Source organism: Synechococcus sp. 1G10, assembly GCF_002252625.1.
Taxonomy (GTDB): Bacteria; Cyanobacteriota; Cyanobacteriia; order PCC-6307; family Cyanobiaceae; genus Regnicoccus_A.
Map to the genome: position 1 here is coordinate 162606 of NZ_NQKW01000002.1, position 54843 is coordinate 217448.

The 54843-nt window shown below is 67.1% G+C and carries 57 protein-coding genes and 1 tRNA gene (2 of these 58 running past the window's edge); 28 read left to right on the forward strand and 30 right to left on the reverse strand.

Annotated features, from left to right (window positions below; genetic code table 11):
• A protein-coding gene (locus CJZ82_RS02855; RefSeq protein WP_094554285.1) for a hypothetical protein crosses the window boundary here: on the reverse strand, positions 1-422 show its 5' portion. 10 nt of this gene lie to the left of the window's left edge; the window shows 422 of its 432 coding nt (coding positions 1-422); it begins with the start codon at positions 420-422; the stop codon falls past the left edge of the window.
• 124 nt (positions 423-546) lie between these two features.
• Here CJZ82_RS02855 and CJZ82_RS02860 point away from each other — a divergent pair, with 124 nt between their 5' ends.
• Positions 547-2934, forward strand: a complete 2388-nt coding sequence (locus CJZ82_RS02860) for a phosphoketolase (protein ID WP_094554286.1) — start codon at positions 547-549, stop codon at positions 2932-2934.
• Between the two features lie 2 nt (positions 2935-2936).
• Positions 2937-4043, forward strand: a complete 1107-nt coding sequence (locus CJZ82_RS02865; RefSeq protein WP_094554287.1) for an acetate/propionate family kinase — start codon at positions 2937-2939, stop codon at positions 4041-4043.
• On the opposite strand, the gene CJZ82_RS02870 is transcribed toward CJZ82_RS02865, so the two are convergent.
• The 9 genes from CJZ82_RS02870 to sppA form a co-directional block, all read right to left on the reverse strand.
• Positions 3988-5469: an AAA family ATPase gene (locus tag CJZ82_RS02870; RefSeq protein ID WP_094554288.1), complete on the reverse strand. Its 1482-nt coding sequence runs from the start codon at positions 5467-5469 to the stop codon at positions 3988-3990. The genes CJZ82_RS02865 and CJZ82_RS02870 overlap by 56 nt on opposite strands.
• The gene (locus CJZ82_RS02875; RefSeq protein ID WP_094554408.1) at positions 5466-5984 is read right to left on the reverse strand and encodes a DUF177 domain-containing protein; all 519 of its coding nucleotides are present in this window, start codon (positions 5982-5984) and stop codon (positions 5466-5468) included. The genes CJZ82_RS02870 and CJZ82_RS02875 overlap by 4 nt, the downstream gene beginning before the upstream one ends.
• A gap of 20 nt (positions 5985-6004) precedes the next feature.
• Positions 6005-7141, reverse strand: coding sequence for a membrane protein insertase YidC (gene yidC / locus CJZ82_RS02880; protein WP_094554289.1), 1137 nt, complete (start codon positions 7139-7141; stop codon positions 6005-6007).
• A 120-nt stretch (positions 7142-7261) separates the two neighbouring features.
• Positions 7262-7690: a PH domain-containing protein gene (locus CJZ82_RS02885; RefSeq protein ID WP_094554290.1), complete on the reverse strand. Its 429-nt coding sequence runs from the start codon at positions 7688-7690 to the stop codon at positions 7262-7264.
• On the reverse strand, positions 7687-8076 hold the full coding sequence (rnpA, locus tag CJZ82_RS02890; protein ID WP_094554291.1) for a ribonuclease P protein component: 390 nt from the start codon (positions 8074-8076) through the stop codon (positions 7687-7689). The genes CJZ82_RS02885 and rnpA overlap by 4 nt, the downstream gene beginning before the upstream one ends.
• Before the next feature lie 25 nt (positions 8077-8101).
• The gene (gene rpmH, locus CJZ82_RS02895) at positions 8102-8239 is read right to left on the reverse strand and encodes a 50S ribosomal protein L34 (RefSeq protein WP_006170261.1); all 138 of its coding nucleotides are present in this window, start codon (positions 8237-8239) and stop codon (positions 8102-8104) included.
• 53 nt (positions 8240-8292) lie between these two features.
• Positions 8293-8925: a DUF2808 domain-containing protein gene (locus tag CJZ82_RS02900; RefSeq protein WP_094554292.1), complete on the reverse strand. Its 633-nt coding sequence runs from the start codon at positions 8923-8925 to the stop codon at positions 8293-8295.
• A 104-nt stretch (positions 8926-9029) separates the two neighbouring features.
• Entirely contained in the window at positions 9030-9410 is a 381-nt protein-coding gene (aroH, locus tag CJZ82_RS02905; protein ID WP_094554410.1) for a chorismate mutase, read from the reverse strand.
• Positions 9407-10219, reverse strand: coding sequence for a signal peptide peptidase SppA (gene sppA, locus CJZ82_RS02910; RefSeq protein ID WP_094554409.1), 813 nt, complete (start codon positions 10217-10219; stop codon positions 9407-9409). Before sppA ends, aroH begins: the two co-directional genes overlap by 4 nt.
• Before the next feature lie 53 nt (positions 10220-10272).
• On the opposite strand from sppA, the gene CJZ82_RS02915 reads away from it, so the two are divergent.
• From CJZ82_RS02915 to CJZ82_RS02925, 3 genes are all read left to right on the forward strand, one after another.
• The gene (locus tag CJZ82_RS02915) at positions 10273-11244 is read left to right on the forward strand and encodes a DMT family transporter (RefSeq protein WP_094554293.1); all 972 of its coding nucleotides are present in this window, start codon (positions 10273-10275) and stop codon (positions 11242-11244) included.
• A complete protein-coding gene (locus CJZ82_RS02920) occupies positions 11241-12332 on the forward strand; it encodes a glycosyltransferase (RefSeq protein ID WP_094554294.1) in 1092 nt (363 codons plus the stop codon). The genes CJZ82_RS02915 and CJZ82_RS02920 overlap by 4 nt, the downstream gene beginning before the upstream one ends.
• Positions 12333-12417: 85 nt before the next feature.
• The gene (locus tag CJZ82_RS02925; protein ID WP_094554295.1) at positions 12418-14211 is read left to right on the forward strand and encodes a glycosyltransferase family 39 protein; all 1794 of its coding nucleotides are present in this window, start codon (positions 12418-12420) and stop codon (positions 14209-14211) included.
• Here CJZ82_RS02925 and CJZ82_RS02930 read toward each other — a convergent pair.
• On the reverse strand, positions 14205-14738 hold the full coding sequence (locus tag CJZ82_RS02930; RefSeq protein ID WP_094554296.1) for a DUF721 domain-containing protein: 534 nt from the start codon (positions 14736-14738) through the stop codon (positions 14205-14207). The two genes, CJZ82_RS02925 and CJZ82_RS02930, sit on opposite strands and share 7 nt — an antisense overlap.
• A gap of 90 nt (positions 14739-14828) precedes the next feature.
• On the opposite strand from CJZ82_RS02930, the gene CJZ82_RS02935 reads away from it, so the two are divergent.
• The 5 genes from CJZ82_RS02935 (at position 14829) to CJZ82_RS02955 (ending at position 19228) form a co-directional block, all read left to right on the forward strand.
• A complete protein-coding gene (locus CJZ82_RS02935) occupies positions 14829-15602 on the forward strand; it encodes a PspA/IM30 family protein (protein ID WP_094554297.1) in 774 nt (257 codons plus the stop codon).
• Between the two features lie 74 nt (positions 15603-15676).
• Positions 15677-15997 carry a co-chaperone YbbN gene (locus CJZ82_RS02940; RefSeq protein ID WP_094554298.1) on the forward strand — a complete coding sequence of 107 codons (321 nt, stop codon included), beginning with the start codon at positions 15677-15679 and terminating at the stop codon, positions 15995-15997.
• Entirely contained in the window at positions 15984-17213 is a 1230-nt protein-coding gene (locus CJZ82_RS02945; protein ID WP_094554299.1) for an aminotransferase class I/II-fold pyridoxal phosphate-dependent enzyme, read from the forward strand. The genes CJZ82_RS02940 and CJZ82_RS02945 overlap by 14 nt, the downstream gene beginning before the upstream one ends.
• A gap of 70 nt (positions 17214-17283) precedes the next feature.
• Positions 17284-17979, forward strand: a complete 696-nt coding sequence (locus CJZ82_RS02950; protein WP_233129997.1) for a biotin--[acetyl-CoA-carboxylase] ligase — start codon at positions 17284-17286, stop codon at positions 17977-17979.
• A gap of 67 nt (positions 17980-18046) precedes the next feature.
• Positions 18047-19228, forward strand: coding sequence for a M23 family metallopeptidase (locus CJZ82_RS02955; RefSeq protein WP_094554411.1), 1182 nt, complete (start codon positions 18047-18049; stop codon positions 19226-19228).
• A 36-nt stretch (positions 19229-19264) separates the two neighbouring features.
• On the opposite strand, the gene CJZ82_RS02960 is transcribed toward CJZ82_RS02955, so the two are convergent.
• Both CJZ82_RS02960 and CJZ82_RS02965 read right to left on the reverse strand, forming a co-directional pair.
• Entirely contained in the window at positions 19265-19996 is a 732-nt protein-coding gene (locus tag CJZ82_RS02960) for an ABC transporter ATP-binding protein (protein ID WP_094554301.1), read from the reverse strand.
• Positions 19993-21558, reverse strand: a complete 1566-nt coding sequence (locus CJZ82_RS02965) for an NAD(P)H-quinone oxidoreductase subunit N (protein WP_094554302.1) — start codon at positions 21556-21558, stop codon at positions 19993-19995. Before CJZ82_RS02965 ends, CJZ82_RS02960 begins: the two co-directional genes overlap by 4 nt.
• Before the next feature lie 110 nt (positions 21559-21668).
• On the opposite strand from CJZ82_RS02965, the gene topA reads away from it, so the two are divergent.
• From topA to CJZ82_RS02990, 5 genes are read left to right on the forward strand one after another with little or no spacing between them, the layout of a single operon-like run.
• On the forward strand, positions 21669-24404 hold the full coding sequence (gene topA / locus CJZ82_RS02970; protein ID WP_094554303.1) for a type I DNA topoisomerase: 2736 nt from the start codon (positions 21669-21671) through the stop codon (positions 24402-24404).
• The gene (locus CJZ82_RS02975; RefSeq protein WP_094554304.1) at positions 24404-24991 is read left to right on the forward strand and encodes a hypothetical protein; all 588 of its coding nucleotides are present in this window, start codon (positions 24404-24406) and stop codon (positions 24989-24991) included. The genes topA and CJZ82_RS02975 overlap by 1 nt, the downstream gene beginning before the upstream one ends.
• A 10-nt stretch (positions 24992-25001) precedes the next feature.
• Entirely contained in the window at positions 25002-25664 is a 663-nt protein-coding gene (locus tag CJZ82_RS02980) for a DUF2232 domain-containing protein (protein WP_094554412.1), read from the forward strand.
• A 6-nt stretch (positions 25665-25670) separates the two neighbouring features.
• Positions 25671-26846, forward strand: a complete 1176-nt coding sequence (locus CJZ82_RS02985) for a nicotinate-nucleotide--dimethylbenzimidazole phosphoribosyltransferase (protein WP_094554305.1) — start codon at positions 25671-25673, stop codon at positions 26844-26846.
• A 20-nt stretch (positions 26847-26866) separates the two neighbouring features.
• On the forward strand, positions 26867-27934 hold the full coding sequence (locus tag CJZ82_RS02990) for a hypothetical protein (RefSeq protein WP_094554306.1): 1068 nt from the start codon (positions 26867-26869) through the stop codon (positions 27932-27934).
• Here the strand turns inward: CJZ82_RS02990 and CJZ82_RS02995 are convergent.
• Both CJZ82_RS02995 and CJZ82_RS03000 read right to left on the reverse strand, forming a co-directional pair.
• Positions 27931-29067 (reverse strand): aldo/keto reductase, encoded by a 1137-nt coding sequence (locus tag CJZ82_RS02995; RefSeq protein ID WP_094554307.1) that lies wholly within the window; start codon positions 29065-29067, stop codon positions 27931-27933. The genes CJZ82_RS02990 and CJZ82_RS02995 overlap by 4 nt on opposite strands.
• Positions 29068-29074: 7 nt before the next feature.
• Entirely contained in the window at positions 29075-29713 is a 639-nt protein-coding gene (locus CJZ82_RS03000; protein WP_094554308.1) for a bifunctional nuclease family protein, read from the reverse strand.
• A 55-nt stretch (positions 29714-29768) separates the two neighbouring features.
• Between CJZ82_RS03000 and CJZ82_RS03005 the strand changes: the two genes are divergently transcribed.
• Both CJZ82_RS03005 and CJZ82_RS03010 read left to right on the forward strand, forming a co-directional pair.
• Complete coding sequence (locus CJZ82_RS03005) at positions 29769-30419, forward strand: riboflavin synthase (RefSeq protein ID WP_094554309.1); 651 nt, start codon at positions 29769-29771, stop codon at positions 30417-30419.
• A gap of 76 nt (positions 30420-30495) precedes the next feature.
• Positions 30496-31092, forward strand: a complete 597-nt coding sequence (locus CJZ82_RS03010) for an HdeD family acid-resistance protein (protein WP_094554310.1) — start codon at positions 30496-30498, stop codon at positions 31090-31092.
• 27 nt (positions 31093-31119) lie between these two features.
• Here CJZ82_RS03010 and CJZ82_RS03015 read toward each other — a convergent pair whose 3' ends face one another.
• The 4 genes from CJZ82_RS03015 to CJZ82_RS03030 all read right to left on the reverse strand — a co-directional run bounded on the left by CJZ82_RS03015 (position 31120) and on the right by CJZ82_RS03030 (position 34960).
• Positions 31120-31512 carry an AbrB family transcriptional regulator gene (locus tag CJZ82_RS03015; protein ID WP_094554311.1) on the reverse strand — a complete coding sequence of 131 codons (393 nt, stop codon included), beginning with the start codon at positions 31510-31512 and terminating at the stop codon, positions 31120-31122.
• A 93-nt stretch (positions 31513-31605) separates the two neighbouring features.
• On the reverse strand, positions 31606-32130 hold the full coding sequence (locus tag CJZ82_RS03020) for a cytochrome c oxidase subunit 3 (protein WP_233130009.1): 525 nt from the start codon (positions 32128-32130) through the stop codon (positions 31606-31608).
• Positions 32131-32339: 209 nt separating this feature from the next.
• A complete protein-coding gene (gene ctaD / locus CJZ82_RS03025) occupies positions 32340-34010 on the reverse strand; it encodes a cytochrome c oxidase subunit I (protein WP_094554312.1) in 1671 nt (556 codons plus the stop codon).
• A 50-nt stretch (positions 34011-34060) separates the two neighbouring features.
• Positions 34061-34960, reverse strand: a complete 900-nt coding sequence (locus CJZ82_RS03030) for a cytochrome c oxidase subunit II (protein WP_094554313.1) — start codon at positions 34958-34960, stop codon at positions 34061-34063.
• 200 nt (positions 34961-35160) lie between these two features.
• Here CJZ82_RS03030 and CJZ82_RS03035 point away from each other — a divergent pair, with 200 nt between their 5' ends.
• Genes CJZ82_RS03035 through CJZ82_RS03060 form a run of 6 tightly spaced genes read left to right on the forward strand, consistent with a single transcriptional unit; the run spans position 35161 to position 41193 of the window.
• Complete coding sequence (locus CJZ82_RS03035) at positions 35161-36156, forward strand: heme A synthase (RefSeq protein WP_094554314.1); 996 nt, start codon at positions 35161-35163, stop codon at positions 36154-36156.
• Positions 36149-37147: a heme o synthase gene (locus CJZ82_RS03040; protein WP_094554315.1), complete on the forward strand. Its 999-nt coding sequence runs from the start codon at positions 36149-36151 to the stop codon at positions 37145-37147. Before CJZ82_RS03035 ends, CJZ82_RS03040 begins: the two co-directional genes overlap by 8 nt.
• Before the next feature lie 52 nt (positions 37148-37199).
• Complete coding sequence (locus CJZ82_RS03045; RefSeq protein ID WP_094554316.1) at positions 37200-38207, forward strand: ATP-binding cassette domain-containing protein; 1008 nt, start codon at positions 37200-37202, stop codon at positions 38205-38207.
• Between the two features lie 60 nt (positions 38208-38267).
• Positions 38268-39140: an ABC transporter permease gene (locus CJZ82_RS03050; protein ID WP_198949629.1), complete on the forward strand. Its 873-nt coding sequence runs from the start codon at positions 38268-38270 to the stop codon at positions 39138-39140.
• A 44-nt stretch (positions 39141-39184) separates the two neighbouring features.
• Positions 39185-40480, forward strand: coding sequence for a hypothetical protein (locus CJZ82_RS03055; RefSeq protein WP_143593520.1), 1296 nt, complete (start codon positions 39185-39187; stop codon positions 40478-40480).
• A gap of 5 nt (positions 40481-40485) precedes the next feature.
• The gene (locus CJZ82_RS03060) at positions 40486-41193 is read left to right on the forward strand and encodes an N-acetylmannosamine-6-phosphate 2-epimerase (RefSeq protein WP_094554318.1); all 708 of its coding nucleotides are present in this window, start codon (positions 40486-40488) and stop codon (positions 41191-41193) included.
• Positions 41194-41214: 21 nt separating this feature from the next.
• Here CJZ82_RS03060 and groL read toward each other — a convergent pair whose 3' ends face one another.
• Entirely contained in the window at positions 41215-42885 is a 1671-nt protein-coding gene (gene groL / locus CJZ82_RS03065; protein WP_094554319.1) for a chaperonin GroEL, read from the reverse strand.
• Between the two features lie 199 nt (positions 42886-43084).
• On the opposite strand from groL, the gene CJZ82_RS03070 reads away from it, so the two are divergent.
• Positions 43085-43333, forward strand: a complete 249-nt coding sequence (locus CJZ82_RS03070) for a hypothetical protein (RefSeq protein ID WP_006170298.1) — start codon at positions 43085-43087, stop codon at positions 43331-43333.
• 7 nt (positions 43334-43340) lie between these two features.
• Here the strand turns inward: CJZ82_RS03070 and fabG are convergent, their stop codons facing one another.
• From fabG to CJZ82_RS03085, 3 genes are read right to left on the reverse strand one after another with little or no spacing between them, the layout of a single operon-like run.
• Positions 43341-44099 (reverse strand): 3-oxoacyl-[acyl-carrier-protein] reductase, encoded by a 759-nt coding sequence (fabG, locus tag CJZ82_RS03075; RefSeq protein WP_094554320.1) that lies wholly within the window; start codon positions 44097-44099, stop codon positions 43341-43343.
• A gap of 48 nt (positions 44100-44147) precedes the next feature.
• Positions 44148-45278: a TrkA family potassium uptake protein gene (locus tag CJZ82_RS03080; protein WP_094554321.1), complete on the reverse strand. Its 1131-nt coding sequence runs from the start codon at positions 45276-45278 to the stop codon at positions 44148-44150.
• A 29-nt stretch (positions 45279-45307) separates the two neighbouring features.
• Complete coding sequence (locus tag CJZ82_RS03085; RefSeq protein WP_198949630.1) at positions 45308-46156, reverse strand: glycosyltransferase family 9 protein; 849 nt, start codon at positions 46154-46156, stop codon at positions 45308-45310.
• A 78-nt stretch (positions 46157-46234) separates the two neighbouring features.
• Here CJZ82_RS03085 and ispD point away from each other — a divergent pair, with 78 nt between their 5' ends.
• On the forward strand, positions 46235-46924 hold the full coding sequence (ispD, locus tag CJZ82_RS03090) for a 2-C-methyl-D-erythritol 4-phosphate cytidylyltransferase (RefSeq protein WP_094554323.1): 690 nt from the start codon (positions 46235-46237) through the stop codon (positions 46922-46924).
• Here ispD and CJZ82_RS03095 read toward each other — a convergent pair.
• On the reverse strand, positions 46921-47832 hold the full coding sequence (locus tag CJZ82_RS03095; protein ID WP_094554324.1) for an LD-carboxypeptidase: 912 nt from the start codon (positions 47830-47832) through the stop codon (positions 46921-46923). The genes ispD and CJZ82_RS03095 overlap by 4 nt on opposite strands.
• Complete coding sequence (locus CJZ82_RS03100) at positions 47829-48710, reverse strand: 4-hydroxybenzoate polyprenyltransferase (protein WP_094554325.1); 882 nt, start codon at positions 48708-48710, stop codon at positions 47829-47831. Before CJZ82_RS03100 ends, CJZ82_RS03095 begins: the two co-directional genes overlap by 4 nt.
• A 126-nt stretch (positions 48711-48836) precedes the next feature.
• Here CJZ82_RS03100 and CJZ82_RS03105 point away from each other — a divergent pair, with 126 nt between their 5' ends.
• Positions 48837-50465, forward strand: a complete 1629-nt coding sequence (locus tag CJZ82_RS03105; RefSeq protein WP_094554326.1) for a Ppx/GppA phosphatase family protein — start codon at positions 48837-48839, stop codon at positions 50463-50465.
• A gap of 68 nt (positions 50466-50533) precedes the next feature.
• Complete coding sequence (locus tag CJZ82_RS03110) at positions 50534-50953, forward strand: tellurite resistance TerB family protein (protein ID WP_094554327.1); 420 nt, start codon at positions 50534-50536, stop codon at positions 50951-50953.
• 40 nt (positions 50954-50993) lie between these two features.
• On the opposite strand, the gene CJZ82_RS03115 is transcribed toward CJZ82_RS03110, so the two are convergent.
• From CJZ82_RS03115 to petC, 5 genes are all read right to left on the reverse strand, one after another.
• Positions 50994-51065 (reverse strand) — tRNA-Val (locus CJZ82_RS03115).
• Between the two features lie 28 nt (positions 51066-51093).
• The gene (gene cobM / locus CJZ82_RS03120) at positions 51094-51897 is read right to left on the reverse strand and encodes a precorrin-4 C(11)-methyltransferase (protein ID WP_094554328.1); all 804 of its coding nucleotides are present in this window, start codon (positions 51895-51897) and stop codon (positions 51094-51096) included.
• A 38-nt stretch (positions 51898-51935) separates the two neighbouring features.
• On the reverse strand, positions 51936-52829 hold the full coding sequence (gene lgt / locus CJZ82_RS03125) for a prolipoprotein diacylglyceryl transferase (protein ID WP_094554329.1): 894 nt from the start codon (positions 52827-52829) through the stop codon (positions 51936-51938).
• Positions 52830-52865: 36 nt separating this feature from the next.
• Positions 52866-53798, reverse strand: a complete 933-nt coding sequence (gene petA / locus CJZ82_RS03130; RefSeq protein ID WP_094554330.1) for a cytochrome f — start codon at positions 53796-53798, stop codon at positions 52866-52868.
• A 46-nt stretch (positions 53799-53844) separates the two neighbouring features.
• Positions 53845-54381 (reverse strand): cytochrome b6-f complex iron-sulfur subunit, encoded by a 537-nt coding sequence (petC, locus tag CJZ82_RS03135; RefSeq protein ID WP_094554331.1) that lies wholly within the window; start codon positions 54379-54381, stop codon positions 53845-53847.
• Positions 54382-54529: 148 nt separating this feature from the next.
• Here petC and CJZ82_RS03140 point away from each other — a divergent pair, with 148 nt between their 5' ends.
• On the forward strand, positions 54530-54843 hold the 5' portion of the coding sequence (locus tag CJZ82_RS03140; RefSeq protein ID WP_094554332.1) for a DUF3067 family protein. It continues 37 nt past the right edge of the window; 314 of the gene's 351 nt are visible here — the first part of the coding sequence; it begins with the start codon at positions 54530-54532; its stop codon lies beyond the right edge, outside the window.

The following is a 54843-nucleotide window of genomic DNA, read 5'->3' on the forward strand; positions in this document are numbered from 1 at the left end:
TGGCCCACCATCACCGCTGCCACGGCGGAGAAGAGGGTGATGCCGAGGGCGGTGAGGGGATTCTGTCCCTGGGCCACGGCGAAGCTGGTGACGACACCAGCCCCAAGGCAGGCGACGACGATCTGGGTGGCGGTTGAGGGACGATCCACAGGACAGGGTTCAACTGAGGAGCAACGTAGGGAACCTTCTTGAAGCCACCAGCGGGGATCGGGGGTTTCGTTACCGGCGGTTGGGCTTCGTAACAGGCCGAAATCGTCCGGGCGCCGCTGGCTCAACCAGGTTCGCTGACGAATGGTGGCGGTCTGGGGGGGTGTGGAGGGCATCCCAACGCCAGGCTGGATGTGATCGAGGCGGTAGTCAATGAAGCCCGTGCCCTGGTCGCGGGGCGGCGTCTGCTCAGCTTCGAGTGGTAATGAGACCAACCCTGGGCCAGGCCAAGGCCTGCCGTCGCTGTGCTGACTCACTGCTGTCAGGGTCGATACACCTCGCGTTGGCAAAGCCCAAGGCTCATGTGAGCCTGCACTGAACAGGCGATGGGCATCAGGCATGGCTATGGATCACGAGCAGGAACTCCAGCTTCTCGATGCCTGGTGGCGTGCCGCCAACTACCTGGCGGTGGGGATGATCTATCTACGGGAGAATCCCCTCCTGGCCGAGCCGCTCCGGCCTGAGCACATCAAGGCCCGTCTGCTGGGGCACTGGGGATCAAGCCCTGGCCAGGCGTTCATCTGGGCCCATGCCAACCGGGTGATCCGCCACCACGATCTGGAGATGATCTACCTGTCGGGGCCAGGGCATGGAGCCCCCGGCGTGATGGGCCCCACCTACCTCGACGGCAGCTACAGCGAGGTCTATCCCGACAAGTCGCAGGATGCGGGCGGGATGCAGCGCTTTTTCAAGCAGTTCTCGTTCCCAGGCCACATCGGCTCCCACTGCACCCCCGAAACCCCCGGTTCGATCCATGAGGGCGGTGAGCTCGGTTACGTGCTCTCCCATGCCTGCGGTGCCGTTTTCGACAACCCTGATCTGATCGCCCTGGCCTGCGTGGGGGATGGCGAGGCCGAGACCGGTCCCCTTGCCACCTCCTGGCACATCAACAAATTCCTCAACCCGATCACTGACGGGGCGGTGTTGCCAGTGCTGCACCTCAACGGCTACAAGATCGCCAACCCCACCCTGCTGGCCCGCATTCCCAGGGAGGAGCTGGTGAGCCTGATGCGGGGCTACGGCTGGGATCCGATCCTGGTGGAGGGGAGTGAGCCGGCGGAGATGCACCACGCCATGGCCGCCGCCATGGACCAGGCCATCGCCACCATCCAGCGGGTGCGCCAGGACTGTCGCCAGAGCGGAGAGGCCGTGCGGCCTGCCTGGCCGATGATCGTGCTGCGCTCCCCCAAGGGTTGGACCGGCCCCCGCGAGCTCAACGGCAAGAAGCTGGAAGATTTCTGGCGCTCCCACCAGGTGCCCCTGCCGGCACCGAACAAGGATCCCCAGCAACTGACCATGCTCCAGGACTGGCTGCGCAGCTACCGCCCCGAGGAGCTGTTTGATGCCAACGGCACCCTCAGGCCCGAGCTGCAGGCCCTCTCACCGACGGGCGCGCGGCGGATGGGCTCCAGCCCCCATGCCAATGGCGGCCGTTTGCGCCGCAGTCTTCGGCTCGCACCGATCGAGGACCATGCCGTGCACATCGAACGGCCAGGCCAGAGTGAGCACGAGAACACGGCACCACTGGGAGCCCTGCTGCGCGACACCATCGTGCGCAACCCCGACTCCCTGCGGGTGTTCGGCCCCGATGAAACCGCCTCCAACCGGCTGCAGGCCATTTATGAGGTCAGCAAGAAGGTCTGGATGGAGGAGTTCCTCCCCGAAGACCTCAATGGCAGTGAACTGGCCCGCGAGGGACGGGTGGTGGAGATGCTCTCAGAGCACACCCTGGTCGGAATGATGGAGGGCTATCTGCTCACCGGCCGCTACGGCTTTTTCCACACCTACGAGGCCTTCGCCCACGTGATCGCCTCGATGTTCAACCAGCACGCCAAATGGCTGGAATCCTGCAAGCTCCATGCCACCTGGCGTGCGCCGATCGCGCCCTGGAATTGCCTGATCTCCTCCACCGTCTGGCGCCAGGATCACAACGGCTTCACCCACCAGGACCCGGGCTTCATCGACCTTGCCGGCAACAAGAGTGGCGATGTGGTGCGCGTCTACCTGCCGGCCGATGCCAACTGCCTGCTGGCGGTGGCGGAGGAGGCTCTCGTGGAAACGAACGTCTGCAACATCATCGTTTCCGACAAGCAGAAGCATCTCCAGTACCTCACCCTTGAGGAGGCCCGCAGTCACGTGGCCAAGGGTATCGGTCTCTGGGGCTGGGCCAGCAACGATGACCAGGGGGATGAACCCGATGAACCCGATGTGGTGATGGCCTGCGCCGGCGACATCCCCACCAAGGAAGTGCTGGCGGCGGTGGAGATCCTCCACCGTGAGGTTCCCAAGCTGCGGATCCGGGTGATCAATGTGGTGAAGCTGTTCGCCCTGACCCAGCCGAGCGAGCACCCCCATGGCCTCTCGGATCGGGATTTCGACAGCCTGTTCACCACCGACAAACCGGTGATCTTCAACTTCCACGGCTACCCGTGGCTGATTCACCGGCTCACCTACCGCCGCACCAACCACCCCAACATTCATGTGCGGGGCTACAAGGAGAAGGGCAACATCAACACGCCGCTGGAGCTGGCGATGAACAACCAGATCGACCGCTTCAACCTGGTGATCGATGTGATCGACCGGGTGCCAGGCCTCGGCTCCCGCGCCGCCCACGTCAAGGAGCGGATGAAGGAAGAGATCCTCGGCCACCGCCGCTATGCCCACACCCACGGCATGGATTCTCCCGATGTGACCGGCTGGCGCTGGTCCTTGCCAAGCCCGCACTAGGGATGAACGCCCGGGAATCGGTGCTGGTGCTGAACGCGGGCAGCTCCAGTCTCAAGGCGGGGCTGTTCGCGGCGGATGGCCGCTGCCAATGGCGCGAGCAACGCAGCTGGCAGCCGGCCTCCGGCACCATGGAGGAGGTCCTCGACGGCTGGCTGCCAGCCGCCCTGGAGTCCTGGAATGGGGAACCGCTGTTGGCGGCCCACCGGGTGGTCCATGGCGGTGAGCGCTTCACCGCCCCCACCCTCTTGAGCTCCCCGGTGCTGGACGCTCTGGAGGCCATGATCGCCCTGGCACCGCTGCATAACAGACCTGCCCTGGCCGTGATGCGCTGGCTGAGCTGCTGGAATCCCCAGTTGCCCCAGTGGGCCTGCTTTGACACGGCCTTCCACAGCACCCTGCCGCCGGAGGCCCGCACCTATGCCCTGCCGGCGGCCTGGCGGGAGCTGGGCCTGCGCCGTTTCGGTTTTCACGGCCTCAACCATCAGCACGTGAGTGAAACCGTCAGTCGTCGCTGGTCTGACAAGCACCAGCCCCCTACTCGGCCGCTACGGCTGATCAGTTGCCACCTCGGTGCCGGCTGCTCGCTCTGCGCCATCCGGGATGGGCGCAGTGTGGCCACCACCATGGGTTACACGCCCCTGGATGGTCTGGTGATGGCAACCCGCAGCGGCTCGATCGACCCCGGTCTGCTGCTGCATTTGCTGCGGCAAGGGCTGACGCCCGAGCAACTGGAGCAGGGGCTGCAGGGGGCGAGTGGCCTGCTGGGGCTCTCCGGTGGCCTCAGCTCCGATATGCGCCAGCTGCGCCAGGCCGCCAGCGACGGTCACGACGGCGCCAGCCTCGCCCTTGCCGTGTTTCGCCACAGCCTGCTGGAGGGCATCGGGGCGATGGCGGCAAACCTGGGTGGTGTGGATGTGATCGCCCTCAGCGGCGGTATCGGTGAGCATGATCACGCCCTGCTGGCGGATCTTGAGTTGTCCCTGGGCTGGCTCGGGCCCATTGAGCTGGTGCGGGTCCCCGCCGATGAGGAGGGCCTGATCGCACGCGAGTGCCTCAGCGCAGCAGGCGGGATGCAGGTCGGGCCCGGCCGCTGCTGGCCCACTGCTTGAGCGCATCGAGCTGTTCGCGGGCCGTGCGCGAGAGGGGAACCAGGTCACTGGCGGCGGCGATCAGATCCGCCTCGCCGAATTCGCGGTGCACCGCAAAGGCCAGGTGCATCGCCTCCACCACCGTCTGCTCCAGTTCGGCACCGGAGAATCCCGCGGTGCGGTCCACCAGCACCTCAAGGGGAATGCGGTGCTCGGGGCGGCGGCGGCGCAGCTGCAGGTCGAGAATCGTGCGCCTTTCGGCGGCATCGGGCAGATCCAGCAGGAAGATCTCATCGAAGCGCCCCTTGCGCATCAGCTCCGGCGGCAGGCTCTCCACCCCGTTGGCGGTGGCCACGACGAACACCGCCGAGCGCTTCTCCGCCATCCAGGTGAGCAGGCTGGCCAGCACCCGCTGGCTGGTGCCGCCATCGCTGCGGCTGTCACCGCCGAATCCCTTGTCGATTTCGTCGATCCAGAGCACGCACGGTGCCATGGCTTCGGCGCGGCGAATCATGTCGCGGGTACGGGCTTCGCTGGCGCCCACCAGGCCGGCGAACAGCCGCCCCACATCCAGGCGCAGCAGCGGCATGGCCCAGCTGTGGGCGATCGCCTTGGCGGTGAGTGACTTACCGGTTCCCTGGGGACCCACCAGCAACACTCCCCGTGGCAGGGGCAGGCCATAGGCGGCGGCCTCATCGCTGAAGGCCAGTCGCCGCTGCTCCAGCCAGTGCTTCAGCGCCTCCAGCCCGCCGATGTCGGCGGGGCTGGCCTCTGTGGGGCAATACTCCAGCAGCTCGCTGCGGGCGATTGCCTGGCGCTTCTCCTCCAGCACCTCTGCCAGATCGGGCTCCCCCAGCTGGCCGCGCCGAGCCAGGGCCCGCGCCGCCACCTGACGGATGCGCTGTTCGCTCAGGCCGCTGCAGCAGTGGGTGAGCTGCTCGAGCACACCGGGGCTCAGGGGGTGGCCGCAGGCCTGAGCGATGCTCTCCAGCAGAGAGCTGATCTCACCGGCATCGGGCAGGGGCAGGTCGAGGATCGTGAGGCACTCTTCCAGTTCCCGCGGCACCTGCCATTCCGGGGCGGTGATCACCAGGGTGCGCGGTTTCTGGCGCAGGCTGGTGGCCAGGTTGCGCAGCCGGCGGCCGATGCCGGGGTCGTCGCAATAGCGGTGGAAATCGAGCAGCAGCAGGATCGCCGCCTGATCCGGGGGCAGGCTCTCGATCGCCTCCAGGGCTCCCATTGGATTGCGGGTGGCCTCACCCTCGCGGTTCGGCAGCCCCTGGAGCCCCTCGACGAAATCCCAGCGCAGCAAGGTGCGCTGGCCCAGGCGCTGGGCGGCGCGCTGGAGCAGAGCAGCGATGCGCTCCTCCTCGGGGCTGCGAATCCAGAGGATCGGCGCGCGGGCACGGATCAGCAGATCAAGCTGGTCGGCCCACTCCTCGCTCATCGCCAATGGCGCAGGGCCGACCAGCGGGGATCGATGGGGTCTCCCCCGCCGGTCGTGGAGGAGGCTTCCTGTCTGGCCTCAGGTTGCTCTGGCAGGTCCGGTCCGGGGCAGCCCGGGCCGCAGTCGTTCCGCAAGGGCAGCTGAAGGCTGAGTTGCTCAAACAGCCACCGGGCCGGATCGAAGCTGCCGCGGGGATCGAGAGCCTCGATCAGCTCGCTTGCGTCGAGGTCATCGCCGAGTTGATCGGCATCTCCGAGCCAGAGTCGCTCCTCCCCCCGGAAGTGCAGGGTGTGGTTGTAGGTGCTCAGGCAGCGGTCGCAGCAGAGGGTGACGATGGTTTCGGCTTCCCCCTCCACTTCCAGCACGGGCTCGCCGTGGCGGACGCTCAACCAGCCCCGCACCGGCGTGAGGCTCTCGAGATCCTCCAGCTGCTGGTCGACAGCCCACAAGCGTGGTTCCTGCAGCAGGCGTAGCTCCTGCAGGGGCATGGGCCGCAGCAGGGATGGTTCAGGCAACGGCGAGGGACGCCGCGTCATCACTTCTTGCCTTTGGGCTCAAAGGGCAGCCGCTCAGACCCACCAGCGGTGGCCGCCACCGCCACTGTCTGCTGGGCGAGCTGTTGATTGAGGATGTCCTGGAGGTTCTCAGGCAGGGCCTCCCGGCTGAGCAGGAAGGTCTGCAGGGCCTGGAAGATGTTGGCAACCACCATGTAAAGCAGCACCCCAGCAGGCAGCGGGAAGAAAAGGAACATGCCGGTGATCATCACCGGCGTGATCTTGTTGGCCGTCGATTGCTGAGGGTTAGGCGGCATCCCAGATCCAGAGAGGATCTGGGAAATGAACAGGCTGGCTCCGAAGGCCCCCACCAGGATGGCGATGTCCCAGTTGATCGCACCATCGGTGTAAAAGCCCACCTGACCGAGGGCCTTGATGAACAGGAATCCACTGCGGGCCGCCAGGCCGGGCACCGATGCTTCCACCGTTGCATCACCAGGGGCGATCGCCTCGATCAAACCTGACTCGCTCACTCGCACCACGCCCTCGCCTTTGCTCACACGCCAGGACGGCGTGTACTTCGAGCCGTTCTCCACGCCCTCGAGCACGCTGCTGAAGGGTTGCCCGTCCTTGGTGTGCAGGTTCACCTGGGCTGAGTCGCCGATGCCCAGCTTGGTGCCGCCCTCCAGGCTGGCAACGACTGGCACGTGACTGGTTTCGGTGATGAAGATCGAGTGACTGGCACTGTTGAACGGCTTGATCTCCACCGCAGCGATCTGATCGGCCGGTAACACCTTGAGATTGAGGGTGTAGGGCACATCGGCGAAGGGTGAGCCGCGCAGGGTGGCGAACAGAGCGAACAGGATCGGCATCTGGACCAGCAGGGGCAGACAGCCGGCCAGGGGGCTGCCGAACTCCTTCATCAGCTTGCCCAGTTCCTCCTGTTGTTTCTGGGGATTGCTGGCGTACCGGCTCTTGATCTCAGCCTGACGCTTCTGCATCACGGGCTGAGCGATGCGCATGCGCCGTGCACTACGGATCGAGCCTGCGCTCAGGGGGAAGAGGGCGAGCCGGATCACCACGGTGAGGGCGATGATCGCCAGCCCGTAACTCGGCACCAGCCCATAGAAAAAATCGAGGATGGGCAGAAGCAGGTTGTCGGAGATGTAGCCGATCACAGCGGGGAGGCGGCAGAAGGGTGAGGGTTTGAACCAGTGTGCCCGAGCAGCTGATCGGAGTGACGCCGATGCGGGCAAATCCCGTCCGGAGGCCTCGAACTGGCGGCCTGGGCCTGGGGGTCAGGCACTGGCCGGCTGGGAGTCAGCGAATCCTTTGTTTTCGGTTGGGGCCTTGGCGCCGCCACGGCGGGCCATCTGCTCGAGGATGTAGGCCTCGGTTTCACGGAAGCGGGGCATGGAGCGCATCTCGAGCTTGGCCCCGTCGCTGAGTACCAGCACCATGTCGCCCCAGGCGCCGAAGCCCCGGGGCACCGAGCGCACCTCCCGCACCTGGCTGTAGACCACCTGGGTCCGGTCACGGCCAAGCCAGCCACCGCTGACCGAAATCCGCCTGCTGGTGATGCGGAAGCGCAGCCAGAGGGCCCGCACGATCGCGCCGACCGCGAAGGGGATGCCGATCAGGGTGAGACCGAAGAGCAGGTTGAACAGCAGATCCCCCCGAGCCGGTCCCCCTTCGTAGAACGTGGTCTCGGTCACCTCGATGGTCATCGACTCAGGCCTGCCTTGCGGAACAGCTCCGAACATTCTCCCAGCAAGGCCTCAGGACTGGCCTCAACGGAGCCTGGCTTGAGGCTGAGCAGCAGCCACAGGCCGTTGGGGTCAGCGGGCAATTGGCCGCAGCGCTCGTTCAGCCAGCCGTGCAGCAGGCGTCTGAGCCGGTTGCGCCTTACTGACCGCTTGCTCACTTTGGTACTCACCACGACGGCGCAGCGGCAGCCCTGGAGCGGCACCTGGCCGAGGGGAGCACGCAACAGGGAGGGCTCACCGACCACGGAGCGAAGCACCAGGTAGGTGCCGTGAAAACGGCGGCCCTTGCGATAGAGGTGGTCAAAGGCTTTCTCGCCCCGCAGGCGCAGATCCCTGGGAAGGGCCATGGGGCGGGGAATCTCCCTTCAGGCCTCAGACGGCCAGGCGAGCACGGCCGCGGCGACGGCGGGTGCGGATCACGCGCCGGCCGGTGTGGGAACGCATCCGTACGCGGAATCCCGACACCCGCTTGCGCTTACGACTTGTTCCTTCCAGGGTTCGCTTGGTCATGGTGCGTCTCGGCGTCTGGCCTGGTCTCGATCGATCAACTTAACAGCCAGGGGTCAATCGATCCCCGGATCGATCTGGATCAGCCAGCTGCCCAGGTAGCCGCCGAAGGGCACATCGCCAGGTGCCTGGGCCAGAGCATTGAACTGGTACATGCCGATGTTGAACGGATTGAAGATCGACATGAACACGCCGATGGTGCCATCAACGGGCACGGGCCGCTCCGGAAAGATCTCGATTGACTTGCCGTTGGCATTCACTTCAATGACGGCAGGAATCGTTTCCTTGCAGCGGGTGCGGGAGAGCATCCCGCCTTCCTTCATCACGCAGAGCTTGATGTCTTTGGGATCGATTTTTGCGTCGAAGTTATCGGGAACTGAAATGGTGAGCTTGAGCATGGCCGTCTTGCGATCCTTTGGCCTCAGGATCAGGTAGTAATCCGATCGCTTCAGCCGTGAGGTGTCGGTCATGAAGAAATAGAGCCGCCGGTAGTCTTTGTTGTTGTCCCAGCGGAACTCCAGCAGCCCGGGCGTGCCCTGGGCCAGGCTGGCCACCGGAGCGATTCCGGCGCCAGCACCGGCCATCAAGGCCCCCAGGCCCATGCCCGCGGCAGCCATTAGCAGGCCGGTGCGTCTGGGCAGGGAGGCCGTCATTCGGCGCAGCCGTTGTTGCAGGGTCGGAAGGGTCATGGAGAGTGGATCAGGGGTGGCCGGCGCAAGCGGGCCCGGGTGTTGTCTGGATTGTCGGCCGGCGCCATCGGGGCCAGCCCCTCGTGGGGGCAGCGGCACAGCTGTCAGTTGTGACCGGATCTGTCCGGCCGCAGCCGGGCCGCCTCCCTCAGATAGGGGTGCAGGGGCTGCCTGCCTGGCTCCATCCAGGCGTGTGCCAGCAGGCGGATGCAGCGGGGCAGGTCGCCGGCCACGGCCATCTGCTGACAGTCGAGCAGCGCCACTCCGTCCCAGCCGGGCTGCCGCCGGGCGATGGCCGCTGGGAACCCGGCGTCGAGATCGGCGGTCACTGAAAAGGTCACCGACAACACCCACGCTCCACTGAGGCCGTTGCCGTCGATCAGGCTGGCGAGCAGTTCGCTCACCGCCTCCTCGATGGCGGCCGTGGTGTTGGCTGTGGCGGTGGTGGCGCCCCTCAGCGCCCGCAACTCCCTGTCCTCGTTCATGGCCGCCAGAGCCACAGCGGTTGGCCGCACCAGGCCAGCTCCAGGCTGAGGGCCTGCTGCAGACCTCCCAGCAGGTTGCGGCCGGGGATCAGGCCCGCCAGCCGCTTCTGGGGTTTGCCGAACATCACCGGCTGGGTCTTCTCCTCATCCAGACCGGCCAGGCGAGCGGCCAGCCGCCGGGCGTGTTCCTCGTCGCCGAGTTCGTCGATCAGCCCGAGTGCCAAGGCCTGGGCACCGCTGAACACCCGTCCGTCGGCGAAGCCGCGCACCTCGCTGTCGCTCAGTCCTCGGCCCTGGGCCACCGCCTCGACGAACTGGCCGTAGCTGGAGTCGATCAGACCCTGCAGCAGCTCCCGTTCGTCGGCGGTCAGGGCCCGGTCAGGCGAGAGGATGTCCTTGTAGAGGCCGCTCTTGACGGTCTCGAAGCTGATGCCGATGCGCTCAAGCAGCTTTGAAATGTTGTTGCCGCGCAGGATCACGCCGATCGAACCCGTGATCGTGCCCGGGTTGGCCACGATCTTTTCGGCGGCCACCCCCACATACACGCCTCCGGAGGCGGAGATATTCCCGAAGCTGGCCACCACGCGGCAGCCCTTGCTGCGCAGGCGACCGATGGCCGCATGGATCTCCTGGCTGTCGCCCACGGTGCCGCCGGGGCTGTCGATGCGGAGCAGCAGCGCCGGGAATTCCCTGTCCTCCACTTGCCGGAGGGCTTTGACCACCCGCTCCCGGGTCGGGCCGGCGATTGCCCCCTCGATCACGATCCTCGCCATGCTCTTGCGGGACTTGCGGCGCCAGGGCCAGGGCATGCGATGCAGATCGATGTCGCTGGATCTTAAAAAGGTCACCGACGACCGTTTCGATGACGCCCCAGCTCCGATGGCTGTTGATGCTGCTGCCCTTCGCCCTCTGGGGCACGGCGATGGCGGCGATGAAACCCCTGCTCGAGTCAGCCGGCCCGCTCACGATCGCCTGGATGCGCCTGCTGCCGGCAGCCCTGGCGGTGCTTGTGGTGGCGCGGCTGCAGGGGCGTTCCCTGGCGGTGGCGGCCTCCGACCGGTTCTGGTTGCTGGCCTTCGCCCTGGTGGACGGCACTCTGTTTCAAGGGCTGCTGGCCCGGGGTCTGGAGAGCACCGGTGCGGGCCTCGGCTCGGTGTTGATCGATTCCCAGCCCCTGCTGGTGGCCCTGCTGGCCCGCAGTCTCTTCGGTGAGGCCATCAATCCGGTGGGCTGGTCGGGTCTGCTGCTGGGACTGGCCGGCATCGCCTGCCTGGGCCTGCCGGCGCCGCTGCTGCGGCACTGGTGGCTGGATGGACCGGAGGCCCTGGGATTGCATCCCTGGAGCCATGGCGAGACCTGGATGCTGGGGGCGGCGGTGGCCATGGCGGTGGGCACCGTGCTCTGCCGATACGCCAGTCGCGGCAGCGACCCGGTGGCCGTCACCGGCTGGCACATGCTTATCGGCGGGGTGCCCCTGCTGATCGGATCGTTGGGCGTCACTCGGCTGGATCCGGCCGCGGCGCCCTTCTGGCCTGCCTGGAGCCCCCTGGAGTGGGGGCTGATGGCCTATGCCAGCCTGCTGGGCAGCGCCCTGGCTTACGGATTGTTCTTCTGGTTCGCCAGCCGCGGCGACCTCACCGGCTTCACCGCGCTGACCTTTCTCACGCCCGTGTTCGCCCTGCTCTGCGGCCTGCTGCTGCTGGAGGAACGGCTGCGGCCGCTGCAGTGGTTCGGCTCGGTCCTGGCGCTTGGCTCGGTGCTGCTGATCAACCAACGCCAGCGGCTCTGGAGCCCGGCGCTGCCCGAACCGGAACCGCCGGGCCTGCCCCCATGACGGCCCCCTTGAGCCTGCTCGTGGTGAGCACGCCGGTGGGAACGCTCGGCTCAGGTGCTGGCGGCGGCGTGGAGCTCACGCTCGAGAGCCTGGTGGCCGGTCTGCTCGGCCGCGGTCACCAGCTCACGGTGCTGGCCGCTGAGGGGTCGCGGCTCTCCAGCAGCTGCCTGGCCGCCCGGCTCTGGACGGCGGCCGGCGTCGATCAGCCCAGCTGGCAGCACCAGCTCCGTGACGCCCCCGTTCAGATTCCCGCTGCCGGTTTGCTGCCGGCCTTCTGGCAGCAGGTGCATGCTCGCCAGGGGGAGTTCGATGCGGTGTTGAACCTTGCCTACGACTGGCTGCCCTTCTGGCTCACCCCCCTGCTGCCCACGCCGCTGTTCCACCTGGTGAGCATGGGCTCGGTGGCGACGGTGATGGATGAGGTGATCGAGGCGGTGGCCCTGAGTGACCAGCGCCGGCTGGCCTTTCACAGCAGGGCCCAGGCCAGCGACTTCCGCCTGCCCGCCCCGCCGCTGGTGGTGGGCAATGGCTTCGACCTGTCGGCCTACAGCTTCCGCGAGCGGCCGGATCCCGAGCCCCTGCTCGGCTGGGCTGGCCGCATCGCGCCTGAGAAGGGGTTGGAGGACGCTGCGGCGGTGGCGGCCAGCCTGGGTGAGCGGCTGCTGGTCTGGGGGGTGCGTGAGGACCCGACCTATGCCGCCGCTGTGGAGGCTTCGGTGCCCTCAGGCACCATCGAATGGCGTGGTTTCCTGCCTACCAGTGCCCTGCAGGCGGAGCTGGGCCGCTGCCGGCTGCTGCTGAACACGCCCAAGTGGAACGAGGCCTACGGCAATGTGGTGGTCGAGGCGATGGCCTGTGGCGTGCCTGTTGTGGCCTACGCCCGTGGCGGCCCCGGCGAACTGATCGTGCCGGGTGTCACCGGGGTGCTGGTGCCCCCCGACGATGTGGCCGCTCTGACGCTGGCGGCGCGGGGCGCGGTGGGGCTGGAGCGCTCCGCCTGCCGCCGCTGGGTGGAGCGCCACGCCTCCAGGGAGGCATTCGCCGAGCGGATCGAGACCTGGATCCGGGAGGGTCTGCGCCCGGCCTAAGTTCGCAGCGACTCAGGCGCCACCCGTGTCCCCGTCCCCTTCCCGTTCCCCGGATGGGGCTCAACGTGCCACTGGTCGCTGGGCGGTGCTGGGTCTGATCCTGGTGCTGGGCATCGCCCTGTTTCTCTGGCAGCTCGGCGCCACAGGGCTGGTGGATGAGACACCTCCCCTGTTCGCCGCTTCCGCCCGGGCCATGGCCGAAACCGGCCAGTGGCTGATTCCCCACGTCAATGGACTGCCGCGCTACGACAAGCCGCCGCTGATCTACTGGCTGATGGGAGTGGGCTACATGATCCCCGGCCAGGAGCAGTGGAACCCCCTGGGCACCTGGGCCGCTCGTCTGCCCTCGGCCCTGTCTGTGATCGCCGTGATGCTCAGCCTGGGTTATACCCTGCTGCGCTGGCCACAGTCGAGCGGCGGGCTGCGCTCCGTCAGCACCGCCCTCGGTGCTGCTCTGGCCTTTGCCCTCTCGCCCTTGATCCTGCTCTGGGGGCGGATTGCCGTCAGCGATGCCCTGCTCACCGGCTGTCTGGCCGTGTCGCTGTTGCTGTTCTGGCAGAGCTGGGCTGAGCCTCGCCGAGCGGTCTGGCCCGCCTGGATCGTGCTCGGCCTGGCGGTGCTCACCAAGGGGCCGGTGGCCCTGGCCCTTGCGGCCCTGACCCTGCTGGGGTTCGGACTCAACCAGCGCCGCCTGGGGGCGCTCTGGCGACGGCTGCGGCCCCTGCCTGGTCTGGCACTCACCGCTCTGGTGGCTCTGCCCTGGTATCTGGCGGCTCTGGCGATGGAGGGCGAGCCTTTCTGGGCCAGCTTCTTCGGCTACCACAACCTGCAGAGATTCACATCGGTGGTGAACCAGCACCTTCAGCCCTGGTGGTACTTCGCGCCGGTGCTGCTGCTGGCCAGCCTTCCCTTCTCCCCCCTGCTTCTGCTCAGCTTGTTCAGGGCCCTGGGCCGCTGTTGGCACCGCTGGCGTGAGCAGGTGCCCCCCGCTGCCGCCTTGCTCGAGCCCGCCGGCTCCCTGGCCAGCTACGCCGCCTGCTGGCTGCTGGCCGTGTTGATCTTCTTCACCCTGGCCGCCACGAAACTTCCCAGTTACTGGCTGCCGGCCACACCGGCCGCCGGCCTGCTGATCGCCCTAACCGCCGCCGAAGGGGGTAGGGCCAGCCGCTGGGCCCTGGGGGCCTCCGTGGCGCTGATGGCGGCGCTCACCCTGGTCCTGGCGCTCTCGCCCAGCTGGATTCCCCTGATCAACGATCCGGAGATGCCCACCCTGCCGGCGGAGTTGCTGGCCAGTGGCCTGGTGCTGCGGGCGGCGGTCTGTTATGCCCTGGCCACCCTGGCCGGGCTCTGGCTCTGCTGGACGCCGAAGCCGCGGCCCTGGGGGCTGGTGCCAGCCCAGCTGGCTCTGGTGCTGTTTCACCTGCTGGCGGTCCTGCCAATGTGGAATCTCGGGGACCGGGTGAGGGGGCTGCCGGTACGGACGGTGGCCCAGCAGGTTCGGCTGCAGCGCCTGGGCGCCGAGCCCCTGGCGATGGTTGGAATCCTCAAACCGTCGCTGCACTACTACACCCGTCAGGTGGTCCTCTACGAGGGGATATCCCGCACCGCGCTGGTAAACCTGGCCGACCGCCTCGAGCGGGAACACCGCCTGGGTCTGAGCCCCAGCTCCGCTGAGGTTCAACCCACCGTGCTGGTGGTGATCGATCAGGGCACGGCCAGGAAGCCCCACTGGCAGGGCCTCGCTCCAGTCGAGCTGGGCCGCTCTGGGCTGTACCGGCTCTGGCGCCTCGATCGGGGCCGGCTCCAGCGACGGGCCGCTGAGCTGCGGGCCGCTGGAGTGGCGCCCACCTGGCAGCTGCCGGTGCCCGAGCGTTACTGACCTGGGGCCTCCTCCAGGTTGCGGTGGCAAAGGCCGCAGTGGCCCCAGCGGGCCAGTTCACCGGCTGGGGCGGGGCTGCAACAGGCGGGGCAGAGTCCCAGCCCATGCACGTCCACCCGGCTGGGATGGGCAGCCCAGACCTGGGCGATGTCCTCACTGCCCGGCAGCCCGGCGGCATGGGCCTGGTGTTGACGAAAGCGCAGGTCGCGGACGGGAAAACCGGACCCCCGCAGGGCGCCCAGCAACTGATGGCGGTTGTAGCGGAGGGCCTGCAGCCATTGGGGATGCTGGGCGCCCACGGTCAGCACGCCGCCGCGGAGGCTGAGAGGGCGGCAGTGGGGGGCGAGCTGGTCGCCGGCGATCCGAGGCCAGGCCTGCCACAGGGCGGCCAGGCTGCCGGCCCGCCGCCACTCCTGCTGGATCTGATCCAGGCAGGAGCCCACAGCAACGATCGGCGCCGGAGGTGCCGGCATCAGCACGCTCACGTTGCCGATCCGGCGCACCTGATCCTGCGGAGCCTTGGCCATGACCTGAGATTAGGGAGTGAGGGTGCGGGCAACCGTCCGTGTTCCGGTGAGCCACAGCGGCTACCCTCCGGATTGCCCCCACCTCGACCCATGGGCTTCTTCGACCGGCTCAGCCGCCTGCTGCGGGCCAACCTCAACGATCTGGTCAGCAAGGCCGAGGATCCTTCCAAGATCCTGGATCAGTCCGTGGCGGACATGCAGTCCGACCTGGTGAAACTGCGCCAGGCGGTGGCCACCGCTATCGCCAGTCAGAAACGGCTTCAGAACCAGGCGGAGCAGGCGGACTCCCAGAGCAAGTCCTGGCTGAACAAGGCCGAGCTGGCGCTCAAGGAGAACAGGGAGGATCTGGCCCGCGAGGCCCTCAGCCGCCGCAAGACGTACCAGGACACCGCCACGGCTCTCAATGCCCAGCTCAACAGCCAGGCCGGTCAGGTGGAAACGCTCAAGAAGAGCCTGACCGCCCTTGAGGGCAAGATCGCCGAGGCGAAGACCAAGAAGGACATGCTCAAGGCCCGCTCCCAGGCGGCCCAGGCTCAGGAGCAGCTTCAGAGCGCCGTGAGCGGTCTGGGCACCAACAACGCCATGGCCGCTTTCGAGCAGATGGAGGAGAAGGTTCTGCAGCAGGAGGCCCGCAGCCAGGCGGCTGCCGAGCTGGCCGGCGCCGATCTCGAAAGTCAGTTCGCGGCCCTTGAAGGCACCGACGTTGATGACGAGCTTGCCGCTTTGAAGACCCGCCTCGAGGGAGGCGCCAATCCGATCGCCCTGCCAGTTGAGAACGGCCCGGTTCCCCAGCTCGAACCGGTGAAGGTGGCTGAGGTGGACGCCGAGCTCGAGGAACTGAAACGCTCGATCGACAAGCTCTGAGCTCAACCAGGAGGATCTGATCCCCCTGGCGACCCCGGCCGGCTCCATACAATCCTTTCAGCTGAACCGGGTCCGTGGCCGTTGCTGTTTTCACCGATGCCAACTTCGAGGCTGACGTGCTTGCCGCCCCCGGCACGATTCTGGTCGATGTCTGGGCCAGCTGGTGTGGCCCCTGCCGGCTGATGGCTCCCCTGATGGACTGGGCCGCGGCCGAGTACGGCGGGCGGCTGCTGGTGGGCAAACTCGAAGCTGATCCGAATCCCTGCGTCCGCGACAGCCACAAGATCCAGGGTCTTCCCACCCTCATCCTGTTCCGCGACGGCAAGGAACTGGCTCGCCACGAGGGCGCCATGGCCAAACCCCAGCTCAAGGCCTTCCTGGATGCCCATCTCTGAACGGGTCACCCGCCTGGGTCAGGGGGTCTTCGCACGCAACGACCAGCGCAAGATCGCCTACAGCGAGGGTCTGCTGAATCCGGAGCGGCCCCCCGGCCGCCCCACTCTGCTGGATCTCTCCCTCGGCTCCACCGACCTGCCCCCTCCGGCGGTGGCGCTGGAGGCCATGGCCGCGGCCATGAAACTGCCCAGCAGCGCCTCTTACTGCCTCCACGGCGCCACCCTGCCGTTCAGGGAGGCAGTGGCGGCCTGGGCCGGGCGCCGCTTCGGCGTGACGGTTGACCCTGAGGCTGAGGTCCTGCTGCTGGTGGGCTCCCAGGAGGGCACGGCCCACCTGCCCCTGGCGGTGCTGAACCCCGGCGAGCCGGCCCTGCTGCTGGATCCTTACTACCCCTCTCACAACGGTGGGCTGCAGCTGGCCTCAGCCCGCACCGAGTTGCTGCCCCTGCGCGCCGACCAGGGCTGGCAGCCCCAGTTCGAGGCGATCTCCCCGGCCGTCTGGGATCAACTGAGGCTGATGGTCCTCGGCTTTCCCCACAACCCAACCGCCACGGTGGGAGAGCAGGAGTGGCTGGATCAGGCCGTCGCGCGGGCCCGGCGCCATGGCTTCGTGCTCGCTCATGACAACCCCTATGTGGACCTGGCCCTCGAGGGCGAGGCACCGGCGCTGCTGCGCAATCCCCACTGGCGCAGCTGTGGCATTGAGTTCTTTTCCTTTTCCAAGAGCTGGTGTCTGGGTGGCTTCCGCCTGGCCTTCGCCATCGGCGCCGAGCCCCTGATCACAGCCCTGCGTCAGCTCAAGGGCGTGGTGGATTTCAACCAGTCGCTGGCCCTCCAGACCGGGGCGATCGCTGCCCTGGAACAGGCGCCCCAGTGGCCGGCGCAGCTGCGTGAGGTGTACCGGCTGCGCCGCGACCGCATGGCGGCGGCCCTGGAGGCCCAGGGCTGGCCGTTGCAGCGGCCCTCGATGGCGCTCTACCTCTGGCTGGGCCTGCCGGAGGTGGCCCGGGCCCGGGGTCTCGATTCGGAGTCGTTCTGCGCGGCCCTGCTGGAGGCCACCGGCGTGGCGCTGACCCCCGGCAACGGCTTTGGCCCCAGCGGCGAGGGCTGGATGCGACTGGCGCTGGTGCACCCGGTGGAGGAGCTGGAGGCGGGTGCCGAGCGGATTGGCGACTGGCTGCGCCGCCTCGATGATGCACTGGGCCCAAGCCATTGAGAAAGCCGTGATCGGCAGGGTTCAGGCGGCGCGACGACAAGCGTGCGCCACGCCGGGTTTGGACCTACCGGTGCCGCGGCTGCCCTGGCGGCTTACGTGGTGGCCCTGCTGCGGCAGCACCGAGCAGCGGCTGGAGCAGGAACTGGCCTCCGGAGGCCAGCCACCGCTGGCGGTGCTGGCCGGCCACCAGCGTTTCGGTCATGGCCAACGGGGGCGGCCCTGGATCTCCCCACCGGGGGGGGTGTGGCTGAGCGCGGCCCTGCCCTGGCCGGCGGAGCCTGGTGCCAGCTCGGCGCTGGGGCTGGCCGTGGCTGTGGGCCTGGCCCAGCAGCTGGAAGCACTCGGTCTGACCGTTCAGCTCAAGTGGCCCAACGATCTGCTGGTGAACGGGCGCAAGCTGGCTGGCCTGCTGCCGCGCCTGAGCCTGCGGGGGCCAGCGATTCGCCTGGCCCGGGTGGGGGTTGGTCTCAATAGCCGCAACCGGGTGCCGGCCGGTGCCATCAGCCTGCGCGAGGCTCTCGGCCGTCAGACCACGGCCAGCGATGTGCCTGCCCTGACGGCTCGCGTGCTGGCCGCACTGGAGTGGGCGGTGTTCCGCAGCACCAGCCCCGAACTGGTGCGCCGCCTGGCTGAGCGCCGCCTGCTGGTGCCCGCCGAGGTGATGACCTACCGCCAGGAACGCTGGCAGGTGGAGGGTCTGAGCGTGGATGGCGGCCTGCTGCTGAGTCGCGCTGGCGAGCGGATTGTGCTCAGGCGCAGCTTCTGAGGGGCCCACTTGCCGAGGGGGTCAGTTGTGTGGCTGAACACAGGCAGAGTTTCTTATGCTCCTGCCAATCAACTCTGATTCCGGTTTGCGTCGCTACTTCTGGTACAACCGCCTGCTGCTGGGCTCCCTGGTGCTGGTGTCAGCTCCCCTCAGCCTGGCTCAGTTGCAGCCTCCGGCAGAGCTGACGGCCCCTGTTGAGCCTGCTGCACCGGCCGCACCCCAGACCCTTGCTGCTCCGGCTTTGCCCCCCCCGGCGCCAGCTCCCCGCGCCCTTTCACCTCGCCTGGCCAACGATCCCCCGGCGCCGCTGAAGCCGAGTTTCGATCAGGTTCCCCAGGGCCGGCCTCGCCGCTTTGATCAGTCGCTGGACGAACTGGTTCGCCAGGGGGTCGTGACCCCTGCTGAGCGCAGCCGGGTTCAATCCTCCGGTGCCCTGCGGCCCGGGGAATTGCCTGCCCACCAACAGGCTTGCAGCAGTGGAGCTCTCTCGGAGCAGGAGTGCCGCACCGGCGTGTCCGTGCGCTGGCGCGGGCGCAATCCCCTGGAGGAGGAGCGCCTCGACAACGGAGACAAGACCAGTGGAACGCTCATGGCCGGTATGGGCCGCTTCGGTAGTGACGGCCTGCCACTCCCTCCGATCACCGTGCCCGTCTCGGCTCTGCTCTCCGGTGCAGGCGGCAGTTTTCGCCTCAGTGATGTCTTCGGTGTGACGCCCCGCCCAGCTCCCCTGGCGGGTAATGGCAACCGGGGCCTGCTCTTTCCCCTGATCGGCTCCGCCGTCACCACCAGCGGCTTCGGCTGGCGATTGCACCCGGTGCTGGGCAGCTGGCTGATGCACGCCGGCAAGGATCTGGCAGCCCCGGAAGGCACCCCCGTGGTGGCAGCTCTCGCCGGGCGGGTGGTGAGCAGCGGTGTGGAGGGCGGCTACGGGCTGGCGGTGGAGATTGAGCACAGGAATCCCCTGCGCCGCACCCTCTATGGGCACCTCTCTGAGCTCTACGTCAAGGAAGGCGAACAGGTGAAGCAGGGCGCCGTGATCGGACGGGTGGGCAGCACTGGCCTTAGTACGGGTCCTCACCTCCATTTCGAACTGCGGCTGCCGGAGAACGGCGGCTGGGTGGCTGTGGATCCCGGCATGCTCGATCCCGGCGGTTCGGTGGTCGGTGGCCCCGATGCCATCGCTCTGCTGATGGGCCAGCTGTTGCAGAGCCTGGAGCGGCCTGTTGCCCCGGCCCCGGCGGCAGGCTGATTCGGCGTTTTGGTTGATCCTTGGTGAGTGGATCAATCAGTCGGCGATGCGGCCGTCGCGGAAATGCACCACCCGCTGGGCCCGCGCGGCCACGTCGTCTTCGTGGGTCACCAGCACCACCGTCATCCCCTGACGATGGAGGTCGTCGAAGATCTCCAGCACTTCCTGGGTGGTGTGGGAATCAAGTGCACCGGTGGGCTCATCGGCCAGCAGCAGGGCTGGCTGGTTGATGATCGCCCTGGCCACAGCCACCCGCTGTTGCTGGCCTCCTGAGAGTTCGTTGGGCTTGTTGCGCAGGCGCTGGGCCAGCCCAACCCTCTCCAGTGCAGCCACGGCCCGCTCACGACGCTCCTTGGCGGGGATGCCGGCATAGACCATCGGCAGGATCACATTGTCGAGCGCACTCATCTGGGGCAGCAAGTGGAACTGCTGGAACACGAAGCCGAGACTGCGGTTGCGCAAGTCCGCAAGGGCGTCGTCATCGAGTTGCTCAACTGGAGTTCCCCTCAGCAGGTAGCTGCCGGAGGTGGGGCGATCCAGGCAGCCAATGATGTTCATAGCTGTACTTTTCCCCGACCCTGAGGTGCCCATCACGGCGAGATAGTCGCCGGGCTGGACCGTGAGGCAGAGGTCGTCGAGAGCTCTTACCTCCGTATCACCGGACCCGTAGATCTTGGTGATGTGCTCGAGACGAGCAACCGGTTCCTGATCGGCCACCGGACCTGTGCCGGGCCGAGTTGAAGAGGCTGGGGCGCTCAGTCCGCTCATCCAAGGGCCGCGGCGGCTGATTCACTGGCCGCGATCGCGTGCTGGAGCATCGGCGTGCCCGCCACGGCGGCATTGGCCCAGGTGAACAACGGACTGGAGAGGACTCCTCCGATGGCCGTCACCAGCACGCAGCCCACCAGAGCGGTCCGCAAGGGTTGCATTCCAGCGAGATTCCAGCTGATCTCCGGATAAGCCTTCACCACATCGGAGGCTTCTTGCGGTTCTTTCACCACCATCATCTTGATCACAGAGATGTAGTAGTAAATCGATACCACCGACGTGATCAGGCCGACCACCACGAGAAGATATTGCTGATCGGCCCAGCCGGCGAAGAAGAGATAGATCTTGCCGAAGAATCCCAGCATCGGCGGGATTCCGCCCAGGGAGAGCAGGCAGAGGCTCAGGCCCAGGGTGATCAGGGGATCCTTCTGGTACAGACCGGCGTAATCGGAGATGCGGTCGCTGCCGGTGCGCAGGGAGAAGAGAATGATGCAGGCGAAAGCGCCCAGGTTCATGAACAGGTACGCCGCCATGTAAAGCACCATGGCGGCGTAGCCGTCCTCGGTGCCGCAGACCAGGCCGATCATCACGAATCCGGCCTGACCGATGGAGCTGTAGGCCAGCATCCGTTTCATCGAGGTCTGGGCCAGTGCCACCACGTTGCCCAGGGTCATGCTCAGGATCGCCAGCACCGTGAAGAGCACCTTCCACTGGGCATCGAAGCTCTCGAAGCAGCCCACCAGCAGTCGCAGGGCAAGGGCGAAGCCTGCTGTCTTCGAGCCCACCGAGAGGAAGGCCACCACAGGGGTCGGCGAACCCTCGTAGACATCCGGTGTCCACTGGTGGAAGGGCACCGCCGCGATCTTGAAGGCCACCGTGGCCAGAACGAACACCAAGGCCAGGGCCGTGACGGGGGTGGCGCTGGTCTGCAGGGCCAGGCCCACCGCCTCCAGGCTGGTTTCGCCACCGGTGAGGCCGTAGAGCAGGGAGGCGCCATAGAGGAAAACCGCAGCGGCTGCTGAACCCACCAGCAGGTACTTGAGGGCGGCTTCTCCCGAGCGGGCATCACGCTTCATGTACCCGGAGAGCAGATAGCTCGAGACCGACAGGGTTTCCAGTGAGATGAAAATGCTCACCAGGTCTGTGGCTCCGCAAAGGAACATGGCCCCGAGGGTGGCCGCCAGCAGGATCGCTGCGTACTCCCCAACCGGCGTGCCGCTGCGTTCCACATAGCGCCAGCTGATCAGCAGGGACAGCAGTGTTGACGCGGCAACGACGCCGCGGAAGGCGATCGCGAGGTTGTCGGCCAGGAACGATCCCAGGAAGGAGGGCTCCAGGGGTGCGTTCCACTGCAGGGCCAGCAGCAGCAGGGCAGTGCTCAGCCCCGCGTAGCAGATGGGAGGCACCCAGCGGCTGGCGGCTTCCTCTCCGGCCAGATCCACCAGGAGACAGACCAGCAGGGCAACCAGTACGGCGCTTTCTGGAGCAATGGCACCGGCGTTGAGCTGCAGAGCCGTGATGGCCGGAGATCCCCCAGCGGTCAAGGCGGAAAACACCGTCATCACTGGTCTTCAGCAGGTCGTGATGCTGCGGAGTGTAGCCGCGATGGCAGGACTTGTTTGGCAGTGCGGGCCCCCGATGCGATAAAGAGGGAACCGGTTCATGCCTGCCTGTGGCGCACACGCTGGTCATCGTCGAGAGCCCCACCAAGGCCCGCACCATCCGCGGCTACCTGCCGAAGGAGTTCCGGGTCGAGGCGTCCATGGGACACGTGCGTGACCTGCCCAACAACGCCAGTGAGATTCCGGCTGCCCACAAAGGGGAGAAGTGGGCCAACCTCGGCGTCAACACGGCCCACCAGTTCGAACCGCTCTACGTGGTTCCGAAGGACAAGAAAAAGATAGTCAAGGAGCTGAAGGAGGCCCTCAAGGGTGCCGATCAGCTGCTGCTGGCAACGGACGAGGACCGGGAGGGGGAGAGCATCAGCTGGCACCTTCAGGAGCTGCTCAACCCCAAGGTTCCCGTCAAGCGGATGGTGTTTCACGAGATCACCAAGGAGGCGATCGGCCGCGCCCTTGAGGAGACCCGTGATCTGGACATGGAGCTGGTCCATGCCCAGGAGACCCGCCGGATCCTGGATCGGCTGGTGGGTTACACCCTCTCACCCCTGCTCTGGAAGAAAGTGGCCTGGGGTCTCTCCGCCGGTCGGGTGCAGTCGGTGGCCGTGCGGCTGCTGGTGCAGCGGGAGCGTGCCCGCCGAGCTTTCCGCAGTGGTTCCTACTGGGACCTCAAGGCCAGGTTGAAGCACGACGGCAGTGAGTTCGAGGCCAGGCTCACCCATGTCGGTGGGGAAAAGATCGCCGGCGGCTCTGATTTCGACGAAACCACCGGCGCGCTCAAGGCCGGCAGCAAGGTGCGGCTGCTGGAGGAATCGGAAGCCCGCGGCCTGCGTGAAACGGTGCTCAGTCAGCCCTGGCGCGTGGCTGAGGTGGAGGCCAAGCCCACCACGCGCAAGCCGGTGCCACCGTTCACGACCAGCACCCTGCAGCAGGAGGCCAACCGCAAGCTGCGCCTCTCCGCCCGCGACACCATGCGCACCGCCCAGGGGCTCTACGAGCGCGGCTTCATCACCTACATGCGCACCGACTCGGTGCATCTCTCCGATCAGGCGATCAACGCCGCCCGTGCCTGTGTCAGGGAGAAGTACGGCCCCGACTACCTCAGTCCTGCACCGCGGCAATTCAGCACCAAATCCCGCAACGCCCAGGAGGCCCACGAGGCGATCCGCCCCTCTGGCGATGCCTTCCGCACCCCCAGGGAAAGCGGACTGGATGGCAAAGATCTGGCCCTCTACGAGCTGATCTGGAAGCGCACCGTGGCCTCTCAGATGGCTGAGGCACGGCTGACCATGCTGAGTGTGGAGCTGCAGGTGGCGGAGGCCAGCTTCCGAGCCAGCGGTAAGCGCATTGATTTTCCCGGCTTCTTCCGGGCCTACGTGGAGGGCAGCGACGATCCCGATGCCGCTCTCGAAGGCCAGGAAGTGCTCCTGCCTTCCCTCGCTGTCGATGATCGGCCCGCTTGCTCCGGGGTGGAGGCCCTCGGCCATCAGACCCAGCCGCCGGCCCGCTACAGCGAGGCCGCTCTGGTGAAGATGCTGGAGAAGGAGGGCATCGGCCGCCCGTCCACCTACGCCAGCATCATCGGCACGATCGTCGACCGCGGCTACGCCACCCTCGCGGGCAACGCTCTCACTCCCAGCTTTACGGCCTTCGCCGTGACCGCCCTGCTGGAGGGCCATTTCCCCGACCTGGTGGACACCAGCTTCACCGCCCGGATGGAGTCGAGTCTGGATGAGATCTCCACCGGCAAGCTGGAGTGGCTCCCTTATCTCACCGAGTTCTACAAGGGGGAGAAGGGCCTGGAAACCCAGGTGCAGCAGCGGGAGGACGACATCGACCCCACCGTCTCGCGCACAATCGAGCTGGAGGGACTCCCCTGCGTGGTGCGGATCGGCCGTTTCGGCGCCTACCTCGAGGCCAAGCGGGTGGATGACGACGGCAACGAGGAGCTGATCAAGGCCACCCTTCCCCAGGAGATCACCCCGGGAGAACTCGATAGCGAGCAGGCCGAGCTGATCCTGCGCCAGAAGAGCGAAGGACCGGAATCCATCGGTGTCGATCCGGAATCCGGCGAAGCCATCTACTTGATATTCGGCCAGTACGGCCCCTACCTGCAGAGGGGGCAGGTGAGCGATGAGGTCCCCAAGCCGAAGCGAGCCTCCCTGCCCAAGGGCGTCAAACCCGAGGAACTCAGCCTTGAAGATGCCCTCGGCCTGCTGCGGCTGCCGCGCCAGCTCGGGGAGCACCCGGACGGCGGCAAGGTTCAGGCGGGTCTAGGCCGCTTTGGCCCCTATGTGGTGCACGACAAGGGCAAAGGCGAAAAGGATTACCGTTCGCTCAAGGCCGAGGACGACGTGCTGGCAGTGGACCTGTCGCGGGCCCTGGAGCTGCTGGCCATGCCCAAGCGCGGCCGGGGCGGGCGCACCGCCCTGCGCGATCTCGGCACTCCCGAAGGCGCGAGCGAAGCCATCCAGGTCTTCGATGGCCCCTACGGCCTCTACGTAAAGCAGGGCAAGGTCAATGCCTCCCTGCCCGAGGGCACCGGCGCCGAGGCCGTCACTCTCGAGCAGGCCGTCGAGTTGCTGGCGGCCAAGGCCACCAGCGGCAAGAGCAAGACCGGTAAAACCGGTGCGACGAAAGCAGCCGCCAGCAAGGCAGGCTCGTCAAAGGCCAAGCCCAAAGCCCAGCCCAAGGCAGCCGCTGCCGGCAAGCCCAAGGTCCCCTCCACCACCAAGACGGGCCGCCCCAGGGCCAGCTCGGTGCGCATCATCCAGGCTGGCTCGGGCTGATGGCCCGCCCCCTGATCCATGGCCTCAGCCTGGCGGGGTTGGCGGGCGTTCTGCTCGCTGCCCTGTCCGCCTGCAGCGGCACTCCTCTCGGTGATCGTCTCTCCGGCAGTTTCGGAGCACCGGCCACCCCTGCCGCTGCTCCGGGGAGTTCCACCGACACCAGATCAGAGGCCGGCGCCGGCAATGCCACTGGAGCGGCAGGGACCAGTCCTGCCGCCGGAAAAGCCGCCGCGCCGCCCCCGTCCCCTTCGCCCACCTCGCCGGCAGGCACGGCCGGGGCGAGCGGATCTGCCAAGCCTGGTGAGGCGGCTCCCACCAAGCCCGCCAAGCCAGTCGCCAGCCTCCAGGGGGCAGGGTCCGCCCCACGCTCCCCCGCCAGTTCTGCTGCTTACCGAATCACCATCAAGCTGCCCGGGGCTGATCCCTCCGCCCCCGCCGAGCTGGTCACGGAGGCCCTGCGGGCAGCGGGGGTGAGTTTCGAAGTGGAGACGATCGAGCGGATGCCATCAGAGGGCGGCCGTGCCACCGCTCCTGCGGGTGCCAATGCGGCCGCTCCGGCCTCCAGCCCTGCCCCGGCCCCCCGCTGAGCCTGCTGCGATGCATCCCTCGTCTCCCCCCACCACCAGCCTCAGCCCCCGCCAGGCCCGCCAGTTGGTGGAAACTGCCTATCTGGCCTCAGCCACCGCCCTGCTCTGGGCGGGCCTCTACTACCTGCCCGTGGGGGGAGCCCTGTTTCGACTGGCCCTGCCCCTCCCCCTGGCCCTTCTGCAGGTGCGTCAGGGCTGGAGGTCCGGTTGGGAGGGGGCGGTGGTGGCGTCTCTGCTGCTGGTGGCGCTGATGGGCCCGATCCGTGGGCCCCTGGTGCTTTTCCCCTACGGACTGCTGGCCCTGTGGCTTGGTTGGGGCTGGGGTGCCCGGCGCAGCTGGTGGCTCACCTGGGGCGTGGGCCTGCTGATCGGCAGTGGTGGCTTTCTGGTGCGGGTGGCAGTTCTCTCGCTCCTGCTGGGGGAGAACCTCTGGGTATTGATCACCGCCGCTGCCGCCGGTTTGCTCGAGCGCCTCAGCTCGCTGCTCAACCTGGGGGTCGGCCCCGACCTGCTGCAGGTGCAGCTGATGGCCCTGGCTCTGGTGCTGGTGCAGAACCTGATCTACGTGCTGGCGCTCCATGCAGTGGCTTACTGGATCTTCCCCCGGTTGCAGGCCCCGATCACTGAGCCGCCACCCCAGTTGCGTTCCCTGGTGACGCTCGATCCCCTCTGATTCCCCTTGATCAGCCTCTGCGGTGACCCTGACCAGGCCCGTCGCTGGTGTGAGCACCTAGCCCGCGACTGGCCCGCCAGCAAGATCCTGTTACTTCTGGCTGGTACCGATACAGCGGCGGTGCCAGGCATCTCCGCTGCCGGAGCCACCCCTGAGGTGCGTCTCCACACCGCCGCCGCCGACGCGGAGCTGCTCCTGCTCGGCCCGTCGGGGCAGCGGCCCCACGCCTTGCCACCTCTGCCCGCCGGGGTCAGCCCGGCCCTGATTTCCCATGTGGTCTGCCGGGAGCTGTCTCTGGTGCCGCTGGTGGCCGACCTGGGCTGCGCCGTGGCACCAGCGGTCTCCCACCTGCGCCTGGGCGGCACGCCGGCCCGTTGCCTCAGCAGCGGAGCCGCGATGCCGAGGCAACGGGTGGAGCGGCTGCTGCGCCTGGGCCAGCGCTGGGGAGCCCGCTGGTGTGCGGCTCACCATGACACCGCGACGGGCGAGCCGCCTCCGGTGTTGATTGCCGAATGCGTGCCGGGGGGCACCAGCACGGCTCAGGCGGTGCTCACTGGGCTGGGGGTGGAAGCTGCGGGTCTGGTGAGCGGCAGCCTGCGCCAGCCGGCCCATGGGCTCAAGAGCGAGCTCACGGCTCGCGGGCTGGCGGCGGCGGGGCTGGGGTTGGGGCTTGCTGAGGCTCAGCCGGTTCCCGGAGCGCTGCCGGCGCTCGATCCCCTGGCGGTGCTCTCCGCCGTGGGCGATCCGATGCAGGCCCTTGCCGCGGGACTGTTGCTGGGGATCGCCGGCCGACGGGTACCGGTGCTGCTGGCCGGGGGCAGCCAGATGGCCGCCGTGCTGGCCCTGGCCCTGGCCCTGGCACCGGCCAGCCAGCGCACCTGCCTGGCAAACCATGGGGCCATCGCCACCACCGCCTGGGTGGCCCAGGAGCCCGGCAGCGACCTCAGCCTGTTGCTGGAGCGCCTCGGGGAGCGCTGGGGAGTCAGGCCGATGGCCTTTGCCAGTTCTCTGCGCTTTGGCGCCTGCCGCAGTGTTGCCCTGCGCGACTACGAGCGGGGGTACGTCAAGGAGGGGGTAGGGGCCGGCGGTCTCGCCCTGCTCTGGGAGCTGAGCGGCCGCTCCCCAGCTGCACTGGCTGCCGCCTGCGATCAGGCGATGCAGGAGCTGCAGGACAGCATCTGATCGCCTCCTAGGGTCCAGCCATGCAGGCCGATCCCCGTCCTCTCAGCTGCTCCATGAGCCGCCGCAGGCTGCTGCAGCTCTCTGCCGTTGCAGGCCTGGGCCTGGTGGGGGGCTGCGGTCGGGGCACCAGCGTGCAGCTGGTCTACGGGCGTGGCGAGCTGCCTGCTGTCTGGGCAAAACGACTGCCGGATCCCTGGCGGGCCCAGGCCGTGGAAGGCCCCGAAGCGGTGCTCTCCGCCCGCGCTGCCGCCCTGGTGCAGCTGGGGGACGGCTGGCTGGAGGCGACGGATGCCGATGCCTGGCAACCATTCGTGTCGGCGGGCTCCCCTGCCTCAGCTGAGCTCTGGGAGGGGCTGGCGCCCGAGGCCCAGCCACTCACCCGCCTGTTCCGCCCTGAACCGGCCCCGGCTCTGGCCTACCCCTGGTCCTTCGGGACCTGGTTGCTGGTGCTGCGCAACCGCCGCGACCTGGTGGACCGCGCAGCTGAGGGTTGGTCGCTGCTGCTGGACCCGAGCCTGCGAGGTCAGCTGCTGCTGCCCTCCTCGCCGCGGCTGGTGATCGATCTGGCCCTGCGTCAGCTGGGGTTGCCTCCAGACGCTCCGGCCAGTCTCAGCGACCCTCGCCTGGGTGATCAGCTCAGCCGGCTGCGCGGCCAGGCCGCTGCCTTCGATGATCGCGATGGCCTCAACCTGCTGCTCACAGGCGAAGTGGAGGCCGCCGTGCTGCCCAGCCAACGGGTGCTGCCGCTGCTGCGCAGCGATACCCGCCTGAGCGCCCTGCTGCCCGCCAGCGGTTCTGCCCTCTGGTGGAACCTGCTGCTGCGCCCGGCCCAGACCAGGGAGGTTCCGCCGCTGCGCTGGTTGCTGCAGGCCCGGGAAGCGCCCCTGCTCAGCCGTCTGCTGGCGGCAGGCTGGGTGCCGCCGCTGCGTCGGGACCTTCTGGCCGCTGCGCTCTCCAGCTGGCCGCCGGCGGTGGCGGCCCTCCTCTATCCGGCGCCGGCCGTGCTGGCGCGCTGCACCTCCCTGCCGCTGCTGGCGCAGGAGCAGCGCCGCGAGTTGCAATCGCTCTGGGACCGCAGCGGCTCCTAGCCCCAGAGCCGGCGCCTAGGGGCAGCCGCCAGGCGCCGGTGGGTGTCGGCCAGAAGGGCGGGGATCTCCAGCCCATGGGGGCAGCGGGGCAGGCAGGCGCCGCAGCTGTGGCAGGCACTGGCATCGAGCGCTTCCCACCAGTGGCCGGCCCGGCCGATCAGGTTGTAGCGCTCGCTCGCGAAGGTCTCCATGCCATGGCCCAGGGCCAGATTGCGCAGGCGCAGCAGTTCAGGTATCGGGACACCGCTCGGGCAGGGCAGGCAGGCCCGGCATTGGCCGCAGCGCTCGGCACCGAGGCGGCTTTGGCCGCTGGCCTCCAGATGGCGGAGGGCATGGAGCTCCTGGTTGTCCAGGGGGCCGGCGGCGGACTTCAGTTGCCCGGCCAGCTCAAGATCCTGCCTTCGCTCGGCACCGAGGGTCAGGCTGCTGATCCCCTTGGCCAGCAGGTATCTGTAGGCCAGTCGCAGGGGCTCCAGGGGCGCGCAGTCGGCTATCAGCTCTGGGGGAGGGTCGTAGAGGCGTCCGCCCTTGTCGGCCGGAGAAATGGCCAGAACCCCAATGCCCCCGGCCAGGGCCCGCTGGGCCAGGGGCACCCGCTCCTGATCGAAGAGGTGCAGGTGCAGGCTGCAGAAGCTGAACCGCCCGCTGGCGAGGGCCTGCTCAATCAGGGGGGTGGAGCCATGGCTGCTGAACCCCAGCTGACCCACCAGCCCCTGCGCCAGGGCCCACTCCAGCAGCCGCGCCCCCTCCCCTTCCAGGGCCCACGCCAGGTGCTCGGGCCTGTTGAGCCCATGCACCGCGAGGTTGTCGAGGCGGTGGACCCCCAGCCTTTGCAGGCTGCCGAACAGCTGGGCCTGGCCGCTCTCGAGTGAGGCGCCGGGGAGGATCTTGCTGGTGAGCACAAGCTCGGCGCGGTCTCCTGGGCGGCTGGTGGCGATCCTGTCCAGGGCCTGGCCCAGACAGGCCTCGGCCGGCCCGTAGGAAGGGGCTGTTTCGACGTGGTTGATGCCGGCGTCAAGGGCGGCCTCCAGCACCTCCAGCATCTGCTCGGGGCTGCCGGTGGCTCGCATCGTGCCGAGGGTGAACAGGGAAATCCCAGGACCGGAGCCCAACGGACGCCGCTCAGGTGGCACGCCGGCCTCAGGAGTTGCTGGAGGAGGGTGCTGGAGGTTCATCCATCGGACCATTGGTGGAACCGTTGTCCGCAGCACCTGGGCCCGGCTCGTCGTCACCACCGTCGTCGTCGCGACTTTCGGGGTTGTCACTGTCAGGGTTGTCCTGGCGCTGGGCCCGGCTGAGGTTGCGGATCAGCTCAGCGGGGCTCACCTGGTCGAGAAAGCGGCGGAAATCGGCCTTTTCCTCGGCATCGGCCTCGGAATCCACTGGGATCGAGGCGTCGGCCACCACCTCCTCCAGCATCCAGATCCCGCTGCCGGTGCGCAGGGCCAGGGCGATCGCGTCGCTGGGCCGGCAATCGAGTTCGCTGGCCTCGCCGTCGGAGTCGGTGAGCTTGAGCACGGCACGGAAGGTGGCGTCCTCGATCGAGTGGATGATCACCCGCTCCAGGCTGACCCCGCCCACGGCCATCAGGGAGGCCATCAGGTCGTGGCTGAGGGGACGGGGCGGAGTCGTTCCCCCCAGGCCCGCGAGGATGTTCTGGGCCTGGGCCTGGTCGATCCAGATCGGCACCTGCCGGCGGCCGGAGGGATCCCGCAACAGCACGATCGGGCTGCGGCTGGCCGCATCCAGGGCGATTCCGGCAACGCGCATCTCCACCATGGTCCTGCAGCGCTGGGCCTTTATCCGATTATGACCAGGAGCGCCGCAACCTCCCATGTTCACCGGTCTGGTTCAGGCGGTTGGCCGCCTGCGGCGCCACCCCCATGGCGTGACCATCGAGGGTCTGAGCGGTCTCGATCCCCTTGCCCTTGGTGACAGCGTGGCGGTGGACGGGGTCTGCCTCACGGTCAGTGCCCTGATGGCGGATGCCTTCCTTGCCGATGTCAGTGAGGAGACGCTGCGGCGCAGCACCCTGGCCAACAAGGCCGAGGCCGGCGCGGCCGTGAATCTGGAGCCGGCGCTGCGTCTTTCGGATCGCCTGGGGGGGCACCTGGTCAGCGGCCATGTCGATGGCGTGGGCGAAGTGCTGGCGGTGTCACAGGAAGCAGGCTCCTGGCGTCTGGAGCTTGCCTGGGAGGATCCCGCCTATGGCCGCTATGTCTGCGACAAAGCCAGCGTGGCGGTCGACGGCATCAGCCTGACGGTGGCGGGCAGCAGCCCGGCCGGGGAGCGCTTCTGGATCGCTGTGATCCCTCACACCTGGGGCAGCACCACGCTGATAGAGCGGCAGGTGGGCGACCGGGTCAACCTGGAGGCGGATCTGCTGGCGAAGTACACAGAACGCTTGCTGAAGCAGGAGTCGCACCCTCGGGCTTCGGCGCCGCCTCTGGACCGGTCCTGGCTGGCGGAGCATGGTTGGGGCTGATCAGGAATGCCAGCCCCGGCCTGGGTCCCCGGAGACTCGCCGTAGCCTGATGAAAGTCGACGCTGACAGGGCCGCCATGACCTCGCCGCTCCCGCCCCTGCGCCCGCTCGATCAGCGTCAGGTGGCCGCCCTGCGCACCTTCACCATCGCCGAAGGGGTGCTGATGCTGGTGCTGGGGGTGCTGGCGCTGGTGTTTCCGGTGGTGGCCTCCTTCTGGATCACGGCGATGGTGGCCCTGGCCTTCCTGGTGGGGGGTCTGGTGGGTTGGATCGACAACCTGGTGAGGGGCCGTCAGCTCAGTCGCCGCCACACCTTCTGGCGGCTGGTGGTTTCGACCCTGTTCCTGGTGACCGGCGGCTGGATGATCTCCCAGTTCCGCGGAGGGCCACTGCAGATGGCCGATCAGGTGGCGGCCCTGTCCCTGGCCGTGGGCGTGGTCTTTCTGGTGGAAGGCCTGGTGGCGGTGCTGGTGGCGATCAGCCACCGGGGTGCACCTGGATGGGTCTGGGGCCTGCTCAACGGCCTTGTCACCCTGGTGCTCGGTGCCTTGATCCTGTCGATGAAACTGGGTGGTCAGCTCTCGGTGCTGGGGATTCTGGTGGGGGTGAGCTTCCTGTTCAGCGGTATCGACCTGCTGGCCTTCGGCGCCGGATTCCATCCCGAAGAGGACTGAATCGCCGCCTGATAACTGATCCGTTCTTCAGGGATGGGCCGGGGTGTTGGGGCCGGTTTCGGATTCTCCCCCGTCGCCATCAACGGAGAGCAGCCAGATCGCGCCGGTTTCGTGGTGGATCTGGATATGGAACTCCTGCCCGGGCTCCAGCCCCATGCGACGGGTGTAGGCATGGCCGATCAGCAGGTTGCCGTTGCCATGCACGCGGGTGCGGAACTCGGCCTGGCGCCCCTTGCTAGCCCCTGAGCTGGCCGCACTTCCGCCCAGCCTGTAGCCCTTGGCTTCCACCAGAGCCCTGTAGAAACTCTTCTTGAGGACCCGTCCCCCCGGGCTCACATAGCCGCAGCCCCGGGCGATTTCATCTTCCGAGCAGTTGCTCAGGGAGCGGGCCTTGTCGAGCAACTCCTTGCCCTGGAGCATGGTTCTGCCGAGTGACGGCACGACATTCGACATGGTTTTAACAGTCCTGGCTCCGATTGTGGCCAGGGGGATGGAGATTCGGCAAGGGTCCCTTCAAAGTAGATAGAGAATGCCGTAAAGAACTAACCAGATTCCATCGACGAAGTGCCAGTAGAGCTCCGCGGCTTCCACTCCGAAGTGATGATCGGCGGTGAATCGTCCGGGGATGCGGGCTTGCCACCAGACGATCAGGATCATCAGAGCCCCCAGCGATACGTGCAGACCGTGGAATCCAGTCAGGGCGTAGAAGGTGCTGGCATAGAGATTGTCGGTGAGCCCGAAGGGCAGGGAAAAGTACTCCACCATCTGGCCTCCGAGGAAAGCCAGGCCCAGCCCCGCTGTGATCAGCAACCAGAGGCGGCACGCCCCGAGCTGATCGTGGCGCAGTTCCTTGGCGGCGCGGTGAAAGGTGAAGCTGCTTATCACCAGCAGAACGGTGTTGATCGTTGGGAGGATCAGTTCAAGTTCGTAGACCGCTCCGGCTGGCAGGGGATTCACCGCCCGGAAGGTCAGGTAGGCGGCGAAGAAGCCGGCGAAGGTCATGCCGTCGGCCACCAGGAATGTGGCCAGGCCGAACATGCGGTGGTCGGGGTGGCCGTTCTCTGTCGCAACCTGGGCCAGGGCCGCCGATCCCTCAGGCAGTGGCGGGGCGAGGGTGTTGGACGGAGATTGATCCGAGCTGGGGGAGAAGGCTGTCATGGGGGCTCCTGGCGATGAAGGAGGAAATCAGGGACGGCTGGACATGAGGCTGGGCCCGAAGTCTTCTTGGCGACCAGGCCGAGAACTGATCATTGGCCGCTGGACCAGATCTCGCGGCCGGTAGCGGCTCCGAGATCGATCTGGCCAGGTGCAACCCCATAGCCGTAGGGGTGCTGCACCAAAGGGGCTTCCCCTTTCCAGTTTTCAACCGGTGGCGGCGAGCTGGTGAGCCACTCAGGTGTGAGGGCGTTCCAGGGGTTGTCGCCGGCTACACGGCCGGAGAAGGCACTCCAGAACACGTTGATCAGAAAAGGCAGGGTGCTCACCGCCATCAGCAGGGCGCCGACACTGCTGATCTGATTCATCAGTGTGAAATTAGGGTCATATTCGGCGACGCGGCGAGGCATGCCGTTGAGGCCTAACCAGTGCTGGGGAGCGAAGCAAAGGTTGAAGCCGATGAAGGTGATCAGAAAGTGGAACCGGCCGAGGTCTTCGTTCAGCATCCGGCCGGTGAATTTCGGGAACCAGTGGTAGATCGATCCGAAGATCACAAATACCGTTCCGCCGTACACCACATAGTGGAAATGACCCACGACGAAGTAAGTGTCGTGAACGTGGATGTCAAATGGCACCTGTGCCAGGGCCACGCCTGTGATACCTCCGAAGACAAAGTGAACGATGAAGGCGCAAGAGAACAGCATCGCGCTGTTAAGGGCGATCTTGCCGCCCCAGAGGGTCGCCAGCCAGTTGAAGAATTTGATGCCGGTGGGCACGGCGATGAAGGCTGTGGCAATCGTGAAGAACAGGCGCATCCAGGGCGGTGTGGCGCTGGTGAACATGTGGTGGGCCCAGACGATCAGCCCAAGGAAAACGATGCCCAGAATTGAGTACACCATGGTGGTGTAACCGAACAGGGGTTTGCGGGAATGCACCGGCAGGATCTCACTCACCAGACCGAAGGCCGGCAGCACCATGATGTACACGGCTGGGTGGGAGTAAAACCAGAAGAGGTGCTGATAAACCACCGCGTTGCCGCCCAGGGCAGGATTGAAGAAACCTGTGTGGGCGATGATGTCGAAGCTGAGCAGCACCAGAGTGCCTGCCAGCACTGGAGTGGAGAGCACAACAAGGATGCTGGTGCCGAGCATGGCCCAGCAGTACATCGGCAGCTGCATCATCTTCAGACCAGGCCTGCGCATCTTCAGGATCGTGGCGATGAAGTTGATGCCACCGAAGATGGAGCTGCCCCCCAGCAACAGCACGCTCAGAATCCAGACCACCTGACCGGCCGCGGGCGTGGTCAGGCTGAGGGGTGGATAGGCCGTCCAGCCTGACTGGGCCGCACCGGCGATGAAGTAACTGGCGATCAGCAGGAAACCTGCCGGCGGGATCAGCCAGAAGGCCACGGCATTGAGCCGCGGGAAAGCCATGTCGCGGGCACCGACATAAAAGGGAATCAGATAGTTCCCGAAAGCACCGTTCACAACCGGCACAATCCAGAGAAAAATCATCACCGTGCCGTGGAGGGTCAGAACCTCGTTGTAGGTTTCCCTGCTCATGAAATCCGAGATCGGGCTCACCAGCTCAACCCGGATCATCCCGGCCAGTGCTCCGCCGACCAGATAGAAGAAGAAGCCTGCCACCATGTATTGCAGGCCGATCACCTTGTGATCAAGGCTGAAGCTGAGATAACGCAGCCAACCCTCGGGCTGAAGCCCAGGCGGCGAAGAACTGGTCTGCGGCGGAAGAGCGATGGTCATGGGGGCGAGCGGCGAAGCGGTGGGGAAAAACTGAGCTGCTGGATGGCCGATCAGCCCGTGGAGCTGGTGCTGGGAGCGATGGCCACGGTGGCGGTGTTGTTCTTCTCGAACCAGGTTGCGAACTCGTCTGGTTCATGCACCACCACGGTGGAGCGCATGCCGCCGTGGTACGGGCCGCAGAGCTCAGCACAGATGATCGGATAACTGCCGGCCTTGATCGGGGTGAAGGTCAGCAGGGTCGGCTGTCCGGGGATGATGTCCTGCTTGAGACGAAACTCGGGCACCCAGAAGGCATGGATGACATCGCGGGCCTCCATGCGTAACTCCACAGGCTGACCCTTCTGAACATGCAGCTCGCCGCTGGTGATGTCGCCCTGCGGGTAATGGAACAGGAAGGCGAACTGGAGTGCGGTCACTTCGACTGGGAGAGCTGGCCCAGCCGAGATCTGGCCGGATCCGATACCACCCCAGATCCGTTTGGAAGGCTCAAGGGGAGTGCCGAGAACGGAGGCCTGGATCACGGCTCCGGCGCTGCCATCGCTCGCCTGCGGCGCCATTGCCGCGCCATGCATGGAGTGGGGATCACTGAGGGGAACCATGCCACCCATGCGGTCGTAGATGTCGTAGCTGTAGATGCCAACGAACAGCACCACGATCGCTGGAATTGCGGTCCAGAAAATCTCCAGCTGGAGATTTCCCTCGACGGCTGCTCCATCTCCAGTCTCACCGTCGCGGCGGCGGAAACGGATCAAGCTGAACACCAGAAGCCCAAAAATTCCGATGAACAGGATGCTGCCAATGCTGAAAAGCACCTTGAACAGCTGGTCGTAAATCGGCGCATTCAAGCTGGCTGCTACTGGCAGCAGTTCAACGTTCTGGCCAATCCAGAGGCCAGTGAGCACAAGGGCCATTCCCAGAACAAGGCTGAGAATGGCTGAGGGGATCGGCACGACTGGCACAAAGCTCGCTCCACCATATGGGGATCGTCGGCGCGGCGCTCGTGGCTGTCAGCAAGCCCTTCGTGTGCGTTGAAAGCCTGTGAGGAACTCAGCACATGATGGCGAGTCATTGCGGCTGGGACCTGCCCGAGCACGTGCGTGCTTCCCCACAACCGCACGGCTACACCAGCCGCGATCGCTAGCTTTCGCCCATGCAATCCGCCCGTCTCACCACTCTCCTGACGTCCCATCTGGTGGTGGCGCTGATCGCCTTGGTGGGCATCGGTGGAGCCACCAGGGTTATGGAAGCCGGACTGGCCTGTCCGGACTGGCCACTTTGCTACGGCACCTTCCTCCCCGGCCGCCAGATGAACCTTCAGGTCTTCCTGGAGTGGTTTCACCGGCTGGATGCCTTTCTTGTCGGGCTGGCTCTGGTGGCCCTCCAAGTGGTTGTGCTCAGGCGGCCCGCCGGCAGGCGTCCGGCCTGGCTGATCGCTGCCAGCGCAGCCGCTCTTGGCCTTGTGGCGGTTCAGGGGTTGCTCGGCGCGCTCACTGTCACCCAGCTTCTCCGTTTCGATGTGGTGACTGCCCACCTTTCCACAGCGCTCGTGCTTGTGGCCCTGGTGAGTGCCATCCACCAGGGACTGGCAGATCCTGACCTGCTGGCACTTTCGATGAATTCCCGCCCAGCCGCTGCCCGGGCCCTGGTTGCAGAGCCGATCGTTGCTTCGCCCCTGGCCTGGCTTGGGCGCAACGGTTGGTGGCTGGCCTCCGCCATCACCGCTCTGGCGGTTTTCATCCAGTCTGTCAGCGGTGCGCTGATGGCCACCCAATGGGCCTCTGGCAGCTGCCTCAAGTCAGGGGTCGCCTGCGGCTGGCTGGCCCTGCACCGTCAATTGGCTACCCCCGTGGCCGTCTCTGTCCTGGTGCTGGCGGCTGCCCATCTGCTGGTCAGCCGGAAACGGAGTCGACAAGGCCCCTATGCCCTCGCCGCGCTGCTGCTGGTTTGCCTGCAGATCGCCCTTGGAGTTCTCACGCTTCGCTTCTCCCTGGCGGTGCCGTTGGTAACGGTGGCCCACCAGCTCACCGCCGCCCTGCTGGTCGCGGTGCTCAGCGCTCTGGCGATGTCCCACCGGCCGATCACCTCCTCCGAGGCAATCACCTCCGTCCAGCCCCAGAACCCCCGTCTCGAGTCCTGCCATGGTTAGCGCCACCAGCCTCATCCCCCAGCTCAGCAGCCGCGACCAGGTGGTCCCTTCCCGCTCCAAGCTGCGCTTGCCACCCTGGCTCGAAATCGCCAAACCCAGACTGATTCCCCTGCTGCTGGCCACCACCCTGGGGGGAATGGCCCTTTCCGAGGGCTGGCCGATGACGGCACCGCGGCTGGCCTGCACCCTCGGCGGTGGCGCCCTGGCCTCTGCGGCCGCCGGAGTGCTCAATTGCCTCTGGGAGCAGGAGCTTGATGGGCGCATGCTGCGCACCAGCGGCCGTGCCCTGCCCTCCGGCCGGCTTTCGGCCGGCACCGCATTCGCCGTGGCCGTCTCGCTCACCTGCGCGGCTGCCCTGCTGCTGGTAAGCGGCGTGAATTGTCTGGCTGCGGGGCTTTCCCTGCTGGGCCTGTGCAGCTACGTGCTGCTCTACACCGCCCTGCTCAAGCCTCGCACCACCCAGAACATCGTCATCGGTGGGGTGGCCGGAGCGATCCCTCCCCTGGTGGGCGCTGCCGCGGCCACCGGCCATGTGGGCCTGGGCGGCTGGTGGCTGTTCGGCCTGGTGATGCTCTGGACCCCCGCCCATTTCTGGGCGTTGGCCCTCCTGCTCAAGGAGGACTACCGCTCGGTCGGGATTCCCATGCTGCCGGTGGTCAAAGGCACCGAGGTGACCGCGGCGGCGATCGGCCATTACGCCCGCGCCACGGTGCTGGTGAGCCTGCTTGGGGTGCTCGCGCTCCCCACTGGCGGCTGGCTCTACGGCCTGCTGGTGATTCCCTTCAATGCCCGCTTGCTGCAGATGGCCCATACCCTGGGCCTCAATCCCGATGAGGTCGCCCCGGCCCGGGGACTGTTCCGCTGGTCGATCCTTTATCTATTCGGCATCTGCCTGCTGCTGCTGCTGGCCAGGCTGCCCGGAGCTGAAACCTTCAGCCTCCAGGCCGGAGAATTGCTGGCTGCTCTCAACCTCCCCTCCCCCGCTTTCTAGATTGCAAGCTCCCATTGGCAGGGCCGGTGTGTCAGCAGTACAGCCAGAAGCCATGATCCATCTGGATCAGATCAGCAAGGCGTACGGGCCGGTCGTGGCCCTTGATGGCCTCAGCCTTCATGTTCCCGCCGGCAGCCTCTATGGCCTGCTTGGACCAAACGGGGCCGGCAAGACCACCGCCCTGCGCATCCTCTGCACCCTGCTGGCCCCGGATGCCGGTGGGGTTCGCGTGGCTGGTATCGATGCACTTCAGCAGCCGCGCCAGGTGCGCGAGCGCCTGGGGTACGTGGCCCAGGAAGTGGCCATCGACAAGATCCTCACCGGACGGGAGATGCTGCGTCTCCAAGGCGCCCTGTACCACCTGGCTGCGCCCCACCTGCGCCAGCGCATCGACGATCTGATCCAGCTTCTGGGTATGGGGGGGTGGATCGACCGTCGCTGCGGCACCTACTCCGGTGGCATGCGTCGCCGCCTTGATCTGGCCAGCGGCCTGCTGCATCAGCCCTCGGTGCTGGTGCTGGATGAACCCACCGTGGGACTGGATATCGAGAGCCGTGGGGTGATCTGGCAGGTGTTGCGGCAGCTGCGCGACGCCGGCACCACGGTTCTGCTCAGCAGCCATTACCTGGAGGAGATCGATGCCCTCGCCGATCGGCTGGCGATCCTTGACGGGGGCCGGGTGATTGCCGAGGGCAGCCCCAGCGAGCTCAAGCGCGCTCTTGGCGGTGATCGCGTCACCCTGCGGGTGCGCGAATTCAGTGATGAGTCGGAGTCGGCCCGGGTGCAGCAGGTGCTGCAGGGCTGCCCGGGCGTGCGCCAGGTGGTGGTCAACCGTGCCCAGGGACATTCCCTCAACCTGGTGGTGGATGGGGAGGCCGTGATCGAGCAACTGCGCCGCCAACTGAGTGAGGCCAAGCTTTCCGTGTTCTCACTCTCCCAGAGCCGTCCCAGCCTCGATGACGTCTACCTCCAGGCCACCGGCCGTACGTTGATGGATGCCGAACTGGAGGTGGTCGGCAACCGTGATCCCAAGGCCGAGCGCAAGCAGGCCATGCGCTGAGTTACTTCCCACCATGTCCTGCCCGATCTCCCGACTGCCCGCTTCTTCCGTCCCCCGGCCATGACCAGCGCTTCGCCCCTGACGCTCAACGCCACCCTGCCCGATCAGGGTCCGGCCCAGCGTTCCGCCTTCGCTGACCTCAGCCAGGAGACCCTGGCCCTCACCCGCCGTTTGTTCCTGCAGCTGGCCCGACGTCCCTCCACCCTGGTGGCGGGGGTGCTGCAGCCCCTGATCTGGCTGGTGCTGTTCGGGGCGCTCTTCGCCAAGGCTCCGGAAGGTCTGCTGCCGGATGGCATGAGCTATGGCCGCTTCCTGGGGGCTGGGGTGATCGTCTTCACCGCCTTCAGTGCGGCCCTTAACGCCGGCCTGCCGGTGATGTTCGACCGGGAATTCGGCTTCCTGAACCGGCTTCTGGTGGCCCCGCTGCGCTCCCGCAGTTCGATCGTGTTGGCCTCGGTGCTGTACATCACCAGCCTCAGCCTGGTTCAGAGCCTGGCGATCATGGTCACAGCCTCCCTGCTGGGTTACGGCTGGCCGGGCGGCGCCGGCCTGCTGCTGGTGCTGGTGACCCTGCTGCTGCTGGTGTTTGCCGTGACGGCCCTCAGCCTGGGGCTGGCCTTCACCCTGCCGGGTCACATCGAATTGATCGCGGTGATCTTCGTGGCCAACTTGCCCCTGCTGTTCGCCAGCACCGCGCTGGCTCCGATTTCCTTCATGCCCACCTGGCTGGGCTGGCTTGCGGCCCTGAATCCACTTACCTTCGCAATTGAACCCATACGCGCTGCCTACGCAGGCAGCTTTTCTCTTCAGGCGGTAGTCCTGGAAGCCCCCTACGGGGATCTCACAGGTCTCGCCTGTCTGGCCATACTCGCCGCTCTTGCCATCGGCCTCTTTCTCCTGATCCGTCCTGTTTTGGATCGCAAACTCAGTTGAGTCAACCCGTGTCCACCACCGATTCCCTCCTTGACGCAGACGCCATGTCCCAGGTCAGCACAAGGCTCTCTCCCAAGGACCTGCGCGAGGCTCTGGAGCAAAGAGACGGGGCCTTGCTCGCGGCCCACTCCCTGCGCTGGGCTCACCGCCATGGGATCGAGGCGCTGGAGATTCTGATCCAGGACCAGGCGCTTGATGAAACTGCCCGACTCTGGTGGCGCGAACAACTGGTATGCCCAACCCCGGCTGCAGTTGTCACGGAGGCTTTCCATGGGTCCCAGCCAGTGGAGGCAGTCGCGATCTCCTCGGCGACGGAGCCGTTGCTTACCCTCCCTGTCGATCAGGACTCTGTCCCCCTGCCCGCGGAGTGGCTGGTGCCTGCTGCTGCAGCCATTGACGATGGCGAGGCAGTTCAGCCTGAAGTGATGCAACTGGACGTGGCGGTCGTTGAACCTGCTGCCATTGAGCCCGTCGCTGCTGAACTCGCTGGTCTTGAGCCGGCGGCCGCTTCGCTCCAAGAGCCTCTGCCATCTCTGGCCGAGGCCTTCGGCCCGATTCCCGGACTCGAACCGCTGCCCAGCTTCAACGTCCAGGCGATCTTCGCGATGCAGTCGGAGTTGGCGGAAAGGCCCCTGGCCCCCCCGATCGTCCCGCCCGTGATGGCCGCCGCCCCGCCCGAGGAGCTGCAACTGGAGGCCTTCCCGCCGGTGGAGGCTCAGTTCCAGAGTGAAGTTCAGGCTGACTTCCAGGCTGAACTCCAGGCTGAACCCCTGGTTTCACTCCAGGAGGAGCTTTCGGCAGAAGCCTTTCCCATCTCTGAGGCCTCTACGGCTCCCATCCCGACGGCTCCCACTCCGGCTGAGTCGGCTCCCGAGAAGCCTGCTGAAACACGTCGCAATCCCTTTTCCCGACTGCGTGGCTTGCTCAAGGACTGCGTCGAAGAGGTGGCAAGCACCTTCGGCAACGACGATGAGGCGGCCTACAAGCCCGTGGAACCTGCGGCGGCATCGGCTGAGGCGCCGCTGATAGGCGAGCAACAGGCCGCTCCTGATGTCTCTGCTCCTCCCCATCCATTCCTCGACGCTTTCCCGGCCCAGCCGCCAGCTGCTCGTGGCCCGATCGCTCCGCCACCTTTCGCTCTGCAGCAGCCTCTTCAGCCCACCAGGCAGGAGCAGGGGCGGTGGCGTGCCGAACGCAACAGTTCCGCCAGCCGTGCTGCTCGGGCGAACCGGCCGGCCCCCGGATCTCCCGCACCCGCTCCCAGCCATCCTGCCCTCGACTCGCTGCGTTCGTGGCTGCCGGACGCTCTGGAGCAGGACGACGAACGTCAGGCTTCCTGAGGACTGTGGTCGTTGATTCAAGGCTGCTTCGTGGAGCGCTGCAGGGCCGCCTGATCGTCTCGGTCCAGGCCCCCCAAGGGTCGCCGATGCGTGATCCCTCGGTGATCGCCGCGATGGCGGAGGCCAGCCTGGTCAATGGAGCGCTCGGAGTGCGCCTCGAGAGCCCGGAGCACATCGGTGCTGTGAGACAGCGCTGCCCAGGTGCCCTGATCGTGGGTCTATGGAAGCGGGTCTACCCAGACAGCTCCGTGTACATCACGCCTGGATGGGAAGAGATGCGTGCCGTTTGGGCCGCGGGGGCAGACATCGTGGCCATCGATGCCACCGCCAGGCACCGCCCGGCGGGGGAAGAACTGGCCTGCCTGATCGAGCGGGCCCAACGCGATCTCAAGGTCCCGCTGATGGCCGATGTCGACAGCCTCGAGAACGGCCTGCGAGCTGCTGCTCTTGGCTGCCAGTGGGTGGGCACCACCCTGTTGGGCTATACAGAGGCCACAGCCGAACTTCGCCCCCCGGCCTGGGAATTGCTTCCGGTCTTTCGCGAGCAGTTGTCTCCTGAAACTGCGCTGATCTGCGAAGGGGGAATCGCTTCGGCAGATCAGGCTGTCATGGCGCTGGAAAAAGGAGCGGACGCCGTGGTCGTGGGCACCGCAATCACCGGGGTGGATCTGCAGGTGGCCGCCTACGTGGGGCGGATGGGCGCAGGCCGCTGATGCAGCGGCCTGCGAGCAGGGTCACATCATGCCGGGCATGCCCATGCCACCCATACCGCCCATGCCACCCATACCGCCCATGCCTCCCATGCCGTCCATTCCGCCACCGGCGGGGGCCGGCGGTTCCGGTTTGTCCGTGATCACCACTTCGGTTGTGATCAGCATCGCGGCGATCGAAACGGAGTCCTGCAGGGCCAGACGCACCACCTTGGCGGCATCGAGGATGCCGACGGCCACCATGTCGTCGTAGGCGCCGGTCATGGCGTTGTAGCCCTTACCCAGGCGCTGGGCTTCTGCAACCACCACCGAGCCGTTGGCACCGGCATTCTCGGCGATCTGACGGGCTGGAGCCGACAGGGCCCGCTGCACGATCTCTGCGCCGGTGCGCTCATCCCCGCTCAGCTCGGCGATCAGCGAGTCGAGTTCGCTGGCCAATTGCAGCAGCGTGGATCCACCGCCCGCCACGATTCCCTCCTCCACCGCAGCCCGGGTGGCATTGAGCGCGTCTTCGATGCGCAGCTTGCGGTTGCGCAGCTCGGTTTCCGTGGGGGCGCCCACCTTGATCACGGCCACACCGCCGGCCAGCTTGGCCAGGCGTTCGTTCAGCTTCTCGCGGTCGTACTCGGATTCGGTGGCCTCCAGTTCACGGCGGATCGAGGCCACGCGATCGGCCACGGCGGCGCTGTGGTCTTCTGTGCCCACGATCGTGGTGGTGTCCTTGCTGATCGTGATCTTGCGCATGCGGCCGAGATCAGCCAGGGCCACCTTCTCGAGGGTCATGGCCCGGTCCTCGCTGATCAGGGTGGCGCCTGTGAGGATGGCGATGTCCTGGAGCATGGCCTTGCGGCGGTCGCCGAATCCTGGCGCGCGCACGGCCGCCACCTGCAGCACCCCACGGTTCTTGTTCACCACCAGGGTGGCGAGCGCCTCGCCCTCCACGTCCTCAGCCAGGATCACCAGGGGAGAACCGGCCCGGGAAACGGCCTCCAGCACCGGCACCAGATCATTGATGCTGCCGATCTTGCGATCTGTCACCAGCAGCAGGGCGTTGTCGTACTCGCACACCTGGCGGTCGCCATCGGTGACGAAGTAGGGGGAGGAATAGCCCCGATCAAAGGCCATGCCCTCGGTTACCTCCAGCTCTGTGGAGAGGGAGCGGGATTCCTCCACGGTGATCACCCCGTCGGTGCTCACCGTGTCCATGGCCTCGGCCACCATCCGGCCCACTTCCTCGTCGCCGCCGGAGCTGACTGTGGCCACCTGACGGATGGCGTCGCCGGCCACGGGCTGGGAACGGGCGGCGATGCCCTCCACCACCCGGGCGGCGGCCCGCTCCATCCCGCGGCGAAGCCCCACCGGGTTGGCCCCGGCGGCCACATTGCGCAGTCCCTCGTGCACCATTGCCTGGGCCAGCACCGTGGCGGTGGTGGTGCCATCACCCGCCTGATCCTTGGTCTTGGAGGCCACCTGCTGCATCAGCCTGGCTCCCACGTTCTCGAATGGATCCTCCAGGCTGATTTCCTTGGCGATCGTCACCCCGTCATTGACGATGTCCGGTGCCCCGAAGGACTTCTCCAGCACCACGTTGCGGCCCTTCGGTCCGATCGTGACCCGCACGGCATCCGCCAAGGCGTTCACCCCCCGCTCGAGCGAACCCCTGGAGGCGTCGGAAAAGCTGATCAGTTTGGCCATCGATCGTGGAGGTGGTGGAGAAGGGCTGACGCCGGGGTGGGGCGACCTCCCAGGCGGAACTGGGTACGGCCTCCGTACCCAATTGGAATCAGCGTCCCACAGCGGCTGTGGCCCAGTCAGGAGCCTGCGGGTGGGGAAAGCCGAATCGCGCGCCCACCCGGGCGCTGCGGCCGGCTCCATCTCTCGATAGGGTCCTGCCATGGAGGAGAACCTGCGCGCCAGCCTTTCAGCCTCGGTGGCCGATGCGCTCACCGACCCCGCGATCGACACAGTCTCGGGGGCCAGTCTGATGGTGTTCCTTGTCATCGCCGGCCTTGGGCTGGCGATGGCTCTGGTCTACGTGCCTCTGCGGCTCTTTCTCACCATCACGGCCCGCAGCCGCCGGCTGCGGCTGCTGCAGCGAATCCGCCGCTTGCGGGAGGAGCTGGGGCAGCCGATTCAGTCGTGATCGGGCCTCAGCGCATCACCAGGCCGCCATCCACCTGCAGCACCTGGCCGGTCATGTAGGCAGCGGCTGGATCGGCGGCCAGAAACCGCACCACACCGGCCACGTCCTCGGGCTGACCGAGTCGGCCCAGGGGAATGGCCGCCTGGATCCGCTCCACGTCCAGGTCCTTGGTCATGTCTGAGGCGATGAAGCCGGGAGCCACGGCGTTGACGGTGACCCCACGGCTTGCCAGCTCGGCGGCAGTGCTGCGGGTGAAGCCGATCACCCCGGCCTTGGCGGCGCTGTAGTTGGCCTGGCCGGGGTTGCCCATCAGCCCCACCACCGAAGTGATGTTGATGATCCGGCCGCTGCGGGCCTTGAGCATGGTGCGGCAGACGGCTCGGGTGCAGAAGAAGACGCCGCTGAGGTTGAGGTCGATCACGCTCTGCCAGTCGGCGGTCTTCATGCGCATCAGCAGCCCGTCGCGGGTGATGCCAGCGTTGTTCACCAGCACGTCGAGTCGGCCGCTTCGGTCCAGCACCTGCTTGACCATGGCTTCCACCTCCGCCTCCTGGGAGACATCGGCGCGGTGACTCCAGGCCCGGCCGCCGGCGGCGTTGATGGCCGCCACCACCGCATCGGCGGCGTCGGCGGAAGCGGCAAAGTTCACCACCACCTCCGCCCCGCTGGCGGCCAGCTCAAGGGCGATGGCCCGTCCGATGCCGCGGCTGGCTCCGGTGACGAGAGCCACCTGGCCCGTGAGTGGGGCAACAGCGGATCCGCTCATCGGCAAGGCAGCAAGGAGGGAGTGATCGTATGCGCCTCCTGGCCGCACTCAGTTGGTCATCGCTTCGACTCCCTCCACGGCGGGGCCAAGCAACTGGGCGAGGCGTTGCAGTTCCTCCTTGCTGCCCATCACCACCAGCAACTGGCCCGGCAGCAGCCTCACATCGCCATTGGGGTTTGTGATCAGTTTCGGGGGAAGGGGAGCACTGGTGATCCCGCGGTACACCGATGGGTTGTTCTCATTCATGGCGGGCATGCGCACGGCCAGCACCAGGGCACCGGTGCGCTTGCGCAGTTCCAGCTCGGCCAGGGTCCGTCCATTGAGATCCCCCAGCAGCTGGCCGTTGTTGCTGATCTGAAACTCGTCCACCTCGCACTCCGATCCCGCCAGCAGTTCCATGAACTGCACCGCCAGAGGACGCAGGGCTGTCGCTGCCATGCTGCGCCCGCCGGCCACGTAGGGACTCACGACCTGATCGGCGCCGGCCAGCCGCAGCTTGCGCGCGCCCTCCTCGCTGTCGGAGCGGGAGATCAGGCGGCAGCGGGGGGCGATGCCCCGGGCACTGAGCACCACATAGAGATTGGCTGCGTTGCTGGGCAGGGCGGCCACCAGGCTGCGGCATTGGTGAATCCCCGCTTCCAGCAGGGTTACATCGAGGGTGGCATCGGCCTGAAGCACCGGCAGGCCGCTCTCCTCGGCGGCCTCCTTGCGGCTCTGATCCATCTCGACCACCAGCAGCGGCACGCCCTCGGCGGTGATCTGGTCGGCGATCTCCCGGCCGATGCGGCCATAGCCGCAGAGAATCACGTGGTCATTCATGGTGAGAAGCCAGCGGCGGAAGCGGAGTTCGCGCATCCGGCGGAAGTAGCCGGAATCGGTGAGCCCAAGCAGGCCCTGGATGGTCATCTGCACCACCACCAACCCCCCGGCGATCGAAAGGGTGGTCACCACGCGGCCGGCCCCGGAGAGGGGCTGGGTGGTGCCGTCGCTCCAGCCCAGGGTGGTTAGCATCACCAGCACCATCCAGTAGCAGTCCCCCCAGTCCCAGCCTTCGGTGAAGCGGTAACCCGCCGCCGAGAAATTCACCAGGGCCACCAGGGCGATCAGGGTGGTTCGCCAGGGTTGTCGGATCCGGGGGGAGGGAGGCCTGGGGCGTCGGCGCCTGGACTTTGGAGGCATCCGAGGGGCCGGGGTTGAAGAGTGGACGCTTAGCCCAGACCAAGGGCCTGAAGGACGTCAGCAACATCGAGCTTGTCCAGAGACGATGCTAGGCCGAGACCTTGTACACCCGCTCTGATGGGCAGGCTGTCGCCACTGCGCCCCAGGGCGACCAGGGGGGTGCCGCTGAGCAGAGCCAGTTCGGTGGTGATCGGGTCGCGGCTGAGCACCACGTCGGCGGCGGCCACCTGGGCGGCACGCTCAAGGGGACTGCCATCACGGCGGGCCTGCTGAATGCGCAGCTGGGGGAGCCGGGTCCGGATCGCCTCCGGCAGCTCCTGCCAGCGCTGGGCCGGCCAGTCGGGTTCCGCTGCCGTGGGCTGGGGGTCAGGGGCCAGCAGCAGCAGCGGGCCATCGCCTGCCGGCGCTGCGGCCACCGCCTTCTCCAGGGCGGCTTTGGGCAGGCTGAGGCGGTAGGCGCCCGCATCCAGGGGCACACCGATCGGCCGCAGCCAGGCCTCGAGCGTCTGGTTGGGCCAACCCGGCTGGCGACTGACGGTGGTGGTGGCTGAGAAGCCCCCGGTGGCGATCCGGGTGGGGATGTGGCCGAGGGACAGCATCAGATCGATCGCCCAGCCGCTGCCCAGATTCAGGCAGACCTGGAAATCGGGCTCGCGCGCACTCCCCAGCAGATTGGCCCAGTCGGCCAGGCTCACCCCCTGATCGAAGCCGTAACCAAGCACTTTCTCCACGGCCGGTACCAGCTTCCAGGCTGCAGCCACCCCAGCGGTGCAGACAACCTGCACCTGGGCATGGAGATGGCTGGCGACGGCGGCCACCGCAGGAACGGCCTGCAGCTGGGTTGCCATGCCGCCCGGAATCAGTACAAGTACACGCATCGGAGCGGTGGCTGGAAGGCGGCGGGCGGGCTGATTGTATGAATCTGGTCTGGTTTGTCCGCTGCGCGGGAGTCCCTTGTGCATTTGCTGATCGCCGCTGCAGGCAGTGGCCGCCGAATGGGCGCTGAGCGCAACAAGCTGCTGCTGCCTGTGGCAGGGCGCCCCGTCCTGGCCTGGACTCTGGAGGCGGCTCTGGCCACGCCGGACATCAGCTGGATCGGGGTGGTGGGCCAGAGCCGCGATCAGGCGGAGGTGGAGGCCCTGGTGGCGGCTGCGGCGCCTGAGCGCCCCGTGCACTGGATCGAGGGCGGGGACACCCGCCAGGAGTCGGTGCGCCTCGGCCTGGCGGCTCTGCCTCCAGACGCTGAAGCGGTGTTGATCCACGATGGCGCCCGCTGCCTGGTTGAGCCGGAGCTGATCAGCCGCTGCGCCGCCGCGGCCGCCCGAGGGGAGGCCGTGATCGCCGCGGTGCCGGTGTCGGACACGATCAAACGGGTGGCGGCCGACGGCACCATCGAGGACACTCCCGATCGCCAGGGGCTCTGGGCGGCCCAGACCCCCCAGGGCTTCCCCCTGGCCCAGTTGCTCCTCGGCCATGCCACTGCAGCGGCCGAGGGCTGGAGCGTCACCGACGACGCCTCCTTGTTCGAGCGCCTGGGCTGGCCGGTGCGGGTGATCGAGTCCTCGGCCTCGAACATCAAACTCACCACCCCCTTTGATCTCGCCATCGCCGGGGCGGTGTTGGCTGCCCGCAGCGACAGGGCCTAGAGCAGCAGGCTCAGCTCCCCGCACTCCCCATCCAGGCGGCAGGGAACCCCCAGGGGCAGGGCGCCGTTGCCGGGCTCATGGCCCACGGGCAGCCCCGCGAGCACGGGGATGCCGAGATCCGCGGTGCGTTCGCGCAGCACCTGCTCGAGGCTGAACCGTTCTCCGGCCGATATCCCCTCCCCGTCGGGCTCCTCACAGCCCTGAAAGCTGCCGAAGCCGATCCCCGCCAGCTGCTGCAGAGCGCCGCAGAGACGCCAGTGGGTGAGCATGCGCTCAATCCGGTAGGGGGCCTCCCCCACGTCTTCCAGGATCAGCACCGCCCCCCTGAGGTCGGGCAGGTACTGCGTGCCCAGGAGATGGGTAGCCACAGTGAGGTTCGCCACCAGCAGGGGTCCTTCGGCCCGCCCGCCCCGCCATGGGGTTCCCTGCAACGCTCCCGGCGCTTCCCCGAACAGCAGCCGGCGCAGGCGATCCTGGCTCCAGGACGGCTCGTCCGCCAGGGTGGTGACCATGGGGCCATGGACCGCGCCGCGGAGGCCCCTGGCCTGCTGGGCCAGCAGCAGGGAGGTCACATCAGAGAAACCCAGCAGCCAGCCCTCAGGCAGGGGCGGCGACTGCTCCAGCAGGCGTGCCGCTCCCCAGCCGCCCCGCACACAGGCCAGCAGGGCGGCCGCTTCGCCAGTGGTGGCAGAACCAGCCGGCAGCAGGTCGGAGAGGCGTTCATGGTCCCTGCCGGCCAGGTACCCCCAACGCCGCTCCGGGGCGAAGGGGAGCTCCACCTTCAGTCCCCAGCTTTCGATCACGGCGATGCCTGCTTCCAGCCGCTGGCGTTCCGCCAGGGCAGAGCTGGCCGCCACCAGCCTCACCCGGTCCCCCGGCCGCAGGGGGGGTGGCAACCAGTCGCTCATGCCCCGCGCCCCAGCACCAGGGCCAGCAGCAGCAGGGCGCCGAGTTGCACCTGGCGGCTGAAGTGCTCCCCGTAGCGGGAGCGCGGTGGCTGCCCCCGCAGGCGCTGGGCTTCCCGCTGCATGCCCGCGGCGGCGAGGGTCCACAGGGGCCAGAAGATCCAGATCACTCCGGCGTTGGTGGCTGCCACCGCCAGCAGCAGGGCGGCCGCTCCATAACTGAGGGCCACCGCAGTGGGGGCGCCCTCCCCCAGGCTGAGGGCACTGCTGCGGACCCCCAGGGCGGCGTCATCCGCCCGGTCGGCCATGGCGTAGACGGTGTCGAAGCCGAAGGTCCACAGCAGGGTGGCCAGCCAGGCGAGCGGCAGGGTCCAGCCTCCCCCCAGAGCGGCCGTGGCTGCGGCCCAGGGAATCAGCACCGCGAACCCCCAGCAGAAGGCCAGCACCAGCTGGGGATAGGCAAACCAGCGCTTGGCCGAGGGATAGAGCAGCACCGGCGGCAGGGTGGCCACCGCCAGGGTCAGGCACAGGCCGCGGCTGGGCGCCGGCAGAGCCAGCACCACCGTCAGCGCGACCAGCAGACAGGCCAGCAGCAGCAGCACCGCCTCGACCATGCCCACCCGGCCACTGGCCAGGGGGCGCGTGCGGGTGCGCTCCACCAGCGGATCGATGCGCCGGTCCCAGAGGTCATTGGCCACGCAGCCGGCGCCGCTCACGGCCAGCCCGCCGGCCACGATCAGGCCCACCAGGCTGGGAGCTGGCGGGGTTTGGGGGGTGAGCCAGAGGGCCCAGCCGGCCGGGATCAGCAGGATCAGACGTCCGCTGGGCTTGTGCCAGCGCAGCAGCTCGAACCAACCCCGCAGGGAGGCGCTGATGTTCATCGGCGCAGGTTATACGGCGCTTCGGGGCTGGGGATGCCTTGGGCAGCGATATGGGGCCGTGACATGGGGCGACTGGTTGCGGTCTGCGGTGGCAAAGTGGCGCGGTCAGTGCCGGCTGGTCGCCCGATGGTCTCTCCCGACCCCGCCGTCACGGTGGTCGCTCCCGTCAGCCAGGGCTCAGGCACCGGGCTGCGGCATGTGGCAGCCATCGACATCGGCTCCAACTCCATCCACCTGTTGATCGCGGCGGTGGACCCGGAGTTGCGCAGCTTCTCTCTGGTGCTGGCTGAGAAGTCGTCCACCCGACTGGGAGAGCGGGATCCCGAAACGGGGGACCTCACCCCCGAGGCGATCGAGCGCGCCTTCATCGCCCTGCGTCACTGCCGTCAGCTGGCCGAGAGCCACGGAGTTGAGCAGATCCTCACTGCCGCCACCAGTGCAGTGCGGGAGGCGCCCAACGGCCGACTGTTCCTGCAGGCGGTCCAGGAGCAACTGGGTCTGGAGGTGGATCTGGTCAGCGGCCAGGAGGAGGCTCGCCTCATCTATCTCGGGGTGCTCTCGGGCATGGCCTTCGGTGACACCCCCCACCTGATCCTCGACATCGGCGGCGGCTCCACCGAGCTGATCCTGGCTGACGGGGCTGATGCCCGTGAACTCACCAGTACCCGCATCGGCGCAGTGCGACTGCAGCGTGACTTCATCCGCGAGGACCCGATGCCGGCAGCCCGGCTCAACTTCCTGCGGGCGTTCATCCAGGGTTCTCTGGAGCCGGCTGTGGAGCGCGTGAAGCGTCAGCTGCGGCCTGGGGAGGTGCCAGTGATGGTGGGCACCAGCGGCACCGCAACGGCACTGGCAGCCCTGGTGGCCTCCGAACAGGAGCGCACTCCCCTGCGGCTGCAGGGATTCCGCATGAGCCGGGAGCAAGTCAATCAGCAGGTCAACCGGCTGACAACCCTGACGCCGGAGCAGCGGCGCTCCTTGCCCGCCATCAATGAACGCCGCGCTGAGATCATCGTGCCGGGGACGCTGGTGCTGCAGCAGGCGATGGCGATGCTGCAGGCCGAGGAGATGGTGATCAGCGAGCGGGCCCTGCGTGAAGGACTGATCGTCGACTGGATGCTCCGCCACGACCTGATCGTGGATCGCTTCGCCTACCAGAGCAGCATCCGCCGTCGCACGGTGCTGCAGCTGGCCCAGCGCTACGGCGTCGTCCAGGCGCGCGCGGATCGGGTGGCCCAGCATGCCCTCAGCCTCTACGACCGCGCTCGCGGGGTGCTGCACCACGACGAAGGTGAGGGGCGACAACTGCTCTGGGCCGCGGCGATGCTGCATGCCTCGGGCCAGCACATCAACATCGGCGCCTACCACAAGCACAGCTGGTATCTGATCCGCCATGGCGACCTGCTCGGCTACTCAGAAACCGAGCAGCTGATGGTGGCGGCGATTGCCCGCTATCACCGCCGCAGCCTTCCCAAGAAGCGCCACGAGGCCTGGCTTCTGCTCCCGGGCCGTGAGCAGAGGCGCACCGTCAGTGCGATGGCGATGCTTCTGCGGCTGGCCGCTTCCCTCGATCGCCGTCCCACGCCGGCGGTGGCGGGCCTGCGGATCGCCTGCAGCACCAGTGAGCTGAGCATCGGGCTCGAGCCGGCCTCACCCCTGGATCTGAGCCTGGAGCGTTGGAGCCTGCAGGCGTGCGCCGAGCCCCTGGCGGAGGCCACAGGGGTGCGATTGCTGGTGGAATCCGACAGCCGGTAGCGAAGACGACCGCAGGAGCGGCCCTGCTTTCGCCATGACAGACAAACGAATCTCCTGCCGCCAGTTCCATGGACTCTCCGACCGCCTTCGTGGCCGTGGCCCTCGCCGCGGTGTCATGGGATGGGTCGCTCACCCGCGCTGGTTCCAGGGCCCTGCGCCACTCCCTCGACTACCGCGTGCCCTTCAATCAGATGGGAGATGCGGTGATGATTCAGCTGTTCGACCAGTTGCTCGCTGATCTGCGCCGCGATGGTGCACCGATCCTGATGGCCCGCGCGGCTCTGCAACTGGATCCCCATGAGCGCCGCACGGCCTTTGCGGTGGCGGCTGAAATAATGCGATCTGACGGGCCGTTGGTGCCCGAGGAACAACAGATCCTCTCCGATCTAGCTGCTCAGCTGGAGATTGCTGAGAGCGAATCAGCCAAGATTCTTGAGGTGATGGACATCCTGCATGCCGAACTCATATGCAGTCCGGTGGCGGCCTGATCCTGAAAGAAGGGCCTCTGACCAGGCCTGAACTGAACAATGGGCGATACTGGATTCGAACCAGTGACCCCTTCCGTGTGAAGGAAGTGCGCTACCGCTGTGCTAATCGCCCCGACCCCTGGATCCTAAAACACCGCGGCTCAGCCCCCAGAGCCTCCAGCTTGAACCGTCGCTGCGCTCTTGGTCGAGCCTGGAGTGATTGCTGCCCTGAACAGGTGATCATGGCTGGCGGAATACAGGCGAGAGCGAGCCTGCTCAGGGGCTGCCAGTGCTGGGCTCACCACATAGAGGGTGGTGCGGATCAGCTGTCGCTCACGGCTCACAGCCGCCATCCGCTCCAGCGGCACAACCTGCAGCCACTGATCCGGCCAGCTGACCCGGTAGCCGATAGCCACAGGGGTGTCGGCGGGGTAGTGCTGCAGTAACTCCTGCTGCACTGACTCCACATGGCGGGCGCTCAGGTACAGGCAGAGGGAGGCTCGCAGGGAAGCCAGGTGTGCCAGCGATTCCCGCTCCGGCACCCCCGTGCGCCCACCGGCACGGCTGAGCACGATGGTCTGGACCAGCCCCGGAATGGTGAGCTCGGCCTTGAGAGCAGCGGCGGTGGCCTGGTACGCGCTCAGGCCAGGTACCACCTCCACCTCGAGTCCTGATTCGCTGAGGCGGCAGATCTGCTCCGCCAGGGCTCCGTAGAGGCAGGGATCGCCATCGTGCAGGCGCACCACCCGCAAGCCGGCCCGCGCCCGCTCCACCACCAGATCGATCACCTCTTCCAGGGTGAGTGTGCTGGTGCGGATCCGTTCGCAGTGCGCAGGGGCCAGCGCGGCGATCTGCGGCGAAACCAGGGAATCAGTCCACACCAGGACATCAGCGGCTTCAACGGCACGGGTGGCCCGCACGGTCATCAGATCAACGGCGCCGGGGCCTGCACCCACGATCAGCACCGGGCTTGTGGAACCTGGCGCTGGGGTCGACGATTCGTTCAAGAGGGGTTCCGGGGCAGAAGGGGAGCACCGCCTGGATCGGGCAGGGGGCGGTCCTGGCCGTAGATCCGCCAGAGGCCGAAGCTGCCGAGCGCGATCAGCAGCAGGCTCATGAGCTGGGCCATGCGCAGGCCTCCCTCACAGAAGGGCGGCGTGGAGAACAGACAGAGCGGGTCGGTGCGCAGCCCTTCAATCCAGACTCTGCCGAGGCTGTAGCTCACCAGATAGACGCAGCTCAGCGCGCCGGGGGGCAAGGGGATGCGTCCTTTGAGCCCGGCGCGGAACAGCACCAGCAGCAAGGCCACCACAGCGAGGTTCCAGATGGATTCGTAGAGGAAGGTGGGATGGAAATACTGCTGATCGAGGAACTGTGCAGGCCTGTTGAGGGCGGGGATGTAGAGCTTCCAGGGCAGGTCGGTTGGAAGGCCGAAGGCCTCTGAATTGAAGAAATTGCCCCAGCGCCCGATCGCCTGGCCGAGGGCAACGGAGGGCACCAGCACATCGAGCAGGTTCCAGAAAGCGATTTTGCGCCAGCGGCAATAGGCGACTACCGCCAGGGTGCCGGCGATCAGAGCCCCGTGGATTGCGATGCCGCCTCGCCAGATGGCCAGCGCCTCCAGCCAGTTGAGCTGATACTGCCGCCACTCCAGCAACACGTAATAGAGCCGGGCGCCCAGCACAGCGGCCAGCACCAGCAATGGCAGCAGATCAGCGATCAGGGCGGGGTCGATGCCCCGGGCCTTGCCCAGCCGGGTGGCCAGCAACAGACCCACCAGCACTGCCAAGGCGATCAGCAGGCCATACCAGCGCAGAGACAAGGGACCCAGCTGAACAATCAGGGGGCCCGGTGAAGTGAACACAGCCAGGGCCGTGGCCGGGGAGAGAAACTCCAACGAATGCACTCAGGCGAACGGCATGGTGAACAAGGCTCAGACGCCCTCAGCGGCCTGTACTTTCTCCACCTGCTTCTTCTTCAGCACCAGCATGATCTGAGCCAGAGCCACCGCTGCGAAGAAGGCGAGCATTCCGTAGAGACGGACAGGATTCTGGAGGACGATCTCAGCATCCAGCTGACCGAAGCCACCCACGTTGGGGTCATCGGAGAGGGGGGCACCTGCACTGACGCTGTCACCCACCGCCACGGTGAGGGTTGGGCCGGCGGGAATGGTGTCGCTCACGCTCTGACCATCGGCGGTGCTGATCTCCACCACGGAAGCGCCGTTTTCACCAGGAGTGATGGCGGCCACGGTGCCGTCCACGGAAGCGTTGAAGACCCCGTTGTTGCTCTTCTCACCGGTGGGATACACCTGGCCACGGCCCCGGTTGCCTCCAACGTGGATCGAATACTTGCCGAAGTGAATGGAGCTGTCGCTGCCCGGATCAGGCGAGAGGATCGGGAAGACGATCTCCTGGTGCTGGTCGCCAGGCAGGGGGCCCACCAGCAGGATGTTGGGATCGTTCTCGCTGTACTGGGTGAAGTAGACCCCAGCGGTTTCTTCCTTCAGTTCCTCGCTCAGTCGCTCAGGAGGAGCAAGCTTGAAGCCATCGGGGAGCATCACCACCGCCCCGACATTCAGACCGGAACGGCTGCCGTCGGCCCCCACCTGCTGCACAGCGGTGTCGTAGGGAATTTTGACTACCGCCTTGAAGACGGTGTCCGGCATCACGGCCTGGGGCACCTCCACCTGGGTGGCCTTCTTGGCCAGGTGGCAGTTTGCGCAGACAATCTTGCCGGTGGCTTCACGGGGGCTGGCGTAATTCTGCTGGGCCCAGAACGGATAGGCCCAGCTGGCCTGGGGAGCGCCCAGGAGGGCAGCAGCGACGAGCAGGGAGCTCAGCAGCAGGGAGAGGGAACGACGCATGGTGGGTGGGCGAACGGGCGACGAAGGGAAGGGAGAACGGGGTGGATCAGGCCCACCAGGGCTTGTCGCCGGTCCGGAAGTCGGTGTCGCTCCACTGGCTCAGGAACACGGTGTCGTTCTCGACCGTGACGTTGGCCAGAGCCAGGGAGAGGGGTGCAGGACCGCGCACCACCTTGCCGGTGGCGTCGTACTGGCTGCCGTGACAGGGGCACATGAACTTGTTGGCACCGCTGTTCCAGGGGACAACACAGCCCAGATGGGTGCAGATGGCGTTGATGCCGTAGCTGCCGATCGCCTCGGGACCTTCCACCAACAGGTAAGTGGGATCACCCTTGAGCCCCTGCACCAGGCTGCGGTCGCCTTCCTTATGGGTGGAGAGCCAGCCGGTGGCCGTGACGGTGTTGCCCAGCTCATCCTTGGCTGTGGTGCCGCCGCCACCGCCTGCGGCCCTCGGGGGGATGAAGTAGTTGACCACCGGGTAGAGAGCGCCAAGGGCAACCCCTGTGACCGTGCCGAAGGTGAGCAGATTCATGAACTGCCGACGACCCATTCCGGGCACATCGCTCACAGGGATCTGGGTCATACGAGGCGTTCCTTGGTGCCGAAGCGACGTGCCGACCATTATGACCGTTGCACCTCCTGCCCCAGGGGGCCAGACAGGGGGTCTGATCAGCTGCCGCAACATGCTGTTGTGACTTCCACCGCTGCGCTCTTCATCGCCGTCCTCGCCGTTGTCCGATCCAGCCGCTCCCTTCGCCCCGGCGCCTCTTCGTTATGAGGAGGTGATCACGTTGCTGCGCTCCCGCTGGCAGGCCTCCTACGACCTGCAGCTGGTCCAGCGCCGCGGGCGGTTGTACCTGCAGGTGATGTGGGCTTATCTCGAGCAGCAGTCTTTCCCGCTCGATGCTGCCGGCTACGAAGCCCGTCTGCGGGAGCTGGTGGAGGTGCTCAACAATCTCCAGGTGGCGGAGCAGGTGAGGGGGTGGCTGAGCACCACGAAAGATCGGCCGCGGCTTGGCAAGGCGATGAGCCTGGCTCTGGAGCC

Coding starts and splice junctions, on each gene's coding strand:
- CJZ82_RS02980 (WP_094554412.1), top strand. CDS start 25,002: ATGCATCCCTCGTCTCCCCCCACCACCAGCCTCAGCCCCCGCCAGGCC.
- ctaD (WP_094554312.1), bottom strand. CDS start 34,010: ATGACCATCGCTCTTCCGCCGCAGACCAGTTCTTCGCCGCCTGGGCTT.
- CJZ82_RS03000 (WP_094554308.1), bottom strand. CDS start 29,713: ATGGTGGAGATGCGCGTTGCCGGAATCGCCCTGGATGCGGCCAGCCGC.
- CJZ82_RS03050 (WP_198949629.1), top strand. CDS start 38,268: ATGACCAGCGCTTCGCCCCTGACGCTCAACGCCACCCTGCCCGATCAG.
- CJZ82_RS03105 (WP_094554326.1), top strand. CDS start 48,837: ATGGTCTCTCCCGACCCCGCCGTCACGGTGGTCGCTCCCGTCAGCCAG.
- CJZ82_RS03035 (WP_094554314.1), top strand. CDS start 35,161: ATGCAATCCGCCCGTCTCACCACTCTCCTGACGTCCCATCTGGTGGTG.
- petA (WP_094554330.1), bottom strand. CDS start 53,798: ATGCGTCGTTCCCTCTCCCTGCTGCTGAGCTCCCTGCTCGTCGCTGCT.
- CJZ82_RS02865 (WP_094554287.1), top strand. CDS start 2,937: ATGAACGCCCGGGAATCGGTGCTGGTGCTGAACGCGGGCAGCTCCAGT.
- CJZ82_RS03005 (WP_094554309.1), top strand. CDS start 29,769: ATGTTCACCGGTCTGGTTCAGGCGGTTGGCCGCCTGCGGCGCCACCCC.
- CJZ82_RS02885 (WP_094554290.1), bottom strand. CDS start 7,690: ATGACCATCGAGGTGACCGAGACCACGTTCTACGAAGGGGGACCGGCT.
- CJZ82_RS03070 (WP_006170298.1), top strand. CDS start 43,085: ATGGAGGAGAACCTGCGCGCCAGCCTTTCAGCCTCGGTGGCCGATGCG.
- CJZ82_RS03020 (WP_233130009.1), bottom strand. CDS start 32,130: ATGTTCGGCCTGGCCACATTCCTGGTGGCCGACGGCATGACCTTCGCC.
- CJZ82_RS02965 (WP_094554302.1), bottom strand. CDS start 21,558: ATGACGGTGTTTTCCGCCTTGACCGCTGGGGGATCTCCGGCCATCACG.
- groL (WP_094554319.1), bottom strand. CDS start 42,885: ATGGCCAAACTGATCAGCTTTTCCGACGCCTCCAGGGGTTCGCTCGAG.
- CJZ82_RS02915 (WP_094554293.1), top strand. CDS start 10,273: ATGACGCCCCAGCTCCGATGGCTGTTGATGCTGCTGCCCTTCGCCCTC.
- CJZ82_RS03095 (WP_094554324.1), bottom strand. CDS start 47,832: ATGAGCGACTGGTTGCCACCCCCCCTGCGGCCGGGGGACCGGGTGAGG.
- CJZ82_RS03040 (WP_094554315.1), top strand. CDS start 36,149: ATGGTTAGCGCCACCAGCCTCATCCCCCAGCTCAGCAGCCGCGACCAG.
- CJZ82_RS03110 (WP_094554327.1), top strand. CDS start 50,534: ATGGACTCTCCGACCGCCTTCGTGGCCGTGGCCCTCGCCGCGGTGTCA.
- sppA (WP_094554409.1), bottom strand. CDS start 10,219: ATGCCCTGGCCCTGGCGCCGCAAGTCCCGCAAGAGCATGGCGAGGATC.
- CJZ82_RS03055 (WP_143593520.1), top strand. CDS start 39,185: ATGTCCCAGGTCAGCACAAGGCTCTCTCCCAAGGACCTGCGCGAGGCT.
- CJZ82_RS03100 (WP_094554325.1), bottom strand. CDS start 48,710: ATGAACATCAGCGCCTCCCTGCGGGGTTGGTTCGAGCTGCTGCGCTGG.
- CJZ82_RS02860 (WP_094554286.1), top strand. CDS start 547: ATGGCTATGGATCACGAGCAGGAACTCCAGCTTCTCGATGCCTGGTGG.
- CJZ82_RS02945 (WP_094554299.1), top strand. CDS start 15,984: ATGCCCATCTCTGAACGGGTCACCCGCCTGGGTCAGGGGGTCTTCGCA.
- CJZ82_RS02930 (WP_094554296.1), bottom strand. CDS start 14,738: ATGGCCAAGGCTCCGCAGGATCAGGTGCGCCGGATCGGCAACGTGAGC.
- CJZ82_RS02920 (WP_094554294.1), top strand. CDS start 11,241: ATGACGGCCCCCTTGAGCCTGCTCGTGGTGAGCACGCCGGTGGGAACG.
- CJZ82_RS02935 (WP_094554297.1), top strand. CDS start 14,829: ATGGGCTTCTTCGACCGGCTCAGCCGCCTGCTGCGGGCCAACCTCAAC.
- aroH (WP_094554410.1), bottom strand. CDS start 9,410: ATGAACGAGGACAGGGAGTTGCGGGCGCTGAGGGGCGCCACCACCGCC.
- CJZ82_RS03085 (WP_198949630.1), bottom strand. CDS start 46,156: ATGCGTGTACTTGTACTGATTCCGGGCGGCATGGCAACCCAGCTGCAG.
- fabG (WP_094554320.1), bottom strand. CDS start 44,099: ATGAGCGGATCCGCTGTTGCCCCACTCACGGGCCAGGTGGCTCTCGTC.
- CJZ82_RS02870 (WP_094554288.1), bottom strand. CDS start 5,469: ATGAGCGAGGAGTGGGCCGACCAGCTTGATCTGCTGATCCGTGCCCGC.
- CJZ82_RS03080 (WP_094554321.1), bottom strand. CDS start 45,278: ATGCCTCCAAAGTCCAGGCGCCGACGCCCCAGGCCTCCCTCCCCCCGG.
- CJZ82_RS02960 (WP_094554301.1), bottom strand. CDS start 19,996: ATGAGCGGACTGAGCGCCCCAGCCTCTTCAACTCGGCCCGGCACAGGT.
- CJZ82_RS03015 (WP_094554311.1), bottom strand. CDS start 31,512: ATGCTCCAGGGCAAGGAGTTGCTCGACAAGGCCCGCTCCCTGAGCAAC.
- CJZ82_RS03010 (WP_094554310.1), top strand. CDS start 30,496: ATGACCTCGCCGCTCCCGCCCCTGCGCCCGCTCGATCAGCGTCAGGTG.
- petC (WP_094554331.1), bottom strand. CDS start 54,381: ATGACCCAGATCCCTGTGAGCGATGTGCCCGGAATGGGTCGTCGGCAG.
- rpmH (WP_006170261.1), bottom strand. CDS start 8,239: ATGACCAAGCGAACCCTGGAAGGAACAAGTCGTAAGCGCAAGCGGGTG.
- CJZ82_RS03045 (WP_094554316.1), top strand. CDS start 37,200: ATGATCCATCTGGATCAGATCAGCAAGGCGTACGGGCCGGTCGTGGCC.
- CJZ82_RS02975 (WP_094554304.1), top strand. CDS start 24,404: ATGGCCCGCCCCCTGATCCATGGCCTCAGCCTGGCGGGGTTGGCGGGC.
- CJZ82_RS02990 (WP_094554306.1), top strand. CDS start 26,867: ATGCAGGCCGATCCCCGTCCTCTCAGCTGCTCCATGAGCCGCCGCAGG.
- CJZ82_RS02900 (WP_094554292.1), bottom strand. CDS start 8,925: ATGACCCTTCCGACCCTGCAACAACGGCTGCGCCGAATGACGGCCTCC.
- rnpA (WP_094554291.1), bottom strand. CDS start 8,076: ATGGCCCTTCCCAGGGATCTGCGCCTGCGGGGCGAGAAAGCCTTTGAC.